Source organism: Elstera cyanobacteriorum, assembly GCF_002251735.1.
In the GTDB taxonomy this organism is placed as follows: domain Bacteria; phylum Pseudomonadota; class Alphaproteobacteria; order Elsterales; family Elsteraceae; genus Elstera; species Elstera cyanobacteriorum.
This window is the reverse complement of sequence record NZ_NOXS01000030.1, coordinates 223,224-278,613: the sequence shown is the minus strand read 5'-3', so window position 1 is coordinate 278,613 and position 55,390 is coordinate 223,224. Positions and strand designations below refer to the sequence as shown.

Below are 55,390 nucleotides of genomic sequence, written 5' to 3'. Positions count from 1 at the left end.
TTTCGGCGAACAGGGCTTCGCTCGGCGTTGAAAGCTGTAGATGCAAATGGGTCAGCGCCTGCACAACGGTCTGGCGCAGGTTGCCCAGCATATCTTCGAACAGGACAAAGGCTTCGCGCTTATATTCGTTCAGCGGATCGCGCTGGGCGTAGGCCCGCAGGCCGATCCCCTGACGCAGATGATCCAGCGTCAGCAGATGGTCTTTCCAAAGCTGATCGAGGATTTGCAGCAGCATGCTCTTTTCGGCCAGCCGCATCAGTTCAGCGCCATATTCGGCTTCCTTGGCCGCCATTGCCGCGTCCGAGGCTTGAAGGATGCGCTCCAGAATCTCTTCGTCGGCGATGCCCTCTTCCTTGGCCCATTCGGCGATGGGCAGGTCGAGCGCCAGCAGGCGCAGGGTTTCGGTATGCAACTGACCGATATCCCACTGTTCGGCATAGGCCGACGGCGGAATGCAGCGGGTAACGAGATCGTGGATCAGCTCCTGGCGCATTTCGGTGACCATCGCCGAACAATCGTCGGCGTTCATGATCTCGCGCCGCTGTTCGTAGATCACCTTGCGCTGGTCGTTCATGACGTTATCGAAGCGCAGCAGGTTCTTACGAATTTCGAAGTTGCGGGCTTCGACGCGCTGCTGGGCTTTCGCCAGCGCTTTATTGATCCAGGGGTGAATGATGGCTTCGCCTTCCTTCAGTCCCAGCTTTTGCAGCATGCCGTCCATGCGGTCGGCGGCGAAGATGCGCATCAAATCGTCTTCCAGCGATAGGAAGAATTTCGACGCGCCGGGGTCGCCCTGACGGCCCGAGCGACCACGCAACTGATTGTCGATGCGGCGGCTTTCGTGGCGTTCGGTCCCGATGACGTAAAGACCGCCCGCGGTCAGAACGATCTGCTTGGCCGCCTCGACTTCGGCCCGAATGGTCGCTTCCTTAGCAGCCCGCGCCTCTGGCGTATCGGTCGGCATGATTTCGAGCGCCATGCGCGCTTCCACATTACCGCCAAGCTGAATATCGGTCCCGCGCCCGGCCATATTGGTGGCGATGGTCACGGCGCCGGGGCGCCCCGCCTGCGCGACGATCAGCGCTTCTTGCTCGTGGTAGCGGGCGTTCAGCACCGAATGGGGAATGCCCGACTTTTTCAGCAGTTCGGACAGAAGTTCCGATTTTTCAATCGAAACGGTGCCGACGAGCACCGGCTGCTGCCGCTCCCGGCACTCTTTGATCAGCGTTGCGATGGCGTCGTATTTTTCGCGGGCGGTGCGATAGACCTCGTCGTCATGGTCCTTGCGCTGTACCGGCACATTGGTGGGAATATCCACCACTTCCAGCTTATAGATTTCCTGGAATTCCGGCGCTTCGGTGGCGGCGGTCCCGGTCATGCCCGCCAGCTTCGGATACATGCGGAAGTAATTCTGGAAGGTGATGGAGGCCAGGGTCTGGTTCTCCATCTGAATAGTCACGCCTTCCTTGGCTTCCAGCGCCTGGTGCAGCCCTTCGGAATAGCGCCGCCCGTCCATCATACGGCCGGTAAACTCGTCGATGATGATGACCTTATCGTCTTTGACGATGTAATCGACGTCGCGGGTAAACAGCGTATGGGCGCGCAGGGCCTGATTGGCGTGATGGACGAGGTTGACGTTCTGCACGTCATAGAGCGTGCCGGTCTTCAGCAGCCCGGCTTCCAGCATCAGCTCTTCCATCTTTTCCTGACCCAATTCGGTCAGGGCGACGGTGCGGGCTTTTTCGTCCTTTTCAAAATCCTCGGCGGCGAGGCGCGGGATCAGGACGTTGACGGCTTTATAAAGCTCCGAACTATCTTCGGCGGGGCCGGAGATGATCAGCGGCGTGCGCGCTTCGTCGATCAGGATCGAGTCGACTTCATCGACGATGGCATAGTTGAAGCTGCGCTGGACCATATCGTCTAGCCGGAACTTCATATTGTCGCGCAGGTAATCGAAGCCGAATTCATTGTTGGTGCCATAGGTCACGTCGCAGGCATAGGCGGCGCGGCGTTCGACATCATTGAGGCCGTTGACGATACAGCCGGTCGTCAGCCCCAGGCGGCGGTGAATGCGCCCCATCTGGGTCGAATCGCGCCGGGCGAGGTAATCATTGACCGTGACGATATGGACGCCCTTGCCTTGCAGGGCGTTCAGGTAGGTCGGCAGGACGGCGACCAGGGTTTTGCCTTCCCCGGTGCGCATTTCCGAAATCATGCCCCGGTGCAGCACGATCCCGCCGATCAACTGCACGTCGAAGGGGCGCAGGCCCAATTCGCGCTTGGCGGCTTCGCGCACTGTGGCGAAGGCTTCGACCAGAATATCGTCCAGCGTTTCGCCAGCGTCCAGGCGGGCGCGCAGTTTATCGGTCTGGGCGGTCAGTTGTTCGTCGGTCAGGGCCGCAATCTCCGGCTCCAGCGCATTGATCGCCTGAACCGTCTTGTGCATCCCCTTGACCACACGTTCCGTGGCCGAGCCGAACAGCTTTTTCGCGAGGGCGCCGAACATCGAGAAACCTTCCAAACCAACACGCCTTAAAGAAAGAACGGCCATGCCCCCGGCGGCATCGAAGGGCGGGCCGATATGCTCCGAGAAGAGCCTTGCAGAGATAAGGGGCCGGTCTTCGGGTGTCAATTTCCACTGTCAGGTCTTCCGGTGCTTTTGCCCTGGTTTCGCCCTGGTCTCCGCCCTATTTTGAGGGGAAAGAAGGAAAGGGCCTGCCCTTGCGTCCGATTGCCGCCACCATTGCCGTTTTGATCCTCGCCCCGCCGCTCTGGGCCGCCGACCTCGCGAAAACCCGTTGGGGGGTTGAAACCGCCACCCTTGCCAATGGGCTTGAGGTGATCGTCGTTCCGCAGCAGCGGATGCCGGCGATCCATCATTTGCTGATGTATAAGGTGGGCAGTACGGAGGAGGAACCGGGCAAGACCGGCCTTGCCCATTATCTTGAGCATCTGATGTTCAAGGGCACGGAAAAAACGCCCCCCGGTGCCTTCGATGCGCTGGTCAATCGCCACGGCGGGCGGCAGAACGCCTTCACCAGTGCCGACTATACCGGCTATTTCCAAACCATGCCGCGCGACCAATTGGGCGCGATGATGGCGCTGGAGGCCGACCGCATGGCCGGGCTGAAACTGTCGGAGGCCAATAGTCGCCCAGAGCTGTCGGTGGTGCTCGAAGAGCGCAATCAGCGCGTCAATGCGCCCCCCGGCGGTCGCTTGTCGGAAAAAGCGGCGGCGGCGCTGTTTCCCGATCATCCCTATGGTCGCCCGGTCATCGGCTGGGAAGCCGATATTAAGACCCTGACCTATCAGGACGCCCTGGCCTTTCATGCCCGTTGGTACGCGCCGAACAATGCCGTGTTGATCGTGGCGGGCGATACCGATCTGTCCGAAGTGCTGCGCTTGGCCGATGCGACCTATGGCCGGGTGACGGCCCGCGCGCTGCCGCCGCGGGTGGCCTTGCCCATCCCCGCCGCGCCAACCGACCGTAAACTGACGGAAGTATCCGCCCGTGCCCCAACGCCAGCCTGGTCAGCCCGGGCGATTGGCCCCTCGCTCAGCACGGTTTCCCCGGACGAGGCGGCGGCGATGGCGGTTTTGATCGATGGGTTCGGTCAGGGCTTGGGCAGCCGGCTCGACCGGACCTTGGTCAATGAGCAGCGCTTGGCGCAGCAGGCTTTGGCGGGCGTAGACCTGTCGCGCCGGGGACCGGGACAGATTTTCCTATCAGCGTCGCCGGCGCCGGGCGTCGATCTCGACCGGCTGGAAACCGCCTTTCTCGCGGAAGTGGGCCGGGTCCAGCGGGAGGGGTTGAGCGAGACGGAGGTGAACCGCGCCATTGAACGGCTGACCAACGGCGAGGCGTTCGAGCGCGACTCACTCACCGGTTTGGCCAATAGTCTCGGGCGGGCCAAAATGATTGGTCGTACGCCGGATGATGTGGCGGCAGACGACGACCGCATCCGCCGCGTCACCCCCGCCGAGGTTCGGCAGAGTGCCGCACGCTGGTTCAACCCGGCGGCCTTCGTCATTACCCATCTGCTACCGAAGGCTGCGCCATGATCCGCGCTCTGCTCCGCTCGCTGCTGATCTGCCTGCTGCTGCCGGGGGCCGCGCTGGCGGTCGATCCGCCGAAGGTGACAATCGAAAGCGTGACTAGCCCTGGCGGCATTACCGCGTGGCTGTGGCGTGACGAGACGGTGCCGGTAATTTCCATCCAAGCGGCAGCGCGGGGCGGCTCCCGTCTCGATCCGAAGCCGGGGGTCAGCCGCCTGATGAATGCGTTAACCGGAACGACGGCGGGGAATTACGATCCGGTTGGCTTCGTCCGGCAGTTTGAAAGCCTATCGGCCAGCCTGGCGATCAATCGTACCCCGGCCTACGATCAGATTTCGATCCGCATGATCCGCGATAAGCGCGACGATAGCGCCGATTTGATTGCGCTATCCTTAACCCAGCGGGTCATTCCCGACGCGGCCATTCTGCAGGGCCGCACGACCCTCAAGCGCCAACTGCAAGCCGATCAACGGCAGCCGGGCGTGCGGGCGGAACAGACGCTGGCGGCGCTGTTTCTGGGCGACCAGGTGCCGATGATCACCACGCCGCTGCTGCCCCGTGTCGATGACATTACCCGCGACGATATGATGGCCGTTAGCCGCGACCGGCTAACCCGGGCCAATCTATCGGTGGCGGTAGCCGGGGCGATTAGCCCGGCGGAGTTGGCCCCGCTGTTGGATCGGCTGTTCGGCAAGCTTCCGCCCGGGGAAGTCGCCCCACCGCTGCCGACTTTCCCTGAGCGACCGCAGCCGGGGTTTTATCACGTTCCCGTGCCGGGGGCACCGCAGAGCAGCCTGGTGACCGTGCTGCCCGGCCTTGACCGTCGGGATGCCGATTTCTGGCCAGCCGCGATCCTGGAGCATGTTCTGGGCGGGGCGACCTTCACCTCGCGTCTCAAGATCGAACTACGCGAAAAGCGCGGCATGGTCTATTCCACCGGGTCCGCGTTACGCTACGGCGGTTTGCGCCCAACGTGGGTCACGACGGCGGCAATGGCACCCGGGCGGGTGGCAGAAGCTATTGCGATCACCAAGCGCCTGTGGGCGGAACTGCGCGACGGCGGGATCACCCAGGACGAATTAGACGCGGCGCGGGATTACTACCTCGGCGCCTCTATCGTCAGCCTCACCTCGACGGGGGCAATGGCCGATTTCGTTGGGCGCTTGCAACTCGACGGGCTGCCGCCGACCTATTACGATGACCGCCGCGCGCTGCTGGCAGGCCTTACCCTGGAGCGGGTGAACGCCGCCGCCAAACGCCTGATCGATCCCGACGCGCTGGTGATCATCGCCGCCGGGGAGACCACGCCCGATCTGCCGCCGTCTTTGCCGTTACCGCCAGGATTCTGATGCGCCTTCGTCTGCTGCCCCCGACCCTCGTCAACCGCATTGCGGCGGGCGAGGTGATCGAACGTCCCGCCGCCGCTGTGAAAGAGTTGGTGGAAAACGCGCTCGATGCCGGGGCCACGCGCATCGACGTGCAGACCCAGGACGGCGGCAAGGCGCTGATCGCCGTATCGGACAATGGCTGCGGTATGGATCGGGAGGAGTTGCGTCTCGCGGTCGAACGGCACGCGACCTCCAAACTCCCAACCGATGATCTGCTGAATATCCACACCCTTGGGTTCCGGGGCGAGGCGCTGCCGTCGATCGGGGCGGTGGCGCGGCTTCGCCTCACCTCCCGCCCGCAGGGGGCGGCGGAGGCTTGGAGCCTTGCCGTCGAAGGGGGGGCGATTGCCGATCCCGCCCCGGCGGCGGCAGGCGCAGGCACGCGGGTGGAGGTGCGCGATCTTTTCTACGCCACCCCGGCGCGGCTGAAGTTTCTGAAATCCACCCGCTCGGAAACCGATGCGATCAAGGATGTGCTGACCCGCCTCGCCCTCGCCCGACCGGAGATTGGGTTCTTCCTAACCGAAGGCGAGCGCGCCCTGCTGAAACTGCCCGCCGAACCGTTGGGCGACGCCGGGCGCTTAAACCGCCTTGCAGCGGTGCTGGGCCGCGACTTTGCCCCCAATGCCCTGCCGATCCTGGCGGAGCGCGAGGGCATCACCCTCACCGGCCATATCGGCCTGCCGACCTATCATCGCGGCACGGCGGCGGCGCAGTTCCTATTCGTCAATGGTCGCCCGGTGAAGGATAAGCTGCTGGTCGGCGCAGTGCGCGGGGCGTATCAGGACGTGCTGGCCCACGACCGGCACGCGGTGGTGGCCCTCTACCTCGACCTGCCGCCGACCGAGGTGGATGTGAACGTCCACCCGGCCAAGACCGAAGTGCGCTTCCGCGAGTCCGGTCTCGTGCGCGGCATGATCGTCGGTACCATCCGCCACGCGCTCGCGGGGGCGGGGCATCGGGCCTCGACGGCGATGACCGGCGCGGCGCTTGGCAGCTTTCAGGCGCAACCGGTGCAGACCCATTTTACCCAATGGCGCCCGATCGAAAGCCGCCCCGCGCCTGCTTTGGCCGAAGCCGCTTACCGGTTTCAAGCGCCGCCCGCCGGGTTCGCGCCACTGCCCGGCATGGCCCAACCGTCCGACTTTGCCCCCGCCGCCCGGGCCGAGGCGCCGCTGCCCGCGCCGGGGGAGGAGGCCTTCCCCCTTGGGGCCGCGCGGGCGCAACTGCACGAAACCTATATTCTCGCCGAAACCCGCGATGGGGTGATCTTAGTCGATCAGCACGCGGCCCACGAACGCCTCGTCTATGAAAAACTGAAAGCCGCCCTGGCCGATCAGGGGATCGCCCGGCAAGCGCTACTCATCCCCGAAGTGGTGGAGATGGAGGAAAGCGCCGCCGAAGCGCTGCTGGCCCGCACCGCCGATTGGCAGCAATTGGGCCTGATGGTGGAGCCGTTTGGCCCCGGAGCGGTGCTGGTGCGCGAGGTTCCGGCGCTGCTGGGTAAGCTCGACCTGCCCGAGATGGTGCGCGAGCTTGCCGAACAGGCGCGCGACCTGGGCGACGGGTTCGCCCTGACCGATAAGCTGCACCATGTGGCGGCGACGATGGCCTGTCACGGTTCGGTGCGTGCTGGGCGGCGGCTGTCGGTACCGGAGATGAACGCTCTGCTGCGCCAGATGGAAGTGACGCCGAACAGCGGGCAATGCAACCACGGGCGCCCGACCTATGTGCAGCTTTCGCGCAGCGATCTCGAACGGTTGTTCGGGCGGAAGTGACACCCGCCCCCCGGCGTGCGCATATTTTCTTCGGCAATTAAATGAAATGATATTATTGTCAGCGGTAGCGCTGTGCGGCTTTGCTCTGAAACGATCATCGATGGGTAAAAAGCACAAAAAATAATCACCGCTTGCCAAAGGAGTGGGCGATGCTAAGGATGACTTTATCGAAGCGGTTGGTGTTGTCCCTAGCAGGAAGCGTTCTTCTAGCCATAGCGGCGACAACGGCCAGCCATATTATCCTCAGTCAGCGCTTGATTGAAACGGCGGCCGAGCGGGATTTGCAAACCCTGCACGCTTATTTTACTTCGTCTGTAAAATCGGAAAGCGACCGCGCCCTATCGTTGGCGGTCAGCTTGGCGGAAAATAATGCGGTCCGCGATCTCTTTGCCGCGCGGGAGCGGGAGAAGCTTCAAGCACTCCTCGCCCCGGCGTTCAAGGAACTGAAGGATAAGCACGGTGTGCGTCAGCTTCAGTTCCATATGGCGCCCGCGACATCCTTCCTGCGCGTCCATCGCCCGGAGAAGTTTGGCGACGATCTTTCGTCCTTCCGCTTCACGGTGGTTGCCGTCAATCAGGCGCAAAAGCCGGTGTCTGGGATCGAAAATGGTGTCGAGGGCCTGGGTATTCGCGGCGTGGTGCCGATGACCAAAGACCAGAAGCCCATCGGCTCGGTCGAAATCGGCCTATCGATCGATCAGTTTTTCTTCGACCGCTTGAAGGCGACGACGGGGGCCGATGTCGCGCTCTATGTAACCTCGGCCAAGGGGCTAACCAGTTTCGCCAAAACATTCGCGGACGATCCGCCCGTGCCTGCCGATACTTTGGCGGCGGCCCTGCAAGGCGCGGGGCAGACCGGAAGTTTCATGCTCGGAACCGAAACGCTTTCCTTCGTCGCCCAGCCCGTGCGCGATTATCGCGGCGATATTTTCGGCGTCGTGCTGCTGTCCCGCGACCGGGCGGAGCTTGCGGGCGTGCAGCAGCGCGCCCTGCTGATTTCGCTGGCCATCGGCGGCGCTATTTTGGTGCTGGCGCTGTTGGCCGCCTGGCGTCTTAGTCGCAGCCTGTGCGGGCCGGTTTTGGCGATGACGGCGGCAATGACCGATCTAGCCGATGGGCGGCTCGACGGCGCGATTCCCGGTCTGACCCGCCGCGACGAAATTGGCGCGATGGCGGCGGCGGTGGCAGTGTTTCAGCGCTCGATGCAGGAGGCGGAAGGGCTGCGCCGCGATCAGGCCGAAAGCCGCGCCCGCAGCGAAGCCGAGCAGCGCGAAACCCGCCTTGCCCTGGCCCGGCGGTTCGAGGATAGCGTGCAGGGCGTTGTCGCCCTGGTTGGCCGCAGTGCGTCGGCCCTGCTCGACCTCTCTCGCCAGATGAGCCGCAGTCTGCAACAGACGCTCGAGCAAGCCCGGACCGGGGCCGGAACGGTGGAGACGACGGCGCAGTATATGGAATCGCTGGCCGGGGCGGGCAATCAGCTCTCGGCCTCGGTCGGTGAAATCGGCCAGCAGGTCACCCACGCCACCGGCATTACCGGGCAGGCGACCCAGGAAGCCGCGCAAGCCGCCGATCGGATGCAGGGGCTGGACGATGCCGCCCAAAAGATCGGCGCCGTTGTGCAGTTGATCCAGCAGATCGCCGGGCAGACCAATCTTTTGGCGCTGAATGCCACCATCGAAGCGGCGCGGGCTGGGGAAGCCGGCAAGGGCTTTGCTGTGGTTGCGGCGGAAGTGAAAACCTTGGCCATGCAGACCAGCCGGGCGACCGAAGAAATCTCCCAGCAGATTACGGCGATCCAATCGGCCAGCAGCGGCGCTTCGTCGGCGATGACCGGTATCCGCACGACGATTGCCAGCATCGCCGATATTTCGACGGCCGTCGCGGCGGCGGTGGAAGAACAGGCCGCTGCGACGCGGGAGATCGCCCGTAATGTCGATGATGCGTCCGCCAGTACCCAGCGCGCCAGTCACGCGATGGGCGGGGTGCGCGAGACCATCGGGCAGGTGGATGCCCAGGCCCAGACCGTTGCCACGGCGGCGAACGATCTGGCTGGGCAGGCGGCACAGCTTCAGCAGGTGGTGACCGATTTTCTAACCCAGGTGCGCGCGGCCTAGCCGCCGAGCATACCCGCGATGGCGGTTCCAACGGCGGCGAAGGCAGCGTTGCGATCCTCCATCGATGCCTTGGTTTCAGTGAGATAGAGGCTCAGCAGGACCGGTTTGCGCTGGGGCGGCCAGATTGCCACGACATCGTTCATCGTGCCGCGTGCGCCGCTGCCGGTCTTATCCCCAACGCGCCAGGATTTCGGCAAACCGGCGCGAACCTTAGCGTCCCCCGTAGTATTGGCGATCAGCCAGAGCGTCAATTGGGTCTTGCTGGCGGGGGTAAGGGCGGGGCCGAGCAATAGGTTTTCCAGTGTTCGCGTCATAGCGGCGGGCGTTGTGGTGTCGCGCGGATCGCCGGGCAGGGCGGAATTCAGCTCCGGCTCCCAGCGGTCGAGCCGGGTTACGTTATCGCCGATGCGGCGCAGAAAGCCCGTCAGCGCGGCGGGGCCGCCCAGGACCCGCAGTAACAAATTAGCTGCCGTATTGTCGCTGACGGTCACCGCTGCGTGGCACAGTTCAGCCAACGTCAGTGTTTTTCCAACCTGGGGCTGCGTCACCGGAGCATAAGGCACAAGATCGGCGGCGGTAATCGGCAGTCGACGGTCCAGTTTATCTTCGCCAGCCTCCACCCGCGCCAGAATGGCGGCAGCAAGAACATATTTGAAGGTGCTACACATCGGAAAGCGCTCGTCAGCCCGGTGCTGCCAGCGCTTCCCGGTTTCTGTATCGTGGATCAGCACGCCAAACCGGCCCTGAAGGCGGGTTTCGAGGTCGATAATCGTCTGGGTCAGCGTATCCGGGGCGTTTTTCGCCAACCCCGGCATGACGGGGAGGGCGGCCAGCCCTCCCCCTAGAACCAGGGTGAAGCGGCGGCGAGTCAGGGTCATGGTAAAGCTCCAGCAAGCCCGCGTTGAACGCAGGGAAATCAGGGCAAGGGTTAGTTTGGTTTATGTCGGTGCGGGAGCGCATGGTGGCCGCGCTGCCGTAACCCTTGGATACGGGGATTGTTCGGCGGCGACAAATCACGATATCTGAGACGAGCCATAAAATTTTCTAGGGCATCATGGTACGCCCCTATCTGCCACTCAATGCGTTGCGCGCTTTCGAAGCCTCGGCCCGCCATCTGTCTTTCACCTTGGCGGCAGAGGAACTCTGCGTTACCCAGGCGGCGGTCAGTCACCAGGTGAAGCAGCTCGAAGCCCGGTTGAACGTCACCCTGTTCAAGCGCCTGCCGCGCGGTCTGAAAATGACGGCGGAGGGGGAGGCGCTGCTGCCCGTTCTGGGCGATAGTTTCGACCGGATCGCCGCACTGCTGCGTCGTTTCGATGGCGGCCATCTGCGCGAATTATTGACGTTGGGTACCGTCGGTACCTTCGCGGTCGGCTGGCTGCTGCCGCGCCTGCCCCGGTTCCAGGAACAGCATCCGTTCGTCGATCTGCGGCTGTTTACCAATAATAACCGCGTCGATATGGCGGCCGAGGGGCTGGATTTGGCCGTCCGTTTCGGCAATGGCGCTTGGCATAGTATCGATGCGGTCCCCCTGTTCGACGCCCCGCTGGCGCCGCTGTGCACCCCCACCCAGGCCGACGGGCTGCGGGCGCCCGCCGATCTTTTCGGGCGGATACTGCTGCGGTCCTACCGGGCCGACGAATGGCCAAGCTGGTTTACCGCGGCGGGTCATACGGGGCCGATGCCGCCGCTGAGCAGCATCACCTTCGACTCGTCGCTGACGATGATCGAAGCGGCCTTGCAGGGCGTCGGTGTTGCCTTAGCCCCGCCCCGGTTGTTCGCCCGGCAGTTGGCGGTGGGGGAGTTGGTGCAGCCTTTTCCGATAATGGCGCCGCTTGGCAGCTATTATCTCACCCGGCTGAAGTCTCGGCCGCCGACCCTGGCCATGCGTTCTTTTCAGGACTGGCTGCTGGCGGCGGTCGCGGCGGACGGATAGTTTTTCCTCCCGGTTTCGGGGCAGACTATCTGAGTATTCGGAGACACGCCATGACCCTTGCCCTGCTGCTATCCTATGCCCTGATTGCGGGCACGGCCATTCTCTCCCCTGGTCCGGCCATCTTGCTCGCCCTGCGCAATAGTATCGTCTATGGCCTGGGAGCGGTGGTCTGGTCGTCGCTCGGCAATGTGACGGGGCTGTTCTGCCTGTCGGCGGCTTCGATGCTCGGGCTGGGGATCCTGCTCAAAACCTCCGCCCTATTGTTCGGCGCGGTGAAGCTGGTCGGCGCCGGATACCTGTTTTGGATTGGGCTGCGGCATCTGTTCGGCAAGGGGCTGTTGGCTGCGCTGCCAGAGCCGGGCGGCGCGCAAACCCGTCCGCCACGCGGCAAACTCTACCGCGAAGCCGTGGGGCTGGCCCTCACCAATCCCAAGGCCGTGCTATTTTTCACCGCGCTCTTCCCGCAATTCTTAGTGCCCGATGCGCCGCTGCTGCCGCAGTTTCTGACCTTGACCGGCATTTTCATGGGCCTGTCGATCCTGTCGTTGATGGGCTATGCGCTGCTGGCCCGGCAGGCGCGCGGCTTTCTGCTGCGCCCGCTGCTGGTGCGCTGGCTGAACCGAACCATCGGCGGCATCTTCATCAGTTTTGGCGTCTTGCTCTTGACCCTGCGTCGCCCCGCCTAGTCGGTGGATAAGCAAATCATATTCTCAAAAAGGAATATTCCTTGACGGCAATATTCTGAATATGGAATATAAACGTCATGACGCTTTTCTCCGCCCTTGCCGATCCCATCCGTCGCGACATCCTCGCGCTGCTTCGCCTAGGCGAACAGCCTGCGGGGGCCTTGGTGGACCAACTCGGCCTGCCCCAACCGAATGTCTCCAAACATCTCAAAGCCTTGCGGGACGCGGGATTAGTGCGCATACGGATCGACGGCCCCTGGCGCTATTACAGCCTAGACCCGGCCCCGTTGATCGAACTCGACCGGTGGCTCGACCCCTACCGCGCCTTCTGGGCCGGGAAGCTTGATGCGCTGGAAGACCATCTCAATCGGAGTGACTGATATGACCGCAGCCCTACCGCTTGGTACCTTCGCCCGAGCAGGCGATTTCGTTGATGTGCAGTTCGACCGTTTCTATTCCCATCCTATCGACAAAGTGTGGCGCGCGCTGACCGACCCCGAGCGGTTGGCCGATTGGATGGGCGTCTCGACCGTCGAGGCCGTCGTCGGTGGCAAAATTGCGATGATGATCGGCTCCCCCGGGGCGATGCAGGGGGAAATCCTGACCTGGGACGCGCCGAATGTGCTGGAATTTACCTGGCGCAACCCAACCTCGCCGGAGGCTATTGTCCGCTACGCGCTAACGGCCGAAGGCGCCGGAACGCGGATGATCTTCACCCATACCCATATGCCCTATACCAGCAGCGCGCGGATGATGCCGGGCTGGCATTGGTTCTTCGACCGGCTGGGGGCCGCGCTTACGGGCGACGCCGCCGCAGGGCTGACGTATGAGGCGCTGCAAGATCAGTATGTGGCTACCTATGAACTTTCTGGCGTGCGCCTCGGCCATTGTGACGCTTAACTAGCGCCCCGCCCACTCGGCAATCGCCCGGTCAGCATCGGCCCAGCGCTGTACCGCGTCGGGTAGGACCGGCGACAGAATGTCTTCATCCATCGCAGCCATAATTTCGTCGGTCGGCACGGTGCCGCCCTTGCCGACGAAGGCCGCCTTAACGATGGCGTGAAAGGCCAGCCGGTCCTGCGCGTCGAAGATCTTCTGATCGAGGTAAATGAATTTCTCATCCCACCCCAGGGTGCAGGTGGTCATGGTGAACCGTTCGAACGGGCTGAGCGCCCGCCGAAAACGGCCATTGACCGCCGCAACCACGGGCATCCAGCGTCGCTGTCGCACGAGCCCCCAAAGCTTGGTGCGCAGCATCAGGTCGAGCCGCCCAAGATCGAGCAAGGTCAGGTAGCGGCCATTGTTCATATGGAAATTAAAGTCGAGGTCGTTCGGCCAGACGCGAAAGACCAGCCGTCCTTCCCCCATCAGCCGCAGCGCCGGGCGAAAACGGCGGGTGAGCAGCAGCCAGAACAGGCGGAAATAGAGGTTCATCCTCGTCCCCCTCAAAAGCAAAACCCTCTCCCTTAGGGAGAGGGTAGGGTGAGGGGAAAACCTCTGAGAGATTGGTGCGCCTCGCCCTCACCCCGCGCCTATGGCGCCGCCCTCTCCCTAAGGGAGAGGGGGCAAACCGCCCGGATCAGAAAGCTTCCGCCGGAAGCTCCATCAGCACCTTGCCGCCCGCCATGATGTTGACGAACAGCGACGCATGCTCCGGCAGCAGCTTTTGCATGAAGAAGCGGGCGGTAACGATTTTGGCTTCGTAGAAAGCCTTCTCGTCGCCGTCGAGATTCTTCATCGCCACATCCACCATCTGCGCCCACATATACCCGAGGGCGACGAGGCTGAAGAGCTTCAGATAGTCGCTGGCCGCGGCCCCCGCTTCTTCGGGCTTGGTGAAGCCTTTCTGGGCGATGGTGGCGGTGGCCATCTGAAGTTTGCCGAAGGCTTTCGCCAGCGGGCCGATAAACTCCAGCATCGCCGGGTTTTCCATCTGGGTTTCGAGATAGGCGGAAACCGGGTGGAAGAAACGGCGCATCAAGCGGCCCATATTCTGCGGCATCTTGCGACCGACGAGATCGAGCGCCTGAATACCGTTGGTGCCTTCGTAGATCTGGGTGATGCGCGCATCGCGCACCAATTGTTCCACGCCATACTCGTGGATATAGCCGTGGCCGCCGTGGACCTGCACCGCCAGATTCGCGGCGTTGAAGCCGTGATCGGTCAGGTAGGATTTGACGATCGGCGTCAGCAGCGCCACCAGATCATCGGCTTCCTGGCGCTTTTCCGGGTCGGGGTGCTTGTGCGAGAGGTCCAGCAGCATGCCAACCCAATAGGCGAGAGCGCGGCCCGCTTCGGTATTGGCGCGGATGGTCATCAGCATCCGGCGCACGTCGGGATGCACGATGATCGGGTCCGCCGCCGCGCTCTTATCCTGCTTCTTCGGATCGAGCGAGCGCATCTGCCGCCGGTCCTTGGCATAGGCGACCGCCGTTTGATAGGCGGTTTCGCTGATCCCGAGGCCCTGCATGCCGACGCCAAGGCGCGCGGCATTCATCATGGTGAACATGCAGCGCATGCCCTTATGGGCTTCGCCGATCAGCCAGCCCTGGGCATTGTCGAAGTTCATCACGGCGGTGGCATTCGCCTTGATGCCCATCTTATGTTCGAGCGAACCGCACATCACGCCATTGCGCATGCCCGGCGTGCCATCGGCTTTCGGCAGGAACTTCGGCACCAGGAACAGGCTGATGCCTTTGATGCCCGGCGGCGCGTCCGGCAGTTTCGCTAGCACCAGATGCAGGATGTTTTCAGTCAGATCATGCTCGCCGGCCGAGATGAAAATCTTCGTTCCGGTGATCGAATACGACCCGTCGCCGCGCGGTTCGGCCTTGGTGCGCATCAGCCCCAGGTCGGTCCCGCAGTGCGGTTCGGTCAAGCACATGGTACCCGACCAGGTGCCATCGACGATCTTGGCGAGATAGGTCTGCTTCAGCTCGTCCGACCCGTGGGCGGCCAGCGAATTATAAGCGCCGTGCGACAGGCCGGGGTACATGCCGAAGGAGATATTCGAAGAGCAGATGAGTTCCTGCACCACGAATTCCAGCAGATGCGGCATGCCCTGACCGCCGAAGTCGGGATCGCAGGACAGCGAGGTCCAGCCACCTTCGATGAACTTCGTATAGGCTTCCTTGAACCCGGCGGGGGTGCGAACCACGCCGTTTTCGTAATGGCAGCCTTCTTTGTCGCCCGACAGGTTAAGCGGCAGCAGCTCGTTCACGCAGAGCTTGGCCGCTTCTTCCAGCACCGCATCGAAGAGGTCCGGTGTCGCCTCTTCATAGCCGGGTAGCGCGGAAAGCTGGTCGGCCTTCAGAACTTCGTTGAGAACGAAGCGAATTTCCCGCAGAGGGGCAGCATAGGTGACCATGATCGGCCCTCCTAATTACGCAGCGGCTTGCCGGTTTCGAGCATATGCTCCATCCGGGCCAGCGATTTCGGGTTCTTGGCGAGACGCATGAAGTTGCTGCGTTCCAAGGCCAAGATATCGTCTTCCTTCAGCACCACGGTCACATCGCCGTTCGGCCCGCCGGTCAGCACTTCGGCCAGCGTTTTCGAGACGGTAATATCGTGCGGCGTTGCCTTGCCCGCGCCCGCCGCGCCATCGACGGCCATATCGAGCGCCAGCTTGGCAGTCGGCCCCGGTAGGCGGAATTCGAACTCGGCGGGCGGCTGATAGCCTTCGGCCAGGGCCAGAACCTTGGCCTTGGCGTCCGCCAGCAGCCGGTCGCGGTTCATGGTGATACCGTCTTCGGCCCGCAGGTACAGGAGTTCCTTGGCGAGAGCCGCCGACTTCGAGACCTGCGCGGTGCTGATGGTTTCGAAAACCTTGCCGATGGCTGGCATCGGGCCGCCGGGGCGGCGCTTCAGGCCCAGCCAGCGTTGCAGCATTTCCTTACAGCCGCCCCAACCAGGGATGATGCCGACGCCGACTTCGACAAGACCCATATAGGTTTCGGCGTGCGCCTGCACGGCATCGCAATGCAACAGGATTTCGCAGCCGCCGCCCAAGGCCATGCCCGACGGCGCGCCGACGACGGGGAAGGGGGCGTATTTCAGCGCCTTATAGGTCTTCTGACCGCCTTCGACGATTTCCTCGATCGCGGGCCATAGGGCGATATTGGCGGCAAAGAGCGCCAGCCCCAGGTTCGCCCCGACCGAGAAATTCGTGCCTTCGTTATAGACGACGAGGCCCTTATACCCCTTGGCCGGAATGGTCTGCACGGTCTTGGCCAGGAGGGCCATGATCTCGCTGTCGAGGCTGTTCATCTTCGAGGTGAACTCGAAGCACAGCACCCCATCGCCAATATCCCAGACGGAGGCCGAGGCGTTTTTCAACACCGGTTCCGCCCCGCGCTTCACATCGGCCAGCAGCAGCACGCCCGGACGACGCACGACCGGATGATAGGCCCCATCGGTGCCGAGGAATTCCAGCTTGCCGCCGTCTTGGCGGTAGAAGCTCTTGCCCTTGGCGGTTTCCAGCAGGGCGGGAACCGGCTTGCCGGAGGCCGCGATTTCCGCCGCCAGCCAATCGACGCCCACTTGGTCGATCAGCTCGAACGGGCCGAAGGACCAATTATAGCCAAGGCGCATGGCTTCATCGACGGCCACCACGCTATCGGCGATTTCCGGCACCAGCGAGGCGGTATAGCCAAGGGTTTGCACCAGCACGCGCTTAGCAAACTCCCCATGCGGCGAGGCATCGGTGACCAGGGCCTTCAAGGACCGACCGGCCCGATCCAGCGCTTCCGGCTTCGGCTTTTGCGCTGCCCGGTATTCGCCGGTCTTAAGGTCGATGGCTTCCTTGACCTTCTTCTTGCCGACCGCGTTCAGCCGGTAGAAACCGCCCTTGCCCTTGCGGCCCGTGTAGCCGTCGGCGATCATCTTATCCAGCAGCGGGTGCTGAATGTTGGTGCGGATGAAATCATCCGTCGGCGGTAGGACCGACTTCATACTCTTGGCGATCAGCGGCATCAGGTCGAGACCGACCAGATCGATCAGGCCGAACACGCCGGTTTTGGGAATGCCCATCGGGCGCCCGCCAATGGCATCGGCTTCTTCGACCGACAGGCCCAAGGCAATGGCTTCGTTGACCGCAACCTGGATCCAATAGGTGCCGATACGGTTGGCGATAAAGCCCGGCGTGTCCTTACACGGTACAACGCCTTTGCCCAGCGTGCGGTCGCAGAAATCTTCGATCCGGGCCAGGGCGGCCTTATCGGTTTCCGGGCCACCCACCAGTTCCAGCAAACGCATGTAGCGCGGCGGATTGAAGAAATGGGTGATCATGAAGGTCTTGCGGAACGCGTCCGACCGGCCTTCGACCAGATACTTCAAGGGAATGGTGGAGGTGTTGGAGGAGACCACCGCCTCTGGCTTTTTCAGCGCCTCCAGCTTTTCGTAAAGCCCGCGCTTGATCTCCAGGTTTTCGACGATGGCTTCGACGATCCAATCGCAGTCGGCGACCTTCGCCAGATCATCCTCGAGATTGCCCGGGGTGATCAGCTTGGCGGCGTCCTTATGCATCAACGGCGCCGGGTCCGTTTTCAGCAGCTTGTCGATGGCGCCTTTGGTGATCGCCGTGCGGTCGCCCTCTTTCGCGGCGATGTCCAGCAGCAAGACGGGAATGCCAGCGTTGGCGATATGGGCCGCAATGCCAGCCCCCATCACCCCTGCGCCGATGACGCAGGCCTTCTGCACACTCATGGATTACACCGCTTCGAGAATGGTGGCGATGCCCTGGCCGCCGCCGATGCACTGGGTCGCCAGCGCATAGCGCTTGCCTTCGCGCTTCAGCAAGGACGCCGCCTTGCCGGTGATGCGTGCGCCAGTGCCGCCGAGCGGATGACCGAGGGCGATCGCGCCGCCGTCGAGGTTGATCTTATCCAGCGACAGGCCAAGGTCGCGGATACAGGCCAGCGCCTGGGAGGCGAAGGCTTCGTTGAGTTCGACGATATCGATCTGATCGGCGGTCAGCCCGGCGCGCTTCAGCGCCTTGCGGCTGGCTTCGACCGGGCCGATGCCCATGATTTCCGGCAGGCAGCCCGACTTGGCGATGCTCTTAATCCGCGCCAAGATCGGCAGGCCGTTCTTCTTAGCGTAATCCTCCGAGCAGACGATGACCGCCGACGCGCCATCGGTGAGCGGCGAGGAGGTGCCAGCGGTGACGCTGCCAGCGGGGTCGAAGGCGGGCTTCAGCCCGGCCAGACCTTCGGCCGTGGTTTCCGGGCGGATACAGCCGTCGGCATCGACGAGACCGGCTTTGGTCTGCACGGGGATGATTTCATCCTTCAGCTTGCCAGCGGCCTGAGCGGCGGCGGCCTTCTGGTGCGAGGCGGCGGCGAAGGCTTCCTGCTCGGCGCGGCTGATGCCGTACTTCGCGGCAAGATTTTCTGCCGTCTGGCCCATGGAGGCCAAGGCGCCCGGCATGGTCTGCTGGAAAATCGGATTGGGGAGCGGGTTATAGCCCATCATCGGCACGCGGGTCATCGATTCGACCCCCGCCGCGATAAAGACTTCCCCGGCGCCCATCTGGATCGCCCCGGCGGCCATATGGATGGCTTCCATCGACGAGCCGCAGTAGCGGTTGACGGTCGCGCCGCCCACCGTCAGCGGCAGGCCCGCCAGCAGCACGGCGATACGGCCCATGTTGAAGCCCTGTTCGCCTTCCGGGAAGGCGCAGCCGAGCAGCAGGTCTTCGATATCGGCGGGATTGACCTTGGTGCGTTCCACCAGCGCCTTTACCACGCCTGCGACCAGATCATCCGGCCGCACGCGGGTTAGGCCGCCCTTATTGGCGAAATGGAACGGCGACCGGGCGTAACCGGCAATTACCACTGACGTCATCTAAACGGTCCCTCCAACCTTGTCTCGGCTGGCCCATTGATGCCGGAGCGGCGGCGGCCAGCCTGGTTAACTTTTGTCCGAAGCCCCTTTGCTGCCCAGCAGGTGCAGCACCTCGCCTTCGATCTCGCGCAGTTCCTGTAAGGTGACGGTCAGATCGCGCAACTGCTGCTCAAGATCGACAATCCGTTCGCGGCCCTTCTTTAAGGTCGCTTGCAGTTGCGTCACTTGGCTGCGGTCGGCGTCGTAAAGGTCCAGCAGTTCCTTAATGTCGGCGAGGCTGAACCCTAAGCGCTTACCGCGCAGGATCAGCTTTAGCCGCGCCCGGTCCCGCGCTGTGTAGATGCGCGCGCCGCCGATGCGGCTGGGGGCGATCAGACCCTGATCCTCATAGAAGCGGATCGTGCGGGGGGAAATCGAATGTTCCTCCGCCAGATCGCCGATGGAGAAAAGTTTCTGCGCCTGAACTTGCTCGACCTGCACCATACCGGAAGCTACCCAATTCGGAAGGTAGTTGACGTATACGTAATCCACCCCCGCTGTGCTGTCAAGTCGCCATCGGAGCGGGTTTGACGGGCGGGGATGAACTCAACGTGGGTCAGCCTTTACGGGCCTTAGCAGCTTCGTACTTTGCCCGCTCTTCCGCGACCAGTTCCTTTTTTGACAATTTGCCAATCATGGTTTTGGGCAATTCGGTGCGGAATTCAATTTTCTTAGGCATTTCAATGGGCGAGAGGCGGGTTTTGAGGAACTCGGTCAGCTCCTCACTTGTAAGTTTTTCGCCCTCCTTCAGCACGATGAAGGCTTTCACCGTCTCGCCGCGATATTCATCGGGCACGCCGATGACGGTGGTTTCCTTCACCGCCGCATGCTGATAGATCGCCTCCTCCACCACGCGCGGGTAGACATTGTAACCGCCGCACAGCACGACATCCTTGATGCGGTCGACCAGATGCACGAAGCCCTCTTCGTCCATATAGCCAACGTCGCCGGTGCGTAAAAACTCGCCGAGGAAGACTTTTTCCGTCTCCTCCGGCCGCTTCCAATAGCCCAACATCACTTGCGGGCCTTTGACGCACAATTCGCCCTTCTCGCCGCGCGGTACGATCTTGGTCGGATCTTCAAGATCGCGCAGTTCCGGCCACGTGCCGGTCAGCGGCAGGCCGATGGATCCGGCTTTCACGCGCCCGTCCAAGGGATTGCAGAAGGTGATCGGCGAGGCTTCGGTCAGACCATAGCCTTCGACCAGGATGCAGCCGGTTAGTTCTTCGAACTTCTGCTTCACCTCGACCGGCAGCGGCGCCCCGCCCGACAGGCCGAAGCGCAGCGAGCGCAGATCGTATTTCGCCAACTCTTTGTGATTGTTCATGGCGGTATAAATCGTTGGCACGCCCGCCATCAGCGTCGGTTTCTTCTTGGTGATCAATTCCAAGGTCTGATCGAGATCGAAGCGCGGCAGCATCATGATCTCGGTGCCCGATGCGATGGCGAGATTCTGGATCGCCGTCATCGCAAAGACATGGAAGAAAGGCAGCACCCCGACCACGCTTTCCTGACCGTGGCGCATACCGGGGAACCAGCGCACGGCCTGAATAGCATTGCTGTAAAGATTATAGTGGCTCAGCATCGCGCCCTTGGGGATGCCAGTCGTCCCGCCGGTATATTGCAGCACGGCAATATCGCGCTTCGGGTCCAGCGCCACGGGCTGCGGCTTGGCGGCGCCGCCAATCAGTGTGCGATAAGCGATATGGCGCCCGTCCATCGTGATCGCGGCAACTTCCTTGCGCTTCAGCAGCGGAAACAGGAAGTTTTTCGGGAATGGCAAAGCCTCGGCAAAGGGGCAGATTACCGCCTGTTTCAGTACGCCTTGATCCAGCAGCAGCTTGATCTTCGGGTAGAGCACCGCAAGATCGAGCGTCACCATCATTTTGGTGTCGCTATCCAGCGCCTGCTTCTCCAGCTCCTTTTCGGCATACAGCGGGTTGAAGTTCACCACCGTGCCGCCCGCCTTCAGAATGGCGAAGAAGAAGATGGTGTAATAGGGGCAATTCGGCAGGAACAGGCCAACCTTGGTGCCGCGCCCCACGCCTTCGCGCTGCAGGCCTGCCGCCACCCGGTCCACTAGGGCGCCAATCTCGCCATAGGTATATTTCTTGCCGAGGAAATCGATCATCGGGCGCTTGGCGTAGGTCGCAACCGATTCGTCCAGCAAGGCATAGAGGGGGGCCAACGGCAGCGGCGCCGAATGGTCCACATCTTTGGGGTAGTTGATCTGCCACAGCTCAAGCCCCTGGGGGCCGGTCGCGGGGGTCACCGCGCTCACAGCTTCGCTCATCGCTTCCTCCGACGTGACGTCGGCTCCCTGTATAAGCCGGATCGTGCGTTGCTACCCGGTCGTTTGCTCAGGCGTCATTATACTCTACACTTGGGGAGAGTGACGCGCCTCTACAACAGAACCGCACTTTGCCGGTAACGTCAATTCATTTACGAAGACGTTAGTTCGTGTCACTATAGGGAAACGCCCAGCCGCCAAACCGCCCCCGCAGAGTCAACGATGGGACGGCGCGCGCCCCAGGGACCGGTTCGAAGGGAGGACCATCATGCTGAAAACCCACGCCCCGGCGGCGGATGCCACCGCTGCGCCCGTTCTGGTCGAACGGCACCATCACGTCGCCTATGTCACCCTCAACCGCCCGCCGGTGCTGAATGCGCTGAACGAGGCGATGCTGAATAAGCTGATCACTGTCTTCCAAGCCCTCAGCCAGGAAACCGACGTGCATTGCGTCGTGCTGCGTGGCGCGGGCGATGCCTTTATGGCGGGCGGCGATATTAAAGAATTCCGTCAGCAGACGGCGATGCCAGAAGCGGAGCGGCTGCATCTCTTCCAGGGGATGCTGGCACGGGTGGGTATTCTGGTCGAAACCATGCGGGCGATGCCGCAGCCGGTCATCGCGTCGGTCCACGGGGCGGCGGCGGGCTTCGGGATGAGCTTGGTGCTGGCCTGCGATTTGGCGATTGCTGCTGAAGACGCCACCTTCACCCTCGCCTATTGCCACCTCGGCGTCACCCCGGACGGCGGCGCCACTTGGTTCCTGCCCCGCCTTGTCGGGCTGAAACCCGCCTTCGAGATCGCGGCCCTGGGCGAGCGGATCGAGGCGCCGCGCGCCGCCGATCTGCGCATCATCAACCGCGTCGTGCCGAAGGATGCGCTGCCGGAAGCGACGGAAGCCCTCGCCCGCCGTCTCGCCTCCGGCCCGCGTCAGGCGCTCGCCCGCACGAAAGCATTGCTGAATGCCGCCTTTGGCGCCCCGCTGCCCGATCAATTGCGCCGGGAAGGCGAGGCCTTCTCGCGTAGCACGCTGACGCCGGATTTCATCGAGGGCGTTTCGGCCTTCGTCGAAAAGCGCCGCCCGCAGTTCAATCAGTCATAACCAAAAATAGGGACGAAACCCATGAGCAGCCTTCGCGGCAAAACCCTTTTCATCACCGGCGCGTCGCGCGGTATCGGCAAGGCCATCGCCCTGCGCGCCGCCCGCGATGGGGCCAATATCGTCATTGCCGCCAAAACCACCGAGCCGCACCCGAAGCTGCCTGGCACGATCTATACGGCGGCCGAGGAAATCGAGGCCGCGGGCGGCAAAGCCCTGGCCCTGCCGGTCGATATCCGCGAAGAAGCCGAAGTGCGTGCGGCGGTGGCGGAGACGGTGGCGAAATTCGGTGGCATCGACATTCTGGTGAACAACGCCAGCGCCATCAACATCAGTGGCACGCTGGAAACGCCGATGAAGCGCTACGATCTGATGCATCAGGTCAATGCACGCGGCACCTACCTTTGCTCGCAAGCCTGCCTGCCGGAGCTGCTGAAGGCGGAAAACCCGCATATCTTGATGCTGTCGCCGCCGCTGAATATGGTGGAGAAATGGTTCGCCCCCCATGTCGCCTATACGATGGCGAAATATGGGATGAGCATGTGCGTGCTCGGGATGGCTGGGGAGTTCCGGGGCCGCGTTGGCGTCAACGCTCTCTGGCCGCGCACGATCATCGCCACGGCGGCACTGGCGATGCTGGGCGAGGGCGAAGGGCTAATTTCGGCCAAGAATGGCCGCACGCCGGAAATCGTTGCCGATGCCGCCCATGTGGTGCTAACCCGCGACGGTAAGTCGACCACGGGCAATTTCTTCATCGACGATGAGGTGTTGGCCAGCGCCGGGATCACCGATCTTTCGGGCTATGCGGTCGATCCCAGCCAGCCTCTGTTCCCGGATATTTTCCTGTAAGCGGCCTTACGCCGTAAAACCCCTCTCCTCCAGCCTGAGGAGAGGGGTTTTTTTCGCTGCTGCTACTCGCTAAACGTCACCACCAGCTTATCTGCCGCTTGGGGCAGATCCTTCAATTCGACCTTGAAGGGTTCGGCGGCATTCGGCGGCAGGGCAGGACCGGCGAAGACCCATTCCTTCAGCACCTTATCGTCCGGGCCGCTAACGATGGCTTTCAGCTTCGGCGCGGGTTTGGCGTTGCCGGTCGTATTGAGCACGCGGCCTTCGATGATCAGCAGCCCCACATCGTCGCGGCGGGTAGAGGCGACATCGGCAAGGTCGAAGCCCTCCCCGGCAAAACCGACCGGCAGCCCGGCGCGGGCATAGGCGATAGCGGCGGGCGGCCAGACTTCGACGATTTTGGTACGCCCGAAATAAAGCCCCGCAGTGGTGCCGCAGAAGATCAACACCAGCAAAGCCCAACCGATGGGCGATCCGGCGCTGCGTTTGGCGGCGGGCGCGGCGGCGCGGGCGGGCTTACCCGGCTTCTTATGGATCGGCGGATCGAGCGGCGGCGGCGTCATATCGCTGAAATCCTCCGCATCGGCGGTTTTCAGCTTGTCGCGTAGCGCATCGGCGCTCACCATTTCGTCGGACGGCGGCAGGTTGCGGCCCCGGCCCTTGGCGGGTTTCGGCGCCGGTTCATCCTCGTCATCGTCCATCGCGAACAGGCTTTTGGCGATGATCGATTCGGTGCTGGCCGGGGCGGTTTTCGCATCGGCGGCGGCGTCGGCCATCGCGGCGAGGAAATCCATCGGCGGCAGGTCAGGCTCGGCCTTCGGGGTAATCGGGGCGTTCAGGAACGCATCGAAATCATCGTCTATCGATGATCCAGCGGGCGGTGGCCGGACGATGGAGGCATCGTCGGGCTGGCCTGCACGGGCTTTCGGCGCGGCGGGGGCCATCTCCGGCGCGGCGGAAAACATCGGTGGCAGCGATGGCGTGTCGTCGCCCGCATCCGGTAACCATGTGTGGCCGCAGCTGGAGCAGCGGACCATCCGGCCAGGGTTTGCCAGGTCGGTCGAATTGACGGTCCAGCGGGTGTCACAGGAGGGACAGGTCAGTATCATCGCATTTTTACCCGATTTCGGTTGCGTAAGTTATACGAACCGGCGGACGTAACGGCAAGAAATCAGCGTCGGCCCTCTGCACAATGGCTTGAAAGCCGTCGATTTTTCCGGCCCTCTTGCAGCGACGGAAGTAGGACGGCGGCACCGGGAGAAAGATGCTTACCTTCGACAATGTCGGGATGCGCTACGGCACAGGGCCGGAAGTTCTGCGCGACGTCAGCTTTTCCCTGGCGCCCGGCTCGTTCCATTTCCTGACCGGGGCGTCGGGCGCGGGCAAGACGACCTTGCTGCGGCTGATGTATCTTGCCCAGAAGCCGACGCGCGGCACGCTGACGCTGTTCGGCAAGGATGTGGTCACGCTGCCGCGCGCCGAACGGCCCGATCTGCGCCGCCGCATTGGGGTGGTTTTTCAGGATTTCCGCCTGCTTGACCATCTGACGGCGCTGGAAAATGTCGCCCTGCCGCTGCGCATCGCCGGGCATAGTTCGGCGGAGATCGACGCTCATGTGGCCGAGCTTCTGTCCTGGGTCGGCCTTAAGAATCAGGTCCACGCCAAGCCCGCCCAGCTTTCCGGCGGGCAGCAACAGCGCGTTGCCATCGCCCGTGCCGTCATCGCCCGGCCCGATTTGCTGCTGGCCGACGAGCCGACGGGGAACGTCGATGACCGGATCGCCGTGCGCCTGCTGCATTTGTTCGAAGAGATGAACAAGGTCGGCACGACCATCGTCTTCGCCACCCATAATCAGCAGCTCATCAGCCGCTTCCCGCACCCGGTGCTGCATGTGGAGCAGGGGGAAGTACATTTGCTGCCGCCCGGTAGTAATCCTTTCGGCCCCGAAACGAATGGGGGGGCAGCATGAAGATTCCGCTACTCTCCGGCCCCCTGCCCGGTCTTGGGCATCCGTTGCCGTTGCGGGCCGATGAAGGCGGGCGCTTCCTGCCCGCCATCGTTGCGATCATGACGTTGCTGGCGCTCCTCGCGCTTGCCGGGGCGTTGGCGGTGCATCGCGGCGCCCAGGCGTGGGATAAAGAAGTCACGGGGTCGGCCACCGTGCAAGTCATCCCCGGTCCCGACGCGGCGGAGGTCGGTAAGCGGGTGGAGGCGGCGGTAACGCTCTTGCTCGCCCAGCCCGGCGTAACCTTGGCGCAACCGCTACCGCCTGAAGCCGGGGCCGCGCTCGTCGCCCCCTGGCTGGGGGAACTCACGGGCGCCGCCGAACTGCCAATCCCGCGCTTGATCGCCGTTTCGGTCGATCCCGCCGTCGCCTCGCAAGAGGCGATCCGCACGGCGCTGAAGGCTATCCCCGGTACCCGCTATCAAGATCATCTGACGTGGTTGGAGCCGATTCGCAAAGCGGCGACGGCGGCGCGTTGGCTGGCGGTCGTCGTTCTCGGCGTCATCGGCGGCGCAGCCGTGCTGACCGTGCTCTTTGCCACCCGGACGGCCCTGGCGGTGCAGCAGGATGTGATCGAGGTGCTGCACCTGATCGGCGCGCGCGACGGCTATATCGCCGTGGGTCTCGCCCGGCAGACGATGGGGCGGGCGTTGCTTGGCGCCCTGATCGGTGGGTTTCTGGCGGTGGTGGTGCTGCTCGCGCTGCCCTTGCTCGCCGCCAGTGCCGCCGACGCCCCGGCGTTGCTGAAAGGCGTGCGTCTCGGCGCCCTGGATTGGGTGTGGATAGCCTTGTTGCCGCTGGCGATTTCGGCGCTGGCGGCGGCCGCCGCCTATCTGGCGGCCCTGCGGGGGCTGGCGCGTCTGCCGTGAGCCTGATTTAACCCCTCGATGCGCTGCTTTCCCCGCCTTTTGCTGATCGACCGCGACGGTGTTCTGAACGAAGACCTGCCGACGAGCGTGCGTACGCTGGCGGAGATGCGGTTGATCCCGGCGGCGGTGGCGGCCCTGGGTGCCTATACCGCGACGGGTCGGAGGGCGGCGCTGATTACCAATCAGGGGATTCTTGGGCGCGGCCATGTAGCGCCTCAGGTCTTCGGGGCCATTCAGCTTCGGCTGATCAAGGCGCTGGCGGACGCGGGCGGGCGGCTTGCGTCGGTCCATATCGCCCCCGATCCGCGCGACGGGCTGACCCCACGCCGGAAACCCGGCCCCGGCATGCTGTTGGAAGCCATGCACCAGCATGGCGCTTCCCCTGATGAAACACTGTTCATCGGCGATGCGCTGACCGATGCCGAAGCGGCGGCAGCGGCGGGCGTTGCCTTCCGGCTGGTCTTGACCGGCAAGGGCGCCGCCAGTGCGGCGGCACGCCCCGATCTACCCGCTTACCCTAGCTTGGCGGCGGCCTTGGCCGACCTCGGGGGCGCGGCATGAGGCGGCTGGCCTATGGCCTCGGGGCGTTGGCGCTTGCCTATGGCGGCGGCTTTGGGCTGTTCATTGCCGAGGTGCCGAACCGTAGCGCGCAGGATCAAACCCGCACCGACGCTATTGTTGTGCTGACCGGCGGGCGGCAGCGGCTGTCAACCGGCTTGAAGCTGCAAGCGCAGGGGTTGGCCAAGCAGGTCTTTATCTCCGGCGTCAATCCCGATGTGGAGCCGGAAGAACTGGCGGGCTTTGGCCCCAACGGCAAAGCGCAGATCGATTGCTGCGTGATCCTGGGGTATGCGGCGGCCAATACGCTGGGCAATGCGGCGGAAACGGCGGCTTGGGCGAAGGCGACCGGCGTGCGCTCCATCCGGCTGGTCACCGCTGCCTACCATATGCCGCGCAGCCTGTTCGAACTGAAGCGCGCCGCGCCGGGCCTCGCGGTCATTCCCCATCCGGTGTTCCCGCCCGGCTTTCCCGAAGGAAGCTGGATGCGCGCCGGGGGCTTGACGCTGCTGGTCAGCGAATATCACAAACTGTTGCGCGCCTGGGCGCGGAGTATCGTTACCTTGGGGGAAGCATGATCGGCCTGCGTTCGGCGGTCTTCAATATCGTCATAATCGGCTGGTTCTTTCTGGTGGCGGGCCTGCTGTTGCCGGTAACGCTGCTGCCGCGTGCGGCGGCTTGGTGGGTGGTGGAGTTTTGGGCGCACAGCAGTCTGTTCCTGATGCGGGTGATCTGCGGGATACGACTGGAGGTGCGGGGGCGGGAGAATTTACCCACTTCCGGCGGCTATATTCTGGCCGCCAAGCACCAGTCGGCCTTAGAAACCCTGGCGTTTCTGACCATTGCCCGCCGTCCGGCCTATATTCTGAAGCGCGAACTGCTGTTTTTGCCGCTGTTCGGTTACTACCTGTGGCGCTTCGGGCAGATCGCCGTGAAGCGCGGCGCCGGGCAGAAGGCCATCCATAGCGTCGGTAAAGCGGCGCTGCCGGTGCTGGCGGCGGGGCGGCCGATTGTCATCTTTCCGCAGGGCACCCGCACCGATCCGGGCACCCACCGCCCCTATCGCGGCGGTGTGCAGCATCTTGCGCGCCTGTCGGGGGTGCCGGTAGTGCCGGCGGCCCTGAATTCTGGTGTTTTTTGGGGGCGGAATGCCTTCCGCAAATACCCCGGCACGGTGGTCATTGAGATTTTGCCGCCGCTGACCGTGCCCGCCGAACCGCGCGCTGCCTTCATGGCGGCGCTGGAGGGGGCCATCGAACCTGCGACTGCCCGGCTGGAAGCGGCGGGCTGGGCGTCTAGGAAACCCGCTTAACGCGCAACCGTCCGACCCGCGCCCGCACGTCTGGCGGGGCGAGGCAGGTGGCGAGGGCTTCGTAGCCCAGTGCGCCGGGATGGGGCGCGACATAGAAGGGCGGGCTGTGATTGGCCGGGCAGAAGAGAATAGCGCTGTCCGCCCCGGGGTCCGACAGATCGAGAATTGCGCTGGATCGGGTCATGACGATCAACGGGCGGCTGCCGGGGGGGCGACGGCGTAGGAAAGCGCCCAAGGCGTCCTGGGTCGCGGCCTCCAGACCCTCTTCGACTAGATCGACCACCAACGGTGCCGGGCTTCCGGCTTCCAGCCCGGTCACCAGGGCAATCAAAGCATCGGACAAGTTGGCGCCGTCCCCCGTCAGCCAGTCGAGCGCTCGGTGGACGCGGGCCGCAAGGGCTGGATCAGCCGTCATCAATGCTGCCGCAGGGCCGATAGGGCGCTCCAATCCCAGAAAGCGCGCGTCGGGAAGAGCCTCGGCCAAACAGTGCGCCAGCCGGGTTTTACCGCTACCGAGGGGACCGGTGAGATAGGTCAGCGCAGGCAACCCGCGTACCTCGAAACGCTCGCCGCCCCACGGCCACGGCAGATCGAAGGCCGCCGTCACCGCTTGGGCGGGTGGGGCCAGCCGGGCAAGGTCGGCCTGGGTGGGTATTCGGCCCTGGGCGAGGTCGGCCCGCAGGGTCTGAATGCGGGCAAGCGTGTCGGCAAGGCTGCGTGCTTGGGCGGTAAGGCTGGCGTGGTGGGCCGCCAGGAGGACATCGAGATCCCCGCCCGCCCCCGTCAGCACGCGGCCAATCTGTGCTAGACTGAGACCGAGGCGGCGCAAGGTCACGATTTCGGCGGCGCGGGCCAGGGTGGCGGGGCCATAGACGCGCCACCCGGCGGCACTGCGCTGTGGGCTAAGCCAGCCGCGCTGTTCGTAAACCCGCAGCGCTTTGATCGAAATGCCCAGCCGGGTGGCGGCTTCGGCAGGGCTTAGGGCGGGGGCGGTCGGCGCCATCGGAAAACCTCGCAAGGGGACAACCCGGTGGTTATGGGGGGCGGCCCTTGGGGCCGGGTCAAGCCGAAACCTGCGCGCCCCCCGACGCGCCAAAGCTTGAGCCGCCCCGCCAAACGGGTTAGACCCGAAGGGCAGCCTTAAAAGGAACCCGCCGCCGATGGTCTCGCCCGCCCCCCGCACCGTTTCGCTCCATCTGGTGTCCGATTCAACGGGCGACACGGTGCATGCCGTCGCCCGCGCCTGCATTGTGCAGTTCGAGGGGGTGGAGCCGGATATGCATATCTGGTCGCTGGTCCGTTCGGGCAATCATATGAGCAAAGTGCTGGCGGGGATTGCCGCAAAACCCGGCCCGGTGCTGTTTACGATGGTGGACGATAAGCTGCGCAAACAGTTGCAGGACGAGTGCCGCACGCTGCAAGTGCCGCTGATCCCGATCCTCGATCCGGTGATCGGCGCGCTGGGGTCGTACCTCGGCCTCTCGGGCAGTAAGCAGCCGGGCAAGCAGCATACGCTGGATAATGACTATTTCCGCCGTATCGACGCGATGACCTACACCCAGAATCACGACGACGGCCAAGCCTATTGGAACCTCGAGGAAGCCGACGTCGTGCTGGTCGGCGTGTCGCGAACATCGAAATCCCCGACCTGCATGTATCTCGCCAATCGCGGCTACAAGGCCGCCAATGTGCCCATCGTTCCCGGCGTGCCGTTGCCGGATGAACTGCTGACCTGCAAGAAGCCGCTGATCGTTGCTTTGACCAACGATCCCAACCGGCTGGTGCAGATCCGCCGCAATCGGCTGAAGCAACTCTCACAGGACGATAGCACCAGTTACACCGACATCGATCGTGTGCGCGCCGAAGTGACGGCGGCCCGCCGTCTGTTCGAAGAAAAGGGCTGGCCGATCATCGACATGACCCGCCGGTCCATCGAAGAAACCGCCGCCGCTGTGATCCAGCTTTTGCAGGAGCGGGAGCATCCCGGCGAAATCCACCCCCATACCCATATCCGGTCAGGACATTCGGCATGAGCCCGCCGCTGATTCTCGCCTCGGGCAGCGCCACCCGCCTCGCCCTGCTGCATAACGCCGGGCTGACGGTGGAAGCGGTGCCCGCCGCTATCGACGAAGCGATGGTCAAGGAATCCCTGCGCGCCGATGGCGCCAGCGCGGCGGATGTTGCCCAGGAACTCGCGCATCTCAAGGCCGAACGCGTCTCCCGCCGCTTGCCCGGTGCGATGGTATTAGGCGCCGATCAGATGCTGGAGTGCGGTGGCACCTGGTTCGATAAGCCTGCGACCATGGCGGCGGCGATTGGGCAGTTGCAGGCGCTGGCGGGCAAATCCCATAAACTGATTACGGCGGTTGCCATTCACCGCGATGGCGCGTCGATCTGGACGCACCGGGCGGTGGCGACCCTGACCATGCGGCGGCTGACCGACGCGCAGATCGACGCTTATCTGCACCAGACCGGGCCGGGCATTCTCAGCAGTGTTGGCGCCTATCATCTCGAAGGCTATGGCGTGAACCTGTTCGAGCGCATCGACGGCGATTTCTTCACCATCCTCGGGCTGCCGTTGCTGCCGCTGTTGGATTTTCTGCGTCATCACAAGCTAGGGCTGGTTTAAGTGAGCGATCTTAAGCTCGCCGCCGTTATTGGCTGGCCGATCCATCATTCCCGTTCGCCCAAGTTGCACGGCCATTGGTTGAAGCAGTATGGGATTTCCGGAACCTATATCGCCCTGCCGATCCGGCCCGACGATTTGGCCGATTGCCTGCCGCGCCTGCCGAAAATGGGCTTCACCGGCTGCAATCTAACCATTCCGCATAAGGAAATCGTGTTGCCGCTGGTGGATGAGATCGACGCGGCGGCCCAGGCGGTTGGGGCGGTCAATACGGTGACATTCCGCGACGGGCGCATCTTCGGCACCAATACCGATGTCTATGGTTTCATGGAATATCTGCGCGTCTCCGTGCCGGGGTTCCGCGCCGATGCGGGGCCTGCCGTGGTACTGGGGGCCGGGGGGGCGTCGCGTGCGGTGCTCTATGGGCTGGTGGAGGCGGGGGCGCGGGAAATCCGCGTCGTTAACCGCTCCAAAGCCCGGGCAGAGGCGCTGATCCAGCATTTCGCCCGTCCGGGGCTAACCCTGCACGCCGTGGACGAAGCCGGGGCGGCGGAGGCTGTGGCGGGGGCGTCGCTTCTCGTCAATGCCACCAGCCTCGGCATGACCGGCCAGCCCGATCATACGATCACGCTCGATGGGCTGGCGGCGGGGGCCATCGTCTATGATCTCGTCTATAGTCCGCTCGAAACCAGCCTGCTGCGGCAGGCGAAAGCGCGCGGGCTGCGGACGGTCGATGGTCTGGGGATGCTGCTGTATCAAGCAAAACCCGCCTTCGAACGCTTCTTCGGCGTGACGCCGGAGATTGACGACGCCCTGCGCGCGGCGGTGCTGGCCTAACCGATGCCGCGCCGCGCCCGCCCGCTGATCCTCGGCCTCACCGGCTCCATCGGGATGGGTAAGTCGGCGACGGCGGCGATTTTTCGGCAGTTTGGCTTACCGGTGCAGGATGCGGATGCGGAGGTGCATCGGCTGTTGCGGGAGGATAAGGCGGCGATCCGGGCGATTGCCGAAGCCTTTCCTGGCACGGTGGAAGACGGGCGCGTGCTGCGGCCCAAGCTAGGGGCGGCGGTGTTCAACAATCCCCCGGCGCTGCGGCGGTTGGAGGCGATTCTGCACCCGCGCGTCAGCGCCGCGCGGAGTTTGTTTCTAAAGCGAAACGCTCGCCACTGGCTGGTCGTTCTCGATATTCCGCTGCTGTTCGAAACCGGGATTGATAAGCAATGCGACCGGGTGATGGTCGTCACGGCCCCAACCCAGGTTCAGGCGGCGCGGGTGTTGCGGCGACCGGGGATGACCCCAGCGCGGCTTCAGGCGATCCGGGTGCAGCAATGGCCGGACCTCGCCAAACGGCGGCAGGCCGATTATATCATTCCCACGGGGCTAGGCCGGGCGGTAACGCGGCGCGAGGTGATGCAGGTTTTGCGCGCCCTGCGCCGGGCGCCGCCGCCGGTCGGCCCACTGCTTCGTTCCCCTCCCGCCGGACGTAGGGCCTATGCGCGAAATTTGTCTCGATACCGAAACCACCGGCTTTGATCCGGCATCGGGCCACCGCATCGTCGAAATCGCTTGCATCGAGTTGATGGACGGCAGCCCGACCAGCCGCCCGCCCCTCCACCTCTATATCAATCCCGAGCGCGACGTGCCGGAGGATGCTTTCCGCGTCCACGGGCTATCGACCGAGTTTCTGGCCCAGCACCCGCCCTTCGCCAAGATCGTCGATCAGTTTCTCGACTTTATCGGCAGCGATAGCCGCCTCGTGATCCACAATGCCGAATTCGATATGCGCTTCTTGAATGCGGAGTTGAAGCGCTGCGGCAAGCCGCGGATCGCCGAAGACCGGGCCTTCTGCACGCTCACCCTCGCCCGGCGCAAATTCCCCGGTTCCCCCGCCAGCCTCGATGCGCTGTGCCGTCGTTTCGAGATCGACAATAGCCACCGCGTCAAGCACGGCGCCTTGCTCGATACCGAACTGCTGGCGGAGGTTTATGTCGAGCTGCTGGGCGGCAAGCAGCGCGGCCTTAATCTCGCGGGGATGGAGGCGGAGGAGGCGTCGGGCCGCCCGGCCGCGCCGCTGACCGCGCCGAACCGCCCGCCGCGCCCGCCCCGGCCCCATGCCGCAAGCGCCGAGGAATTGGCCCGGCACGCGGCTTTCGTCGCGAAACTCAAGAATCCGATTTGGCTGGCGCTGGCCGAAGGGCCGGACGCAGCAGCAGCGCCGAAACCGCAATAGCGGTTAGGGCCGCCGCCGCGACGCCCGACCAACCAAAGCCGCTCCAGGCATACCCGAGGCCCGCCCCTAGCGCGCTGGAGCCAATGTAATAGGCGATAAGATAGAGGGCGACCGTGCGACTTTTCGACTCGCCGCCGCGACGCCCGACCAGGGTGGAGAGGCACGCATGGGCGGCGAAAAAGCCGAAGGTCATTAAGGCAACGCCCCCGGCAATCGGGACCAAATGGTCGATCAGCAGGGCAGCCTGCCCGGCGGCGGTCAGCGCGAGGGCGAGCGGCAGTGCCCTTCCCGCCCCCCAGCGGTCGAGCCAGCGTCCGCCGACCGTTGTGCCGACCATGCCCGCCACATAGGTTAGGAACAGCAGGCCCACGGTTTTGTGATCGAGGTTGAACGGCGGCGCCAGCAGGCGGAAGCCTAGGTAGTTGTAGGTCGCGACGAATTGGCCCATCAACAGCCCGCCCATCAGCGCGAAATTGCGTAAGCCCGGGTCGCGGGCATGGTGCAGCAGGGCGCTCAGGTAAGGCCGTAAAGCGATGCGGCGCGGGGTAAAGCCCTGCGGGGTTGGGCAGCAGCGCCAGAAGACCAGCAAGCAGACCAGGCCGACCAGGTCGATCCCGGCTAAAGCGCCGCGCCAACCCAGCCAATCGGCGAGAAACCCCGCCAGTACCCGCCCGCTCATGCCGCCAAAGACGGTTCCGGCCAGATAGAGCCCCATTAACCGCCCCAAGGCGCGCGAGTCCACTTCTTCGGCAATCAACGCCATCGCATTGGCGGGTAGGGCGGCTAAGGCAATCCCGAGGGCGGCGCGGGCGATCAGCAGCAGCGGCCAGGACGGGCTGAGCAGGCTTGCCAGCGTCGCCAACGTCGCCCCGGCCAGCGCGATTTGCAGCACGCGGCGGCGGTTCGTGCGCTCGGTCAGCGGCCCGACCAGCGGCAGGGCAACCGCCAGAATCAGCGTGGTCACCGACAGCGATAGCGAACTGCTGGACGGGGACAGGCTGAAACTTTCGGCCAATAGCGGCAGCAGCGGTTGTACGCAATAAAGGTGGGCGAAGGTTGCGATGCCCACGGCGATCATTGCCGCCGCAAAGCGGTTATAGCCGGGGGCAGACGGGGCAAGGGGGGTGTTTCCGGTCATTCTTTGGGCAGGATGAGCCGGGGCGAGCGCCCCGACAAGACCAGATCGTTAAAATTTGGTCGGCAGAGTTGACGGATCACTCATGTTCCAGCATCCTACCGACTACACCGAGACGAAACTCGGGCGAAAGAAGCGAAAAAAGCTTCGCATGGGGGAGGTACCTAGACGTGGCGAGCACCGCTATTCTGGAAGCGCGGGGGCTGACGAAGCAGTTTTCGGGCTTCACAGCCGTTAAATCAGTCGATCTATCGGTCAAGGAAGGCACGATTCACGCGCTGATCGGCCCGAATGGCGCCGGAAAATCGACGGTTTTCAATCTGCTGACCAAGTTTCTCATTCCGACCAGCGGGCAAATATTGTACCGCGGCGAGGATATTACCTCGGTCGAAGCGGCGGCCATCGCCCAAAAAGGACTGGTGCGGTCCTTCCAGATTTCGGCGGTTTTCCCGCATCTCAGCGTGCGTGAAAACGTGCGTGTCGCCCTACAGCGCAAGCGCGGCGGCTGTTTCGATTTCTGGCGGTCGGAAAAAGTGCTGGATCAGTACAATGACCGGGCCGATGAACTGCTGAACGCGGTCGGCCTTGCCGAGTTTCGCAACCATACGGCGGTCGAGCTTGCCTATGGGCGCAAGCGCGCGCTGGAAATCGCCACCACCCTGGCGCTGGAGCCGACGGTGATGCTGCTCGATGAGCCGATGGCGGGCCTGGGGCGCGAAGACATCGGTCGCATCGCCGCGCTGATCAAGAAATCGGCGCAGGGCCGCACCGTGTTGATGGTGGAGCATAACCTGTCGGTCGTTGCCGACCTGTCGGATAAAATCTCTGTCCTGCAACGGGGCGAGATCATTGCCGAAGGCACCTACGCCGAAGTATCGCAGAACCCGCAGGTTATCAGCGCTTATATGGGGTCCGGCCATGGCCACCACTAATTCCGCCGCCCCGGCCCCGCTGCTGGAGGTCCGCGACCTTCATGCCCATTACGGTGAAAGCCATATTCTGCATGGGATGGAGTTCAACGTTCGCCCGGGCGAAGTCGTCACCCTGCTGGGTCGCAATGGCGCGGGCAAAACGACGACGCTGAAATCGATCATGGGCCTTGTCGGCAAGCGCACGGGAACCGTGACCTTCGACGGCGAAAACCTGATCACCCACGCCCCCCATACGATTGCCAAGCGCGGCATCGCCTTCTGCCCGGAAGAGCGGGCGATTTTCTCCGCCCTCTCGGTGGAGGAAAACCTGATGCTGCCGCCGGTGGTGAAGCCGGGCGGCATGACGGTCGATGAAATTTACGCGATGTTCCCGAACCTCAAGGAACGCAAACGCAGCCAGGGCACAAAACTGTCGGGCGGCGAGCAGCAGATGCTGGCCATCGGCCGGATTCTGCGCACCGGCGCGACCTTGTTGATGCTGGACGAGCCGACGGAGGGGCTGGCCCCGGTCATCATCGACCGGATTGGGGAGACCATTCGGGAAATCAAAGCGCGCGGTTTTACCGTGCTGCTGGTCGAACAGAATTTCCGCTTCGCCGCGACGGTCGCCGATCGTCACTACGTCGTGGAAAACGGGCGGGTTGTCGATGCCATCTTGGCCGATGAACTCGAGAGCAAAACCGAGGATCTGAAACGGTACCTCGGGGTTTAACCGACTGGATCGGACATTTTGGGGAGGATAATCCGATGACGAAGCAGACCAAGGTTTCGTTGCGTACGGCCTTGCTTGCCGGGGCAGCTCTGCTGGCCGCTGGCAGCGCGCAGGCGCAACTGACCGATGATGTGGTGAAGATTGGCGTGCTGACCGACGGGTCGGGCGTTTATGCCGATGTGGGCGGCTCGGGCAGCCTTGAAGCCGTGAAGATGGCGATTGCCGACTTCGGCGGCACGGTATTGGGCAAACCCATCGAAACGGCTTTTGCCGATCATCAGAACAAGGCCGATATCGCCGCCTCGATCGCCCGCAAGTGGATCGATGCCGATAAGGTCGATGTGATCACCGATCTGCTGAATTCCGCCGTGTCGCTGGCCGTGCAGGAAATCGGTAAGGAAAAGAATAAGGTCATTCTGCACAATGGCGCCGCCAGCTCCGATCTATCGGGTAAGGCCTGCGCAGTCACCGGTGTGCATTATACCTACGACACCTACGCGCTCGCCAAGGGCACCGGTACCGCGACCGTGAAGCAGGGCGGCGATACTTGGTTCTTCCTGACCGCTGATTACGCTTTCGGCCATGCCCTGGAACGCGATACCGCGGCCGCCGTGACCGCGAATGGCGGGAAGGTGTTGGGCAGCGTCCGCCATCCGCTGTCCAATGCCGATTTCTCGTCCTTCCTGCTGCAAGCGCAGGCCAGCAAGGCGAAGGTCATCGGTCTTGCGAACGCCGGTCTTGATACCGTGCAGACGATCAAACAGGCGGCGGAATTCGGCATCACCCAGGGCGGTCAGCGCTTGGGCGGGATGCTGATTTTCTTGACCGACGTGCATTCGCTTGGTCTTCAGACCGCCCAGGGCCTGACCCTAACGACCGGCTTCTACTGGGATCTGAACGACGAAACCCGTGCGTTCGGCAAGCGCTTCTTCGATAAGGTCAAGCGCATGCCGACGATGGTGCAGGCGGGGGTTTACTCCTCGGCGCTGCATTACCTGAAGGCGGTTCAGGCGGCCGGGACCGACGATGGCACGAAGGTTGCCATGAAGATGCGCGAACTGCCGGTGAACGATATGTTCGCCAAGAACGGCAAGATCCGCACCGATGGGCGCATGGTCCACGATATGTATCTTGCCCAGGTGAAAACCCCGGCCGAATCGAAAGGCCCGTGGGATTATTATAAGATCCTGGCGACCATCCCGGGCGATGAAGCCTTCCGTCCCGAAAAAGACGGCGGCTGCCCCCTGGTGAAGTAAGCACCCAGGTTTCCATCACTGTCGGCCTCTGCGCCCGTTGCGGCGCAGGGGCCCGGCCCTGACCCGGATTCCCGTTATGACTGAAATTTTCGGCGTACCGGCGGCGGCCCTCTATGGGCAATTGCTGATCGGTTTGATCAACGGCTGTTTCTATGCGCTGCTCTCGCTGGGGCTGGCGATCATTTTTGGTATTCTCAACGTCATCAATTTTGCCCACGGCGCGCTCTATATGATGGGCGCCTTTGTGGCGTGGATGCTGTTGAACTATGCGGGAATCGGCTATTGGCCCGCCCTTCTGCTCTCGCCGATCATCGTCGGGGCGATTGGCATTGTCATCGAACGGCTGCTGCTGCGGCATCTGTATAAGCTCGACCATCTGTATGGCCTGTTGCTGACCTTCGGGTTGACGCTGCTGGCGGAAGGGGCGTTCAAGCAGGTCTTCGGCGTGTCGGGCCAGCCCTATGCGATCCCGGACGCGCTGCGCGGCGGTCAGAACCTCGGCTTCATGTTCCTGCCGAACTACCGCGCCTGGGTGGTGGTTGCCGCCTTAGGCGTCTGCCTTGGCGTCTGGTTGATGCTGGAAAAGACCCGCCTGGGGGCGACCCTGCGGGCCGCGACCGAGCGCCCAGAAATCGTCCAGGCGTTCGGCATCAACGTGCCGGTGATGATCACCCTGACCTATGGTTTCGGCGTGGCGCTTGCCGCCTTCGCCGGGGTGCTGGCGGCGCCGATCTATCAGGTCGGGGCGCTGATGGGGTCGAACCTGATCATCGTCGTCTTCGCGGTCGTCGTGATCGGCGGCATGGGGTCGATCCTAGGATCAATCCTAACCGGCGTTGCCCTTGGGATCGTCGAAGGTTTGACCAAAGTTTTCTATCCCGAGGCATCGAGCACGGTGATTTTCGTGCTGATGATCCTGGTGCTGCTGGTCAAGCCAGCGGGCCTGTTCGGCAAAACCGCGTAAGGGGAGGGTTCGATGTCGCCTGCCGCTCTTCGGTCCTTCCTGATCTTCACGCTGCTGTTCGCGGCGGTGCCCTTCACCGGTCTTTACGAGATCACGGTGATGAAGATCCTGTGTTTTGCGCTGTTTGCCTGCGCGTTTAACCTGCTGCTTGGCTTTGCCGGGCTGCTCAGCTTCGGTCATGCCGCCTACTTCGGCGGGGCGGCCTATGTAACGGCCCATGCCGCCAAGGTTTGGGGGCTGACGCCCGAATTGGCGCTGCTGCTTGGGATGCTGACGGCGGGGGCGATGGGGGCTATCTCCGGCGCGATCGCTATTCGCCGCCAGGGCATCTATTTCGCCATGATCACCTTGGCGATGGCCCAAATGGTGTTCTTCGCGGCCCTGCAAGTGCCCTTCACCCACGGGGAAGACGGTATCCAGGCTGTGCCGCGCGGGAAATTGTTCGGGCTGATCGACCTCGCGCCAACCACGACCATGTATTACTTTGTGCTGATCGTCGTGCTGGCGGGGCTGCTGCTGATCTACCGCACTGTGCATTCGCCGTTCGGCCAAGTGCTGAAGGCGATCCGCGAGAACGAACCGCGCGCCCGGTCCCTCGGCTATTCGGTAGACCGGTATAAGCTGCTGGCCTTCGTGCTCTCGGCGTCGCTCGCCGGGTTGGCCGGGTCGCTGAAGGCGATCACCCTGCAACTCGCCAGCCTGTCGGACGTGCATTGGACCATGTCGGGTGAAGTGGTGCTGATGACCCTGCTCGGCGGCATCGGCACGCTGTTCGGCCCCATTGTCGGCGCCGGGATCATCGTGCTGATCCAAGATTATCTGGCCGAAACGGGCGCGTGGGTGACGATCATCACCGGCGGTATTTTCGTCGTCTGCGTCATGCTGTTCCGCCGCGGGATCGTTGGCGAGCTGCCGCGCCTGCTGGGGCTGTTCACGAAGAAGAACGCCTGATTTAGCGCGCGTGTTTTCAAGAGCCGCCCCCGGAAGCCCGGGGGCGGCTTTTTGCATGTCAGCGCCGCGTAAACGCTATTGCAAATCGCTCGCAATATCTGCAAACTCCCGCCTGTTAAGAATGCGTCGCAGTACGCAGCGAGGGGCCGTTTCACCGGCAAGCGAGGACCAAGATGGCGAAGATGATTAAGCGTGCGAATATCGTTGCTCTGACCGCGACCGCCCTGTGGCTGGCCGGAACGGCGCTGGCGTCGGCGGCGGAAGTGAACGTCTATTCGTCGCGCCATTATCCGACCGATCAGGCCATGTACGATAAGTTCACCGCCGAAACGGGCATTAAGGTGAATGTCGTCCAGGGTGATATCAATGGCCTCGTCCAGCGCTTGCAGCGCGAGGGTGCCAATTCCCCCGCCGATGTGATCATCACCGTCGACGCGGCGAACCTCTACATTCTGAAGAACGCCAAGCTGTTGCAGCCGCTGAAGTCCGCCACGGTGGACGAGGTGGTTCCGGCCAATCTACGCGATCCCGATGGCAATTGGTTCGCCATTGCCCTGCGCTCGCGCGTTATTGCCTATAACACCGATAAGGTGAAGCCCGCCGATATCGCCACTTACGAAACACTGGCGGACCCGAAGTTTAAGGGCAAGGTGCTGACCCGCTCCTCGAACCATACCTATAACCTGTCGCTGATCGCGTCGATCATCGCCAATGACGGCGCCGATAAAGCGCAGGATTGGGCCAAGGGCCTCGTCGCCAATCTCGCCCGCGCCCCGCAGGGCGGCGATACCGATCAGTTGAAGGCGATTGCCGCCGGGGAAGCCGATATCGCCCTGACCAATCATTATTACTACGCCCGCCTCAAGGGTGGGTCGGACGCCGATAAGAAGATTGTCGAGAAGATCGGCATCGTCTTTCCGAACCAGGACGGTCGCGGCGCCCACATCAATATCTCCGGCGTTGGGCTGACCAAGCACGCGCCGAACAAGGCCGATGCAACGAAGTTCTTGGAATTCCTAATCAGCAAGGATGCCCAAAAGGTGATGTCCGCCGGGACGATGGAGTTTCCGGTGCGTGCCGATGTGGACGCCGACCCGATCCTCGCCAGCTTCGGCAAGTTCAAGGCCGATACCCTGAACCTCGCCAAGATCGGCGAAGCGACGCCGGACGCTTTGAAGATCGCCGACCGCGCCGGTTGGCGCTAAGCTAGGGGACTTTGGGCATCGCCTCGGCGGTGCCCTTCCCACGCCAGCGGAGGCAGTAATGCAGGGCGACCGGCAAGCGATCCAATACCTCAATAAGATCCTGTTCAACGAGCTGACGGCGATCAACCAGTACTTCCTGCATGCGCGCATGCATAAGAATTGGGGGTTTCAGCGGCTCGGCGATAAGACCTATCACGAATCCATCGACGAGATGCGCCACGCCGACTGGCTGATCGAGCGCATTCTGTTTCTGGAAGGCCTGCCGAACCTGCAGGATCTCGGCAAGCTGTTGATCGGGGAAGATGTGCCGGAAGCCCTGTCGGGCGATCTGCGGATCGAAACCCAGGCCCGCGCCGATCTGATCGAAGCCATCGCCTATATGGAAGACATTAAGGATTACGCCAGCCGCGACCTGCTGACGAAAATCCTGGTCGATACCGAAGAGCATATCGACTTCCTCGAAACCCAACTGTCGCTTATCGAGCAGATCGGCTTGCAGAATTATCTGCAAAAGCAGGTCGAACCGCTCAAGAGCTAAGCCGCCACGGGGGCCGCATGATCGTTTGCGTCTGCAATGCCTTGAGCGAACGGGATATGATCCGCGCCCGCGAAAGCGGCGCCGCAACGCTCGCGGCCCTCTATAAAGCCCACGGCTGCCAGGTTAAATGCGGCCGTTGCGTCGGCCACGCCCGCAGCCTGCTGCCGGAAGCGCCGGTCGAGCGGCGGCGGCAGATGGAGCCTGCCGGGGCCTAAGCCCTCGCCGTTTCAAGCGCCGTATTCAGCAAACCGCAGAAGCCGATCCTTCTGCGGTTTTTTTGCATGTATATAGATCGTAAACGATTAAATCGTGTGATTGACAAATGTCGAGTGAAGGAAGATATTGATCGCACGATAAATAATCGCGCAAACCTGAAAGGAGCCGATCATGACCAAAGCCCTGCTGTTGGCGTCTGCCGCCGTAGCGCTCGCCGCTACCGCCCCCGTTCATGCCCAACAAGCACCCGCCGTGCGTAACATCGTGCTGGTTCACGGCGCCTTCGCCGACGGGGCCGGGTGGCGCGGGGTTTACGATCAGCTTTCGGCGCGCGGCTATAAGGTCAGCATTGTGCAAAACCCGCTGACCTCCTTCGAGGATGATGTGGCCGCAACCCAGCGCGTTATCGCGCGCCAGGATGGGCCGGTTCTTCTGGTGGGCCACTCCTATGGCGGGGCCGTGATAAGCCAAGCGGGGGCTAATCCGAAGGTTGCCGGGCTGGTCTATGTTGCCGCCTTCGCGCCGAACGTCGGCCAGTCGGTGCTCGATCAATATGCCGACATTCCGCCGCCGCCGAACTTCAACCCCGACGAACAGCCGGATGGCTTTGCCTTCCTCAAGGCTGAAACCTTCCGTGCCGGGTTCGCCGCCGATATCAGCGCGGATGATGCGGCGTTCCTGCAAGCGTCGCAGGTGCCTATCGCCCTCAAGGCGCTGCAAGCTAAGCTAACGGTCGCGGCGTGGCAGACGAAGCCGAGCTGGGCAATTGTTGCCACCGAAGACGGCGCGATTGCGCCGGACTTGCTGCGGAAGATGGCCACCAAGATCGGCGCCCGAACGACCGAGATTAAGGGCAGCCATGTGGTGTTTCTATCGCAGCCGAAAGCGGTGGCCGAGGTAATCGATACGGCAGCGAAGGGCGCGGTAAAACCTTAAGACCTCGGTTTCCCTGGGGGTGCCACCGCTCCCAGGGAACTCTTTGGAAGAGGCTTACGCCGCGTCCTTATCCAAGGCCGCCGTGCGCTTGCGCATATAGGTCCAGGCGGCCTTCGTTGCCATTTGATGCAGCACGCCGCGTGCGGGCAGGCCGATGGCTTTGAAGATCATCGCCATGCCGCGATCCACATGGTGCGGGCGGTAGAAGGCATAGGCCCGGCGGGCATAGGCGCGGTTGAAGGTGCGGCGGTCGTAGGGGGCGTTCTGCCCATTCGCCGCATAATAGGCATAGGCTAATTCATCGTCTTCGGTTTCCGTAAGACGGGTGGCGGCGACGCGCAGCCGCTGCCAACGGCCCAGGCCTTCTTTTTCAAGGTATGTCTTAAGGGTGCTGTAGAACAGCTTGTAATGGCGCAATTCATCGGCGGCGATGGCGGCGCAAATTTGTTGCAGGACAGGCTCCCGCGTTCCGTCCTTAATGGCGGTGTACCAGGAGCTTGTGCCGGTTTCGACGATGCAGCGGGCGATCAATTCCCCCGCGCGGCTGCCGCGCACCGACTCCTGCGCATCAAGGGGCAGGCGATAGCCAGTGGTGAAGGCATGGAACGCACGGTCGAAATCGAAGCTGGGATCGGCCAATTCGGCCCAACGGCGCAGCGCTTGACCGTGCCGAACCTCTTCTTCGGCCCAAGCGTCGGTCGCGGCGCAAAACGCCGGATCGTCGCGAAAGACATTCTTAAGGTAAACGGCGTATTCATAACCATTATGTTCGACCAAGGCCGCCGCCTTCACGACTTTGACGGTCTCGGGATCGACCAGGTTCGCCTGGAAGCGGTCCCAGGGAATATCGTCCAGGCTCCAGCCTTTCATCGTGTCACCTTCGGCTCTTCTGTCCGTTGCGGGATGCGGTGTGGCAAGAGATGGGGGGCGAAAGCCCGTCTGCCAAGGTATCCCGGTTCTGCCGCATGCGGGCGGCACGTCCGGCCTCATGCTTACCGCGCCGCACAACGGGTGTCCATGGCGGTCATGACGGGGTGGGCCTGCAGGGCGGTCGGAATCTTGCCGCAAAAGGCCGCAATACTGGTTCGGTCGCAGAAAGCGGCAGAGCCGCTTCAGGGAGGGATCGCCCAATGACGCACGGATACCATAGCGCTTTGGCCGCCATCATCGCCCAAAAGAAGACGTTGGACGGCATCATCTCGGCGCGCGACGAGGCGGCGCGGGCGTCGGCCCAGCGCGCCGCCGCTGAACTGCTGCGGCAGCGCAACTTATGGCGCACGCAGCTTCTGCCGCGCCTTCAGCACGCTTTGCACGATATCAACGAAGCGTTGGAAGAGGCGCAGATCCAACTGCGCGAAATTCCCCAGCGCGGGCCGGAACCTTTCGTCGGGTCGGTGATTTTCGTGCTGTTTATCGACGGTCAACCGGTGCCGCAGAAGCTGCGCATCGGCTGTGACCGTGCGGGGACGCTGAGCGTGCAGCGGCTGGAAGCGACGGAGACCCAGGTGGAAAGCCTCGCCGCTACCGCGCTCGATACCGAAGCGGCGGGGCGGCTGCTGACCGAGTTCATCAGCTTCATCTGCGACCGGCGCTTTAGCCAGCTTCAGGCCTGTGCGTGATCGGTTCGGCGGTTCAGGGGCTGGAGGAGCGGGCGTTGAACGCCTGGCCCGCGCCGCAGACGCTGATCTGCAGCGGTTGGGCCGTGCGGGCCGCCGGCGGCTATACCAAGCGCGCCAATTCCGCCAATGCCCTGGCGGGGGCGGCGCCGGTGGAGACGGTTGTTGCGCCCGTGGAGGCGGCTTATGCCCGCCTGGGGCAGCCGTCGATCTTTCGTCTGTCGCCGCTGGCGCCCGCCGGGACCGATGAGTTTCTGGAAGCGATTGGCTATGCCGCGCTCGACCCAACGCTGGTCTTGCACCGCCCTACTGCCGCCGCCCCGCTACCGCCCGATGTTCAGATCGATCATGTCTTAACCCCGACGTGGGCGGAGGGGTTTGCGGCGGCCAATGGGGTGCCGCCCGCCCGCCGGGCGCTGCACGACCGCATTCTGGCCGGGATCGTGCCGCAGACGGGGTTTGCGACGCTGACGCAGGCCGGGGCGCCGCTCGCCTATGCCTTGGGCGTCGTTGAGCGTGGGGCGGTTGGCATTTTCGATGTCGTCGTCGCCCCCGCCGCCCGCCGCCGGGGATACGGGTTGCGCATTACCGAAGCGCTGCTGGCCTGGGGGGCGGCGCAGGGGGCGCGTGAAGCCTATTTACAGGTGGTGGCGGCGAATACCCCGGCGCGGGCGCTCTACGCCGCCCTAAGGTTCGCCGAGGCCTACCCGTACCATTACCGGATCAAGCCTGCGCCGTGATCTTTTTGACGGTATTGGTGGTGGAAAACCCGGCTTCGAGGTTGGCCAGCACTACCTTACCCCCGCGCTTCAGCACCAGATCGGACCCGACAACGGTTTCAACCGTATAATCGGCGCCCTTCACCAGCACATCGGGTTCCAGCGCCGCGATCAGATCATAGGGCGTATCCTCGCCGAACAGCACCACGGCATCGACGGCCGCCATCGAGGCCAGAACGATGGCGCGGGCCATTTCCGACTGGATCGGGCGGCTATCGCCCTTGAGGCGCTTGACCGAGGCGTCGGTATTGAGGCCGACGACCAACCGGTCGCAGGCCGCCTTCGACTGGCCGAGCAGCGAGACATGGCCGGGGTGAATAAGGTCGAAGCAGCCGTTGGTGAAGCCGACCTTCAGCCCTTGGCGGCGCCAGGCGCCGATCAGGTCCAGCGCCTGACGGCGCGAGACGATCTTCTGTTCCCCCAGGGCAAGGTCGCTGCCCTGCAAAGCGCTAGCAAGTTCTTCGAGGCGGCAGACGGCGGTGCCGATCTTGCCGACGACGATGCCCGCCGCAGCATTGGCCAGCAGGCAGGCGTCTTGCAGCGAAAACCCGGCGGCGAGGGCGGCGGCCAGCCCGGCCACCACCGTATCGCCCGCGCCGGATACATCGAAAACTTCCCGCGCCGTGGCGGAAACATGGAAGGGGGCGGCGTCGCGCGTTACCAGGGTCATGCCTTCCTGGCTGCGGGTGACCAGGATTGCCTCAATGCTCGTCGTTGCCAGGATATGGCGGGCGGCGGCCAGAATGGCGGCTTCGGAATTGGTGGCAAGGCCGGTTGCTTCCGCGAGTTCGGCCTTGTTCGGCGTGACCAGCGTTGCGCCATTGTAGCGCGTCCAATCGCGGCCCTTGGGATCGACGATGACCGGGACGCCCTTACGCTGGGCCAGGGTCAGCAGGGCGCGCAGGGTTTCTGGGCAGAGAACGCCCTTACCATAGTCGGACAGGGTCAGCGCGCCACTGTCGGTCAGCGCTTCTTCGGTCCGTTGCAGCAGGTCGGCGATGGTGGCCGGACGCAGCGGGGAGATTTCTTCCTGATCGGCGCGCAGCAATTGTTGCGATCCCGCAACGAAGCGCGTTTTGACAGTCGTTTGCCGCCCGGCTTCGACCAGCAGATGCGGCTCGACCCGCTCTTCCCCGGCGATCAGGCCGGTGATGCCGTGGCCGGTGGCATCGTCGCCGACGACCGAGACAAAACAGCAGTCGGCCCCCAGGGCCAGTAGATTGCGCAGCACATTGCCCGCGCCGCCCAACACGGTGGTTTCCCGCTGAATGCGCAGAACGGGGATCGGTCCTTCCGGCGAGATCCGCTCGACCATTCCGTAAACGAAACGATCCATCATCACGTCACCAACCGCCGTCACGCGGGCGGACCGCAGGGCTTCCAGGCGGGCGGCGAGGTCGATGAGCTGCGACATAGAAGGCTCCTTAGGCTCGGGCGCGGTCGCGCGCTTCGGTCAGCAGGCGGTCGAACTGATCGGTGATGCGGTCGATGTCGAACGCGCGGTCGGCATAGGCGCGGCCCTTGGCCGCCATCGCCGCGCGCAGGGCCGGGTCGGCGCGCAGGCGGCGGGCGGCGGCGATAAACCCCGCCTCATCCGCCGGGGCGGCGACGAGGCCCGCCGCTTCCCGCTCGATCAACTTGGCGGCAAGATTGTCGAGCGGAATGGCCCCGAGGATTGGCCGGTTGGCGCACAGATAGGCGAGGGTCTTCGACGGCACGGAATAGACGCCCGCATCCGGCTCTAGCAGGACGACTAGCACCGCGCCGCTACCGATAGCGTTCGGAACCTCGCTAAACGGCTGGAACGGCAGCAGGATAAGATTATCCAGCCCCTCCCGCGTCTTGGCATCTTTGAGCCACTCGGCGCCGATCCCCTCGGTCACCACCAACACCCGCACGTCGGGATCGTCGCGGAAGGCGCGGGCCAGGGCGGCGAGAAGTTGCGGATTATGCTTTAGGCCCAGGGTGCCCGAGTACATAAAGACCGTCTTGCCGACGAGATCATGGGCCTGCGACCAGGGGTTATCCTGCGGGCGCGGCGGTAGATCGTCGCGCGCGCCCCAGTTTTCGATCACGGCAATTCGGTCGCGGCCAATGCCTTCGGCGGTCAGCAGCGGCACGAAATCTTCGGTGATCGCGACAATGCGGTCCGACGCGCGCCACAGGCGCTTTTCCAGTGCCTTGTACCAGCCCCCGATCAACCCGCCGACGACGGGCAGTTTCGCGCGCAGAATTTTATCAATCGCAACGCCGTACACATCCTGATGCCAGAACAGAAAGCCGCAGCGGCGCTTTTTGGCGAGACGCAGCAGTTTGGCTTGCGGATCAAGCGGGGCATTGCCGCCGAGGATCACATCGGGCGCAAAGGCATCGACGGTGCGCACCAGCAGGTCGGCATAGGCGCGTTCCTGCAACGCCCGGCGGACGAAATTATACTTCTGGAACGGTTCGCCCAAGGTCAGGGCGCGCAGGTGCAGGCTCGGCGGATCGTCCGGGCGCGGCGCCAGCGGGCCTTTCGGCGCTTGAAACTCGCTGAAGGTCAGGTGCAACACCTCGTGCCCGCGCTTGGCCAGCGCCCGCGCGAGTTGCACCGGAAACGCATGGCCCGGATAGTCGTGGAAGGCGATTTTCACGAACGGGACTCCCGCCGCTGCAGGCGGCGTTCATAAAGTTTCGCATCGACCAGAAAGCGGAACCAAAAGGTCTGAAGGACGTAGTAGATCAGCCCTTCTTTACCGTCGAGGAACCCCAGCCGGATGATATAGCGATACAGAAACAGCAGCAGCGCCCGCAGGAACAGCGGCGCTTTGTAATAGCCGCCGCGCAGGGCACGCTTGCGCTGGACCGGATTTCCGCTCAAATCAGGTTGAACCAAGCCTTCGGCGGCGGTCGCTTCTTCGATCTCATCCGCTTCGGCATCGGCCCAACGATTGTGCCGCGCCGTCCATTCGGCCAGCGTCATGCGCTGATCGTCGATCATCGGTTCGTGAATCTGGGCGGTCGGCCCGTCGCACAGGAAGTGCTGGTCGTATTTGCGGCTTTCGCAACGGCCATGCCCGGTTTTGAACAGGCGCATGTGCCAATTTGGGTATAAACCGCCCCGGCGCAGCGCCCGGCCCAGGAACATCGTCAGGCGCGGTAGAAAATATCCGGTTACCGGTCCGGCAAAGCCTTGCTGCTTAAGCGTCAAAATGGCATTAACCAATCCGTCGGACAATCGCTCGTCCGCATCGAGGTGGAGTTGCCAGCCGTAGGCCAGGGGTAGGGTTTCGATGGCCCAATTGCGTTGGGCGCCGTAGTTTTCGAAGGGATGATGAACCAGATGCGCCCCCGCCGCCCGGATCAGATCGAGCGTTCCGTCCGTCGATCCGCTATCGACGACGTGGATATCGTCGGACACGCGGGCCGCGCTCGCCAGGGTCGCGGCGATGCTGGCTTCGGAATTGAAGGTCAGGATGACGACGGAAAGGGCCATGATATCCGGTTCGGTCAGGCGCTGGGGCGGGCAAGATGCCTGCCGCGCGGTGGGGCATTCCGGCTTTCCTTTACGGGGCGGCGGGACGGGTTGGCAAGGCCCGCCAGCGGCGCGGCAGATGAAACTTTCGTCATTTGCGTATTGAAACCCTATCCAAGCGCCCCCGTCTCATGCCATTGTGCCGCGTAAATTGGCGATTACTACCCTGATGACACATCCGCCGTCCTCCCTTGATCTCTCGCCTACCTCCTCGACTGAGGGGGTGGAAGATGTTCTGGTGCAGCGGGCTAGCTTTGCGCCGGGCGATGATATTGTCCGCGAGGGCGACCCAGGGGATTGCTTCTATTTTATCGAAGACGGCAGCGTTGAAGTCTTCAAATCCGGCCCCGGCGGGACGTTGAAGCTGGGCGAGGTTGGCACCGGCGGTCTGTTCGGCGAAATGGCGCTGATCGACAATAAGCCGCGCATGGCGACCGTGCGGGCGAAAGAGCCAACGGTGTGCCGTATCTTCCCCGCCGCGATCCTGTCCCAAAGCCTCGAAGGCTCGGACTCGCTGGTGCAGATGCTGCTGAAGCTGTTCGTTAAGAACATCCGCAACGTCGCCAACTTGCAGATGGAAAATCGGCGCCTGCTGTCGGAACTGACCCAGTTCCGCGACCGCGTGTCGGACGAGTTGGAAGTCGCCCGGCGCATGCAGCTCGACCTGCAACCCTCCGCCCGTGAAATCGACGAGATCGACGAAGCGCTGAACATCAAGATCAGCGCCCGCCTTGCCCCTTCCACCGAAGTGGGCGGCGATCTGTGGACGGCGTTCAGCCTGCCAAGCGGGAAACTGGGGATTTTCCTCGGCGACCTCACCGGGCACGGCGTGGTGGCGGCCGTGAATGCCTTCCGCCTGCATGCGCTGCTGTCTGACCTGCGCGACCATGCGCAGCATCCCGGCCACTTCATGACGCTGCTGAACCGCCGCCTGTCGCGCCTGTTGCCATTCGGCCAGTTCGCGGCGGCCTTCTATTGCGTCGTCGATCCGCACGCCGGGTTGATCCATTACACGGGGGCGGCGTGGGAAGCGGCTTTGGTCTATGACCGCGAGACGGGGGTGTCGATCCCGCTCTCGGGGACGGGCTTGCCGCTGGGCGTGTCCGAGCACGAGGTTTATATCGACGCCACCATGCCGCTGCCCCAAAAGGCGCGCGTGCTGGTCTATTCCGACGCGCTGTCGGAATGTTTCTGCTTCGACGGCGCCCGCGTGGCGGAAGCCGAGTTCAACCGCTGGCGCGATGCCGCCCTGGCGGAGGATGACGATCTGCCGGAAGGGCTATTGCGCCGCCTCGCCGAAAACCAAGTCCGGCATCTCGACGACGATCTGACCATCGTCGCCGCGACCGTCGAGCATAGCGCCCCGCTCTACTAATGACCGCCCGCCCGTCCCATGCTTTAGCCGCGCTGCTGCTGATCCTTGCCCTGCTCGGCAACCTAGCCGCGTCTTTTGGCGTTGCACCCCCTGCACAGCGAGCATTCGACGCGGCCCAAACTGAATTAACCGCGCTGCTTGGGGCGCAGGTTGCCTTCTGTACCCCGGCGATGACGGGCGAGGGGCCGACCGGCCCCACCCATCATGGAGCAGCAGAGTGTATCCTCTGCTGTCTGCCCTCGCCGCTGCGTCTCGCCCTCTTGGCGCAGGCGCCGGTCTTGTGGGCGCCGCCGAAGCCGGTGGCGGCGCAGGCCCCTTGGCCGCTGCTGCGGGCCGCCTGGCACGAGGCCGATCCGCCCCCCGCCCCCTATCGCCCGCGCGATCCCCCGGCCTTTGGCTGAAACCGGACGCTCTTTCCCGTTTTCTCCAAAGGATTCTATCGATGAAAACCACTTTCGCCGCCCTGATGGGCGCCGCCGTGCTTGCTTTTTCGGCCGCTGCCACAGCCCATGCTACGCTCGAAACCAGCCAAGCCGTGGCGGGAAGCTACTATAAGGCCGTCGTCCGCATCGGGCATGGCTGCGAGGGCAAGCCGACCCTGAAGGTTCGGGTGAAAATCCCCAATGGCGTTTCCGCCGTTAAAGTGATGCCGAAAGCCGGCTGGACGCTGGATATCGTAAAAGGCCCGCTGGCAACCCCGCTCGACGATGGGCACGGCGGCAAGATCACCGAAGGCGTGACCGAAGTTGTTTGGTCCGGGTCGCTCGACGATGCCCATTACGATGAATTCGTGCTGCGCGGCAAACTGCCCGACGCGCCGAACACCACCCTCTGGTGGCCGGTGGTGCAGGAATGCAATGGCGCGGCGCACCGCTGGATCGAAATCCCCGCCGCCGGGCAGGATCCCCATAGCCTGAAGGAACCGGCCCCCGGCCTGAAGCTGACGCCGAAGCCGTAAGCGTACCGGGGGCGGGCCGGTCCCGCCCCCGTTTTGAGGGATAGGGTCAATGATCCGCTTCTTACTGGCGCTGCTGCTGCTCTGGGTGCCGCTGCCCGCCCTCGCCCACGCTGGCCTGATAGAGGTTCAGCCGGAGGATGGCGCCCGGCTCGAGACCGCCCCGCCCGAAATCATGTTGCGCTTCAACGAACCGGTAACGCCGATCAGCCTGCGCTTAATCGATAGCGCTGGGCGCGAACAGACGCTGGCGCCGATCTCGGCGGGGGACATCCTCCGGGCGGCCCTGCCCGCCGCGCTGCCGACCGGGGCCTATACGCTCAGTTACCGCGTCACCTCGGTCGATGCCCATCCGGTCGTGGGGGCCGTGGTGTTTGGCGTCGGCGTGAGCGTTGAGGCGGGGGGTGATCCGGCGCAGATGGCGGGCGGCGGCCTCATGGCGGCCAGCATGATCCTGCGGGCGATGGCCAATGCCGCAACCCTCGTGCTGGCGGGCGGGATGCTGGCCCGGTTGCTCCTGGGGCCTACGGCGGCGCTGCGGAGCCTCACCGGGCTTGCGCTGCTCGCCATCCTGGGCCACGGCGCGGGCGTTTGGCTGCAAGGCGGTGTGCTGCTGGGGCAGGGGATTGTTGGGCTTCTCTCCGTCGAGGCGTGGCGGCTTGGGAGCGCGTCAACGCGCGGGCCAAGTTTTGTGGTTCTCACCCTCGGGGTTGTTCTGTTGACCCTCGCCGGGCGCCGCCGTGGGGTGATCTTGGCGGGGTTAGCTGCCGTCTTTGGCGCTTATCTTCTCACCGGCCATGCCGCCAGCGCCCCGCCGGAAGGGTTGGCGAAGCCGTTACTGGCGCTGCATGTGGCGGCGGCAGGCTTCTGGATCGGGGCGCTGCCGATCCTGCTGCGCGCGCTTACCAAGCCGGGGGCGGCGGCCTTGCTGGCCCGCTTCTCCCGCTGGGCGCTGGGGCTGGTGCCGCTGCTCGTGCTCGCCGGGGTCGGGCTCAGCCTGCTGCAAGGGCTTACGCCCGCTGCACTGATCGATCACCCCTATGGGCGCTTGCTGGCGTTGAAGCTCGCGCTGGTTGCCGGGCTGCTGGCGCTCGCTGCGCTCAACCGGGTGTGGTTGACCCCCGCTTTGGCGGCGGGCGGTTCAGCTCAGCCCTTGCGGCGCTCGATTTGGGCCGAGGGCGTTTTGGTGATTGGGGTGCTGCTGGTGACGGGCGTTCTGTCGCAAACTCCGCCACCGCGCGCCGAGCATCACCACGACTCCGCCGCCAAGGCCGAGGGGTTCAGTAGCTTGACCCCACTGGGGGATCGATTGGTTCTGCTGGCCCTGACCCCGGCCCGCCCCGGTGACAATCGGTTGCGGGTGACGGTGACCGACGCGACTGGTAGCGTCCGCCCGCCACTGGAAGCGGTTGCGTATCTGAGCTTGCCTGCCGCTGGGATCGAGAACCTCCGCCGTCCGTTGGCCCGCGAGGGGACGGATTTCATCGCCGATATCGCGCTGCCGATGGCGGGCGTCTGGCAGGTGCAGGTCGACCTACTGGTGACGGACTTTGAAAAGCGCAGCCTATCGGCAGAGATTGCTGTGCGGTAGGGAGTAAAACAACCGCAAAAGCGATGTTTCAACCTGCCGCTTCCTCCAGCAACCACGCGCGCAGCGCCCGTAATCGGGGCGTTTCCGCCCGGGCGGGTGGGCAGACCAGCCAATAGGCGCCACCTTGTAGGGACGAGACGTCGAAGGGTTTTACCAGCCGTCCGGTATCGAGGTGATCGGCCACCAGGATCGGGTCGAGGACGGCGACGCCCAACCCCTGCAAAGCGGCCTGAATGACCAGCGAGCGGGTATCGAAGACCGGCCCGGCGGCGGGGTCGAAGTCAGGATTATCGGAAAGCCCCGCCGCCAGCGCCCACAGTGCCCAATCGTCCCGGCGCAGGCGGGCGTGCAGGCGCTTTAGCCCGATCAGATCGGCGGGTTTCTTGAGATCGCGCGCCAGGGCGGGGATGCAGACCGGCACCAGGGTTTCGGCGAACAGCCGGGTGGCGACCATCTCCGGCCAAGCGTCGGCGGTGCCGTAGCGGATCGAGCAGTCGAACCCATCGCGGTCTACGTCCGCCGGGGTCGAGCCGGTGGCGATGCGCACGTCGATGTCCGGGTGCTGGCTTTGGAAATGCGGCAGGCGCGGTATGAACCAATACATGGCGAAGGTGGAGAGCATCGAGACCGAAATCACGCCTTCGGTCTTGCGGTCGGCGAGTTTCGCCACCGCTTCCGCCAAATGATCGAACCCCAGCGTTAGGCCGGGCAGCAGTAGCGCGCCTTCTTCCGACAGGCGCAGCCCGCGGGGGGAGCGCAGGAACAAGGGCACATCCAGCAACTCTTCCAAATGGCGGATTTGGTGACTGACGGCCGAGAGGGTAACGCTCAATTCCTCCGCCGCTGCCGAGAACGACAAATGCCGCGCGGCGGCCTCGAAGGCACGCAGGGCATTGAGCGGCGGCAGGCGGCGTTTGCGGGGCGGCGTGGTCATGAGAAAACCTATAGAGCCAGTCAAAATAATTCAACTTGCTGTCTGCGGTGAATCCGCCGTTTGATCGGCCCCAACCACAAGACCAATTGGAAGGGATCGAGCCATGGCGCAGCCGCGCACTTTGTTCGACAAAATCTGGGACAGCCATATCGTCGATGTCACGGCGGACGGCGCGACCACATTCTATATCGACCGGCATTTGGTGCATGAAGTGACCAGCCCGCAGGCCTTTGAAGGTCTGCGCGTCGCAGGCCGCAAGGTGCGCCGCCCGGATGCCACCTTCGCCGTCGCCGATCATAATGTGCCGACGACCGACCGGACCCAGGGCATCGCCGATCCCGAATCGCGCCTACAGGTCGAAACCCTGGCGCAGAACGCCAAGGATTTCGGCGTCAGCTACTTCGGGATGGACGATGTGCGCCAGGGCGTCGTGCATATTATGGGGCCGGAACAGGGCTTGACCCTGCCGGGCATGACCATTGTGTGCGGCGATAGCCATACCTCCACCCACGGCGCGTTCGGCGCGCTGGCCTTCGGTATCGGCACGTCCGAAGTCGAACATGTGCTGGCAACGCAAACGCTGGTGCAGAAGCGCGCCAAGAACATGCGCATCTCGGTGGAAGGCGACCTGCCGCCGGGCGTGACGGCGAAGGATCTGATCCTGGCCATCATCGGCACCATCGGCACCGCCGGCGGTACCGGCTATGTGGTGGAATTCGCTGGGAAGGCCGTTCAGGCCCTGTCGATGGAAGGCCGCATGACGGTCTGCAATATGACCATCGAAGCGGGCGCCCGCGCCGGGCTGATCGCCCCCGACGAAACCACCTTCGAATACTTGAAGGGCCGTCCCTACGCCCCCAAGGGTGCCGCATTCGAACAGGCCGTCGCTTACTGGAAGACGCTGCCGAGTGATGAAGGCGCGCATTACGATAAGGAAATCGTGATCGACGCCACCAAGCTCGTGCCCTTCGTCACCTGGGGTACCAGCCCGGAAGACGCCGCGCCGATCACCGCCGTCGTGCCGAACCCGGCCGACGCCGCCGACGCGGGCAAGCGCGCTGCCATCGAACGCTCGCTGGAGTATATGGGCCTGAAGGCCGGAACGCCGCTGAGCGAGGTTACGATCGACCGCGTGTTCATTGGCTCCTGCACCAATGGCCGCATCGAAGACCTGCGCGCCGCCGCCGCCGTCGCCAAGGGCCGCAAGGTTGCCGCTGGGGTTTCGGCGATGGTTGTGCCGGGGTCGGGGCTGGTTAAGGAACAGGCCGAACAGGAAGGGCTGGATAAGGTCTTCCTCGAAGCCGGGTTCGAATGGCGGGAGCCGGGCTGCTCTATGTGCCTTGCCATGAACGCCGACCGGCTGGAGCCGGGCGAACGCTGCGCCTCTACCTCCAACCGTAACTTCGAAGGCCGTCAGGGCCGTGGCGGGCGCACCCATCTGGTTGGCCCGGCGATGGCCGCTGCGGCGGCTGTTACCGGTCGCCTGACCGATGTTCGCGCGTTGCTGAGCTAGGCTGTGGGCCAGGGAAACCAAGCGCCGGTCGTGCGCCGCCTGCTGGCCGGTCTGATCGACCTGCTGGCGGTGGCGCTGCTGGTGACCGTTATCGGACTGGTGCTGAGCGTGGCGATCACGGTCGGTGCCGCGTCCGAGGCCGAGAAACAGGGCGTCGCCTTCTGGGGTGCGCGCCTCATTCTCGTCGTTATTCCCTGGCTCTATTTCGCCCGGCTGGAACGCGGCCTAGGGTATCAGACCTTCGGAAAATCGGCTTTGGGGCTGCAAGTGCAGCGCACGGATGGGCAGCCGCTCGGCTTTCCCCGTGCCGCGCTGCGGGCGCCCCTCAAGCTGTTTCTGGGCTGGACCTGGCCGCTGGTACTGATCGGGCAACCGCCGCTCTACGACCGTCTTCTTTCGACCCAAGTTGTTGCGCGCCCTGCCTAAGCGCGCTGGAGAAACGCCATGCAGCCTTTCACGACCCTGACCGGCATTGCGGCCCCGCTGCCGCTGATCAACATCGATACCGATATGATCATCCCGAAGCAGTTCCTGAAGACCATCAAGCGCACGGGTTTGGGCAAGAACCTGTTCGATGAAATGCGCTACACGCAGGATGGTAAGGAAATCGACAGCTTCGTGCTGAACCAGCCCGCCTATCGGCAGGCCAGCATTCTCGTGACCGGCGAGAATTTCGGCTGCGGCTCCAGCCGCGAACATGCGCCCTGGGCGCTGGCCGATTTCGGCATCCGCTGCATCATCGCCGCGAGCTATGCCGACATCTTCTTCAACAATTGCTTCAAGAACGGCATTCTGCCGATCGTTCTGCCGCAGGCCGACGTCGATAAGCTGATGGACGATGCGCGCAACGGCGCCAACGCCCGCCTGACGGTCGATCTTGCAAGCCAGACCATCACCCGCCCCGATGGCTCCACCATCGCCTTCGAGGTCGATGCGTTCCGCAAGAAATGTTTGCTGGAAGGTCTCGATGATATTGGCCTGACGCTGGTCAAAGGCGATAAGATCGATACTTACGAGGAAGCAACTAAGAAGAGCCAGCCCTGGCTGTTCGCCTCCTAAAAAGTTTACAAGAGCGAAGGATAATAAAATGGCTGCGAATAAATCGCTCCTGATTCTACCGGGCGACGGCATTGGCCCCGAAGTCATGCGCCAAGTGCGCCGGGTGATCGATTGGATGGCCAAGCGCCGGTCGGTTAGCTTCAACGTTAGCGAAGGTCTGGTCGGCGGCGCGGCCTATGAGTCGCACGGCTCGCCCTTGTCGGACGAAACCATGGCCGATGCGTTGGCCGCCGATGCGGTATTGCTCGGCGCCGTTGGTGGGCCGAAGTGGGACCAGCTTCCCTACGATAAGCGCCCGGAACGCGGCCTGCTGCGCCTGCGCAAGGAAATGGACCTGTTCGCCAACCTGCGCCCGGCGGTGGTCTATCCGGGTCTCGTCGATGCCTCGGCCCTGAAGCCGGATCTGGTGCGCGATCTTGATATTCTGATCGTCCGCGAGCTGACGGGCGGCGTGTACTTCGGCGAACCGCGCGGCATCACCACGCTGCCGGACGGCCAGCGCCGGGGGGTGAATACCCAGGTCTATACGACCAA

At 63.7% G+C, this 55,390-nt stretch carries 55 protein-coding genes (2 of these 55 only partly in view); 39 read left to right on the top strand and 16 right to left on the bottom strand.

Annotated elements, in window-relative coordinates; genetic code table 11:
- A protein-coding gene (gene secA / locus CHR90_RS07285; protein WP_094408330.1) for a preprotein translocase subunit SecA crosses the window boundary here: on the bottom strand, positions 1–2,506 show its 5' portion. The gene continues 161 nt to the left of window position 1, outside the view; 2,506 of the gene's 2,667 nt are visible here — the first part of the coding sequence; the start codon lies at positions 2,504–2,506; the stop codon falls past the left edge of the window.
- A gap of 215 nt (positions 2,507–2,721) precedes the next feature.
- Between secA and CHR90_RS07280 the strand changes: the two genes are divergently transcribed.
- From CHR90_RS07280 to CHR90_RS07265, 4 genes are all read left to right on the top strand, one after another.
- On the top strand, positions 2,722–4,062 hold the full coding sequence (locus CHR90_RS07280; protein ID WP_094408329.1) for a M16 family metallopeptidase: 1,341 nt from the start codon (positions 2,722–2,724) through the stop codon (positions 4,060–4,062).
- Entirely contained in the window at positions 4,059–5,405 is a 1,347-nt protein-coding gene (locus tag CHR90_RS07275) for a M16 family metallopeptidase (RefSeq protein ID WP_094408328.1), read from the top strand. Before CHR90_RS07280 ends, CHR90_RS07275 begins: the two co-directional genes overlap by 4 nt.
- On the top strand, positions 5,405–7,222 hold the full coding sequence (gene mutL / locus CHR90_RS07270) for a DNA mismatch repair endonuclease MutL (RefSeq protein ID WP_094408327.1): 1,818 nt from the start codon (positions 5,405–5,407) through the stop codon (positions 7,220–7,222). The genes CHR90_RS07275 and mutL overlap by 1 nt, the downstream gene beginning before the upstream one ends.
- A 158-nt stretch (positions 7,223–7,380) precedes the next feature.
- Positions 7,381–9,336 carry a methyl-accepting chemotaxis protein gene (locus CHR90_RS07265; protein ID WP_170941329.1) on the top strand — a complete coding sequence of 652 codons (1,956 nt, stop codon included), beginning with the start codon at positions 7,381–7,383 and terminating at the stop codon, positions 9,334–9,336.
- On the opposite strand, the gene bla is transcribed toward CHR90_RS07265, so the two are convergent.
- Positions 9,333–10,214, bottom strand: a complete 882-nt coding sequence (bla, locus tag CHR90_RS07260) for a class A beta-lactamase (protein ID WP_170941328.1) — start codon at positions 10,212–10,214, stop codon at positions 9,333–9,335. The two genes, CHR90_RS07265 and bla, sit on opposite strands and share 4 nt — an antisense overlap.
- A gap of 176 nt (positions 10,215–10,390) precedes the next feature.
- Between bla and CHR90_RS07255 the strand changes: the two genes are divergently transcribed.
- The 4 genes from CHR90_RS07255 to CHR90_RS07240 all read left to right on the top strand — a co-directional run bounded on the left by CHR90_RS07255 (position 10,391) and on the right by CHR90_RS07240 (position 12,858).
- Entirely contained in the window at positions 10,391–11,272 is an 882-nt protein-coding gene (locus CHR90_RS07255; protein WP_094408325.1) for a LysR family transcriptional regulator, read from the top strand.
- 50 nt (positions 11,273–11,322) lie between these two features.
- Entirely contained in the window at positions 11,323–11,958 is a 636-nt protein-coding gene (locus tag CHR90_RS07250; protein WP_094408324.1) for a LysE family translocator, read from the top strand.
- A gap of 77 nt (positions 11,959–12,035) precedes the next feature.
- Positions 12,036–12,338 carry an ArsR/SmtB family transcription factor gene (locus CHR90_RS07245; RefSeq protein ID WP_094408323.1) on the top strand — a complete coding sequence of 101 codons (303 nt, stop codon included), beginning with the start codon at positions 12,036–12,038 and terminating at the stop codon, positions 12,336–12,338.
- A gap of 1 nt (position 12,339) precedes the next feature.
- Positions 12,340–12,858 (top strand): SRPBCC family protein, encoded by a 519-nt coding sequence (locus tag CHR90_RS07240; protein WP_170941327.1) that lies wholly within the window; start codon positions 12,340–12,342, stop codon positions 12,856–12,858.
- On the opposite strand, the gene CHR90_RS07235 is transcribed toward CHR90_RS07240, so the two are convergent.
- The 6 genes from CHR90_RS07235 to CHR90_RS07210 all read right to left on the bottom strand — a co-directional run bounded on the left by CHR90_RS07235 (position 12,859) and on the right by CHR90_RS07210 (position 21,133).
- Positions 12,859–13,392 carry an acyl-CoA thioesterase gene (locus CHR90_RS07235; RefSeq protein WP_094408321.1) on the bottom strand — a complete coding sequence of 178 codons (534 nt, stop codon included), beginning with the start codon at positions 13,390–13,392 and terminating at the stop codon, positions 12,859–12,861.
- 145 nt (positions 13,393–13,537) lie between these two features.
- Positions 13,538–15,325, bottom strand: a complete 1,788-nt coding sequence (locus CHR90_RS07230) for an acyl-CoA dehydrogenase C-terminal domain-containing protein (RefSeq protein WP_094408320.1) — start codon at positions 15,323–15,325, stop codon at positions 13,538–13,540.
- Between the two features lie 11 nt (positions 15,326–15,336).
- Positions 15,337–17,661 (bottom strand): 3-hydroxyacyl-CoA dehydrogenase/enoyl-CoA hydratase family protein, encoded by a 2,325-nt coding sequence (locus CHR90_RS07225; RefSeq protein ID WP_094408319.1) that lies wholly within the window; start codon positions 17,659–17,661, stop codon positions 15,337–15,339.
- Between the two features lie 3 nt (positions 17,662–17,664).
- Positions 17,665–18,801, bottom strand: coding sequence for a thiolase family protein (locus tag CHR90_RS07220; protein WP_094408318.1), 1,137 nt, complete (start codon positions 18,799–18,801; stop codon positions 17,665–17,667).
- A gap of 66 nt (positions 18,802–18,867) precedes the next feature.
- Positions 18,868–19,284: a MerR family transcriptional regulator gene (locus CHR90_RS07215; protein WP_094408317.1), complete on the bottom strand. Its 417-nt coding sequence runs from the start codon at positions 19,282–19,284 to the stop codon at positions 18,868–18,870.
- A gap of 112 nt (positions 19,285–19,396) precedes the next feature.
- Complete coding sequence (locus CHR90_RS07210; protein ID WP_094408316.1) at positions 19,397–21,133, bottom strand: long-chain-fatty-acid--CoA ligase; 1,737 nt, start codon at positions 21,131–21,133, stop codon at positions 19,397–19,399.
- 265 nt (positions 21,134–21,398) lie between these two features.
- Here CHR90_RS07210 and CHR90_RS07205 point away from each other — a divergent pair, with 265 nt between their 5' ends.
- Positions 21,399–22,229 (top strand): enoyl-CoA hydratase/isomerase family protein, encoded by an 831-nt coding sequence (locus tag CHR90_RS07205; RefSeq protein WP_094408315.1) that lies wholly within the window; start codon positions 21,399–21,401, stop codon positions 22,227–22,229.
- A gap of 21 nt (positions 22,230–22,250) precedes the next feature.
- Positions 22,251–23,075: an SDR family oxidoreductase gene (locus tag CHR90_RS07200; protein ID WP_094408314.1), complete on the top strand. Its 825-nt coding sequence runs from the start codon at positions 22,251–22,253 to the stop codon at positions 23,073–23,075.
- A gap of 62 nt (positions 23,076–23,137) precedes the next feature.
- Here CHR90_RS07200 and CHR90_RS07195 read toward each other — a convergent pair whose 3' ends face one another.
- Positions 23,138–24,184, bottom strand: coding sequence for an MJ0042-type zinc finger domain-containing protein (locus CHR90_RS07195; protein WP_094408313.1), 1,047 nt, complete (start codon positions 24,182–24,184; stop codon positions 23,138–23,140).
- A 155-nt stretch (positions 24,185–24,339) separates the two neighbouring features.
- On the opposite strand from CHR90_RS07195, the gene ftsE reads away from it, so the two are divergent.
- Genes ftsE through CHR90_RS07170 form a run of 5 tightly spaced genes read left to right on the top strand, consistent with a single transcriptional unit; the run spans position 24,340 to position 27,819 of the window.
- Positions 24,340–25,044, top strand: a complete 705-nt coding sequence (gene ftsE / locus CHR90_RS07190) for a cell division ATP-binding protein FtsE (RefSeq protein WP_094408312.1) — start codon at positions 24,340–24,342, stop codon at positions 25,042–25,044.
- Entirely contained in the window at positions 25,041–25,949 is a 909-nt protein-coding gene (locus tag CHR90_RS07185) for a cell division protein FtsX (protein ID WP_094408311.1), read from the top strand. The genes ftsE and CHR90_RS07185 overlap by 4 nt, the downstream gene beginning before the upstream one ends.
- 18 nt (positions 25,950–25,967) lie before the next feature.
- Positions 25,968–26,510, top strand: a complete 543-nt coding sequence (locus CHR90_RS07180) for an HAD-IIIA family hydrolase (protein ID WP_094408310.1) — start codon at positions 25,968–25,970, stop codon at positions 26,508–26,510.
- Positions 26,507–27,085 (top strand): YdcF family protein, encoded by a 579-nt coding sequence (locus CHR90_RS07175; protein ID WP_094408309.1) that lies wholly within the window; start codon positions 26,507–26,509, stop codon positions 27,083–27,085. The genes CHR90_RS07180 and CHR90_RS07175 overlap by 4 nt, the downstream gene beginning before the upstream one ends.
- Positions 27,082–27,819: a lysophospholipid acyltransferase family protein gene (locus CHR90_RS07170; protein WP_094408308.1), complete on the top strand. Its 738-nt coding sequence runs from the start codon at positions 27,082–27,084 to the stop codon at positions 27,817–27,819. Before CHR90_RS07175 ends, CHR90_RS07170 begins: the two co-directional genes overlap by 4 nt.
- On the opposite strand, the gene CHR90_RS07165 is transcribed toward CHR90_RS07170, so the two are convergent.
- A complete protein-coding gene (locus CHR90_RS07165; protein ID WP_094408307.1) occupies positions 27,803–28,822 on the bottom strand; it encodes a MerR family transcriptional regulator in 1,020 nt (339 codons plus the stop codon). The genes CHR90_RS07170 and CHR90_RS07165 overlap by 17 nt on opposite strands.
- A 157-nt stretch (positions 28,823–28,979) precedes the next feature.
- On the opposite strand from CHR90_RS07165, the gene CHR90_RS07160 reads away from it, so the two are divergent.
- The 5 genes from CHR90_RS07160 to dnaQ are packed head-to-tail and all read left to right on the top strand — an operon-like array spanning position 28,980 to position 32,675.
- Positions 28,980–29,852: a pyruvate, water dikinase regulatory protein gene (locus CHR90_RS07160; protein WP_094408306.1), complete on the top strand. Its 873-nt coding sequence runs from the start codon at positions 28,980–28,982 to the stop codon at positions 29,850–29,852.
- A complete protein-coding gene (locus CHR90_RS19520; RefSeq protein ID WP_188775389.1) occupies positions 29,849–30,448 on the top strand; it encodes a Maf family protein in 600 nt (199 codons plus the stop codon). Before CHR90_RS07160 ends, CHR90_RS19520 begins: the two co-directional genes overlap by 4 nt.
- The gene (locus CHR90_RS19515; RefSeq protein WP_188775387.1) at positions 30,449–31,282 is read left to right on the top strand and encodes a shikimate dehydrogenase; all 834 of its coding nucleotides are present in this window, start codon (positions 30,449–30,451) and stop codon (positions 31,280–31,282) included. It begins immediately after the preceding gene.
- Positions 31,283–31,285: 3 nt separating this feature from the next.
- Positions 31,286–31,978 (top strand): dephospho-CoA kinase, encoded by a 693-nt coding sequence (coaE, locus tag CHR90_RS07150; RefSeq protein WP_170941326.1) that lies wholly within the window; start codon positions 31,286–31,288, stop codon positions 31,976–31,978.
- Positions 31,938–32,675: a DNA polymerase III subunit epsilon gene (gene dnaQ / locus CHR90_RS07145; protein WP_094408305.1), complete on the top strand. Its 738-nt coding sequence runs from the start codon at positions 31,938–31,940 to the stop codon at positions 32,673–32,675. Before coaE ends, dnaQ begins: the two co-directional genes overlap by 41 nt.
- On the opposite strand, the gene CHR90_RS07140 is transcribed toward dnaQ, so the two are convergent.
- Positions 32,608–33,813 (bottom strand): MFS transporter, encoded by a 1,206-nt coding sequence (locus CHR90_RS07140; protein ID WP_094408304.1) that lies wholly within the window; start codon positions 33,811–33,813, stop codon positions 32,608–32,610. The genes dnaQ and CHR90_RS07140 overlap by 68 nt on opposite strands.
- A gap of 167 nt (positions 33,814–33,980) precedes the next feature.
- Between CHR90_RS07140 and CHR90_RS07135 the strand changes: the two genes are divergently transcribed.
- From CHR90_RS07135 to CHR90_RS07095, 9 genes are all read left to right on the top strand, one after another.
- On the top strand, positions 33,981–34,742 hold the full coding sequence (locus tag CHR90_RS07135) for an ABC transporter ATP-binding protein (RefSeq protein WP_094408303.1): 762 nt from the start codon (positions 33,981–33,983) through the stop codon (positions 34,740–34,742).
- Complete coding sequence (locus CHR90_RS07130) at positions 34,729–35,454, top strand: ABC transporter ATP-binding protein (protein ID WP_094408302.1); 726 nt, start codon at positions 34,729–34,731, stop codon at positions 35,452–35,454. Before CHR90_RS07135 ends, CHR90_RS07130 begins: the two co-directional genes overlap by 14 nt.
- Positions 35,455–35,489: 35 nt before the next feature.
- Complete coding sequence (locus CHR90_RS07125; protein ID WP_094408301.1) at positions 35,490–36,710, top strand: ABC transporter substrate-binding protein; 1,221 nt, start codon at positions 35,490–35,492, stop codon at positions 36,708–36,710.
- A 76-nt stretch (positions 36,711–36,786) separates the two neighbouring features.
- Positions 36,787–37,674, top strand: coding sequence for a branched-chain amino acid ABC transporter permease (locus CHR90_RS07120; RefSeq protein ID WP_094408300.1), 888 nt, complete (start codon positions 36,787–36,789; stop codon positions 37,672–37,674).
- 12 nt (positions 37,675–37,686) lie between these two features.
- On the top strand, positions 37,687–38,625 hold the full coding sequence (locus CHR90_RS07115; protein ID WP_094408299.1) for a branched-chain amino acid ABC transporter permease: 939 nt from the start codon (positions 37,687–37,689) through the stop codon (positions 38,623–38,625).
- 173 nt (positions 38,626–38,798) lie between these two features.
- Positions 38,799–39,830, top strand: coding sequence for a Fe(3+) ABC transporter substrate-binding protein (locus CHR90_RS07110; RefSeq protein ID WP_229671580.1), 1,032 nt, complete (start codon positions 38,799–38,801; stop codon positions 39,828–39,830).
- A 58-nt stretch (positions 39,831–39,888) separates the two neighbouring features.
- Positions 39,889–40,368, top strand: coding sequence for a bacterioferritin (bfr, locus tag CHR90_RS07105; protein ID WP_094408298.1), 480 nt, complete (start codon positions 39,889–39,891; stop codon positions 40,366–40,368).
- A 17-nt stretch (positions 40,369–40,385) separates the two neighbouring features.
- On the top strand, positions 40,386–40,583 hold the full coding sequence (locus tag CHR90_RS07100; RefSeq protein WP_094408297.1) for a (2Fe-2S)-binding protein: 198 nt from the start codon (positions 40,386–40,388) through the stop codon (positions 40,581–40,583).
- 172 nt (positions 40,584–40,755) lie between these two features.
- Complete coding sequence (locus CHR90_RS07095) at positions 40,756–41,520, top strand: alpha/beta fold hydrolase (protein ID WP_094408296.1); 765 nt, start codon at positions 40,756–40,758, stop codon at positions 41,518–41,520.
- Positions 41,521–41,574: 54 nt separating this feature from the next.
- Here CHR90_RS07095 and CHR90_RS07090 read toward each other — a convergent pair whose 3' ends face one another.
- Entirely contained in the window at positions 41,575–42,390 is an 816-nt protein-coding gene (locus CHR90_RS07090) for a ferritin-like domain-containing protein (RefSeq protein ID WP_094408295.1), read from the bottom strand.
- A gap of 260 nt (positions 42,391–42,650) precedes the next feature.
- On the opposite strand from CHR90_RS07090, the gene CHR90_RS07085 reads away from it, so the two are divergent.
- Positions 42,651–43,139: a hypothetical protein gene (locus CHR90_RS07085; RefSeq protein WP_094408294.1), complete on the top strand. Its 489-nt coding sequence runs from the start codon at positions 42,651–42,653 to the stop codon at positions 43,137–43,139.
- On the top strand, positions 43,136–43,876 hold the full coding sequence (locus CHR90_RS07080) for a GNAT family N-acetyltransferase (protein WP_212668635.1): 741 nt from the start codon (positions 43,136–43,138) through the stop codon (positions 43,874–43,876). Before CHR90_RS07085 ends, CHR90_RS07080 begins: the two co-directional genes overlap by 4 nt.
- Here the strand turns inward: CHR90_RS07080 and rfaE1 are convergent.
- From rfaE1 to CHR90_RS07065, 3 genes are read right to left on the bottom strand one after another with little or no spacing between them, the layout of a single operon-like run.
- Positions 43,860–45,329: a D-glycero-beta-D-manno-heptose-7-phosphate kinase gene (gene rfaE1 / locus CHR90_RS07075; protein ID WP_094408292.1), complete on the bottom strand. Its 1,470-nt coding sequence runs from the start codon at positions 45,327–45,329 to the stop codon at positions 43,860–43,862. The two genes, CHR90_RS07080 and rfaE1, sit on opposite strands and share 17 nt — an antisense overlap.
- 10 nt (positions 45,330–45,339) lie before the next feature.
- On the bottom strand, positions 45,340–46,548 hold the full coding sequence (locus CHR90_RS07070) for a glycosyltransferase family 4 protein (RefSeq protein WP_094408291.1): 1,209 nt from the start codon (positions 46,546–46,548) through the stop codon (positions 45,340–45,342).
- The gene (locus CHR90_RS07065; protein WP_094408290.1) at positions 46,545–47,390 is read right to left on the bottom strand and encodes a glycosyltransferase family 2 protein; all 846 of its coding nucleotides are present in this window, start codon (positions 47,388–47,390) and stop codon (positions 46,545–46,547) included. The genes CHR90_RS07070 and CHR90_RS07065 overlap by 4 nt, the downstream gene beginning before the upstream one ends.
- A gap of 208 nt (positions 47,391–47,598) precedes the next feature.
- On the opposite strand from CHR90_RS07065, the gene CHR90_RS07060 reads away from it, so the two are divergent.
- From CHR90_RS07060 to CHR90_RS07045, 4 genes are read left to right on the top strand one after another with little or no spacing between them, the layout of a single operon-like run.
- Positions 47,599–48,804, top strand: coding sequence for a SpoIIE family protein phosphatase (locus CHR90_RS07060; protein ID WP_094408289.1), 1,206 nt, complete (start codon positions 47,599–47,601; stop codon positions 48,802–48,804).
- On the top strand, positions 48,804–49,205 hold the full coding sequence (locus CHR90_RS07055; RefSeq protein ID WP_094408288.1) for a hypothetical protein: 402 nt from the start codon (positions 48,804–48,806) through the stop codon (positions 49,203–49,205). The genes CHR90_RS07060 and CHR90_RS07055 overlap by 1 nt, the downstream gene beginning before the upstream one ends.
- A gap of 41 nt (positions 49,206–49,246) precedes the next feature.
- Positions 49,247–49,762 carry a YcnI family protein gene (locus CHR90_RS07050; protein WP_094408287.1) on the top strand — a complete coding sequence of 172 codons (516 nt, stop codon included), beginning with the start codon at positions 49,247–49,249 and terminating at the stop codon, positions 49,760–49,762.
- 49 nt (positions 49,763–49,811) lie between these two features.
- The gene (locus tag CHR90_RS07045) at positions 49,812–51,350 is read left to right on the top strand and encodes a copper resistance CopC/CopD family protein (protein WP_094408286.1); all 1,539 of its coding nucleotides are present in this window, start codon (positions 49,812–49,814) and stop codon (positions 51,348–51,350) included.
- A gap of 28 nt (positions 51,351–51,378) precedes the next feature.
- On the opposite strand, the gene gcvA is transcribed toward CHR90_RS07045, so the two are convergent.
- A complete protein-coding gene (gcvA, locus tag CHR90_RS07040; RefSeq protein ID WP_094408285.1) occupies positions 51,379–52,284 on the bottom strand; it encodes a transcriptional regulator GcvA in 906 nt (301 codons plus the stop codon).
- Positions 52,285–52,387: 103 nt separating this feature from the next.
- Between gcvA and leuC the strand changes: the two genes are divergently transcribed.
- The 4 genes in view from leuC to leuB are tightly spaced (at most 28 nt apart) and all read left to right on the top strand, a layout consistent with a single transcriptional unit that may run on beyond the window.
- Complete coding sequence (gene leuC, locus CHR90_RS07035) at positions 52,388–53,797, top strand: 3-isopropylmalate dehydratase large subunit (RefSeq protein WP_094408284.1); 1,410 nt, start codon at positions 52,388–52,390, stop codon at positions 53,795–53,797.
- A gap of 3 nt (positions 53,798–53,800) precedes the next feature.
- Entirely contained in the window at positions 53,801–54,223 is a 423-nt protein-coding gene (locus CHR90_RS07030; protein ID WP_094408283.1) for an RDD family protein, read from the top strand.
- Positions 54,224–54,241: 18 nt separating this feature from the next.
- Positions 54,242–54,856: a 3-isopropylmalate dehydratase small subunit gene (leuD, locus tag CHR90_RS07025; RefSeq protein ID WP_094408282.1), complete on the top strand. Its 615-nt coding sequence runs from the start codon at positions 54,242–54,244 to the stop codon at positions 54,854–54,856.
- A gap of 28 nt (positions 54,857–54,884) precedes the next feature.
- Positions 54,885–55,390, top strand: the 5' end (the start) of a protein-coding gene (gene leuB / locus CHR90_RS07020) for a 3-isopropylmalate dehydrogenase (RefSeq protein ID WP_094408281.1). The gene runs 607 nt beyond the window's last position; the window shows 506 of its 1,113 coding nt (coding positions 1–506); its start codon is at positions 54,885–54,887; the stop codon falls past the right edge of the window.

Coding starts and splice junctions, on each gene's coding strand:
- CHR90_RS07160 (WP_094408306.1), top strand. CDS start 28,980: ATGGTCTCGCCCGCCCCCCGCACCGTTTCGCTCCATCTGGTGTCCGAT.
- CHR90_RS07045 (WP_094408286.1), top strand. CDS start 49,812: ATGATCCGCTTCTTACTGGCGCTGCTGCTGCTCTGGGTGCCGCTGCCC.
- CHR90_RS07115 (WP_094408299.1), top strand. CDS start 37,687: ATGTCGCCTGCCGCTCTTCGGTCCTTCCTGATCTTCACGCTGCTGTTC.
- CHR90_RS07085 (WP_094408294.1), top strand. CDS start 42,651: ATGACGCACGGATACCATAGCGCTTTGGCCGCCATCATCGCCCAAAAG.
- CHR90_RS07245 (WP_094408323.1), top strand. CDS start 12,036: ATGACGCTTTTCTCCGCCCTTGCCGATCCCATCCGTCGCGACATCCTC.
- CHR90_RS07060 (WP_094408289.1), top strand. CDS start 47,599: ATGACACATCCGCCGTCCTCCCTTGATCTCTCGCCTACCTCCTCGACT.
- CHR90_RS07215 (WP_094408317.1), bottom strand. CDS start 19,284: ATGGTGCAGGTCGAGCAAGTTCAGGCGCAGAAACTTTTCTCCATCGGC.
- mutL (WP_094408327.1), top strand. CDS start 5,405: ATGCGCCTTCGTCTGCTGCCCCCGACCCTCGTCAACCGCATTGCGGCG.
- CHR90_RS07095 (WP_094408296.1), top strand. CDS start 40,756: ATGACCAAAGCCCTGCTGTTGGCGTCTGCCGCCGTAGCGCTCGCCGCT.
- CHR90_RS07205 (WP_094408315.1), top strand. CDS start 21,399: ATGCTGAAAACCCACGCCCCGGCGGCGGATGCCACCGCTGCGCCCGTT.
- CHR90_RS07055 (WP_094408288.1), top strand. CDS start 48,804: ATGACCGCCCGCCCGTCCCATGCTTTAGCCGCGCTGCTGCTGATCCTT.
- CHR90_RS07140 (WP_094408304.1), bottom strand. CDS start 33,813: ATGACCGGAAACACCCCCCTTGCCCCGTCTGCCCCCGGCTATAACCGC.
- CHR90_RS07250 (WP_094408324.1), top strand. CDS start 11,323: ATGACCCTTGCCCTGCTGCTATCCTATGCCCTGATTGCGGGCACGGCC.
- leuD (WP_094408282.1), top strand. CDS start 54,242: ATGCAGCCTTTCACGACCCTGACCGGCATTGCGGCCCCGCTGCCGCTG.
- dnaQ (WP_094408305.1), top strand. CDS start 31,938: ATGCGCGAAATTTGTCTCGATACCGAAACCACCGGCTTTGATCCGGCA.
- CHR90_RS07175 (WP_094408309.1), top strand. CDS start 26,507: ATGAGGCGGCTGGCCTATGGCCTCGGGGCGTTGGCGCTTGCCTATGGC.
- CHR90_RS07210 (WP_094408316.1), bottom strand. CDS start 21,133: ATGAGCGAAGCTGTGAGCGCGGTGACCCCCGCGACCGGCCCCCAGGGG.
- gcvA (WP_094408285.1), bottom strand. CDS start 52,284: ATGACCACGCCGCCCCGCAAACGCCGCCTGCCGCCGCTCAATGCCCTG.
- CHR90_RS07090 (WP_094408295.1), bottom strand. CDS start 42,390: ATGAAAGGCTGGAGCCTGGACGATATTCCCTGGGACCGCTTCCAGGCG.
- bla (WP_170941328.1), bottom strand. CDS start 10,214: ATGACCCTGACTCGCCGCCGCTTCACCCTGGTTCTAGGGGGAGGGCTG.
- leuC (WP_094408284.1), top strand. CDS start 52,388: ATGGCGCAGCCGCGCACTTTGTTCGACAAAATCTGGGACAGCCATATC.
- CHR90_RS07185 (WP_094408311.1), top strand. CDS start 25,041: ATGAAGATTCCGCTACTCTCCGGCCCCCTGCCCGGTCTTGGGCATCCG.
- CHR90_RS07195 (WP_094408313.1), bottom strand. CDS start 24,184: ATGATACTGACCTGTCCCTCCTGTGACACCCGCTGGACCGTCAATTCG.
- CHR90_RS07200 (WP_094408314.1), top strand. CDS start 22,251: ATGAGCAGCCTTCGCGGCAAAACCCTTTTCATCACCGGCGCGTCGCGC.
- CHR90_RS07265 (WP_170941329.1), top strand. CDS start 7,381: ATGACTTTATCGAAGCGGTTGGTGTTGTCCCTAGCAGGAAGCGTTCTT.
- rfaE1 (WP_094408292.1), bottom strand. CDS start 45,329: ATGTCGCAGCTCATCGACCTCGCCGCCCGCCTGGAAGCCCTGCGGTCC.
- CHR90_RS07065 (WP_094408290.1), bottom strand. CDS start 47,390: ATGGCCCTTTCCGTCGTCATCCTGACCTTCAATTCCGAAGCCAGCATC.
- CHR90_RS07120 (WP_094408300.1), top strand. CDS start 36,787: ATGACTGAAATTTTCGGCGTACCGGCGGCGGCCCTCTATGGGCAATTG.
- CHR90_RS19520 (WP_188775389.1), top strand. CDS start 29,849: ATGAGCCCGCCGCTGATTCTCGCCTCGGGCAGCGCCACCCGCCTCGCC.
- CHR90_RS07225 (WP_094408319.1), bottom strand. CDS start 17,661: ATGAGTGTGCAGAAGGCCTGCGTCATCGGCGCAGGGGTGATGGGGGCT.
- CHR90_RS07255 (WP_094408325.1), top strand. CDS start 10,391: ATGGTACGCCCCTATCTGCCACTCAATGCGTTGCGCGCTTTCGAAGCC.
- CHR90_RS07165 (WP_094408307.1), bottom strand. CDS start 28,822: ATGGCGCCGACCGCCCCCGCCCTAAGCCCTGCCGAAGCCGCCACCCGG.
- CHR90_RS07220 (WP_094408318.1), bottom strand. CDS start 18,801: ATGACGTCAGTGGTAATTGCCGGTTACGCCCGGTCGCCGTTCCATTTC.
- ftsE (WP_094408312.1), top strand. CDS start 24,340: ATGCTTACCTTCGACAATGTCGGGATGCGCTACGGCACAGGGCCGGAA.
- bfr (WP_094408298.1), top strand. CDS start 39,889: ATGCAGGGCGACCGGCAAGCGATCCAATACCTCAATAAGATCCTGTTC.
- CHR90_RS07170 (WP_094408308.1), top strand. CDS start 27,082: ATGATCGGCCTGCGTTCGGCGGTCTTCAATATCGTCATAATCGGCTGG.
- CHR90_RS07050 (WP_094408287.1), top strand. CDS start 49,247: ATGAAAACCACTTTCGCCGCCCTGATGGGCGCCGCCGTGCTTGCTTTT.
- CHR90_RS07240 (WP_170941327.1), top strand. CDS start 12,340: ATGACCGCAGCCCTACCGCTTGGTACCTTCGCCCGAGCAGGCGATTTC.
- CHR90_RS07110 (WP_229671580.1), top strand. CDS start 38,799: ATGGCGAAGATGATTAAGCGTGCGAATATCGTTGCTCTGACCGCGACC.
- CHR90_RS07125 (WP_094408301.1), top strand. CDS start 35,490: ATGACGAAGCAGACCAAGGTTTCGTTGCGTACGGCCTTGCTTGCCGGG.
- CHR90_RS07180 (WP_094408310.1), top strand. CDS start 25,968: ATGCGCTGCTTTCCCCGCCTTTTGCTGATCGACCGCGACGGTGTTCTG.
- CHR90_RS07100 (WP_094408297.1), top strand. CDS start 40,386: ATGATCGTTTGCGTCTGCAATGCCTTGAGCGAACGGGATATGATCCGC.
- CHR90_RS07235 (WP_094408321.1), bottom strand. CDS start 13,392: ATGAACCTCTATTTCCGCCTGTTCTGGCTGCTGCTCACCCGCCGTTTT.
- CHR90_RS07275 (WP_094408328.1), top strand. CDS start 4,059: ATGATCCGCGCTCTGCTCCGCTCGCTGCTGATCTGCCTGCTGCTGCCG.
- CHR90_RS07230 (WP_094408320.1), bottom strand. CDS start 15,325: ATGGTCACCTATGCTGCCCCTCTGCGGGAAATTCGCTTCGTTCTCAAC.
- coaE (WP_170941326.1), top strand. CDS start 31,286: ATGCCGCGCCGCGCCCGCCCGCTGATCCTCGGCCTCACCGGCTCCATC.
- CHR90_RS07130 (WP_094408302.1), top strand. CDS start 34,729: ATGGCCACCACTAATTCCGCCGCCCCGGCCCCGCTGCTGGAGGTCCGC.